At 61.8% G+C, this 55,468-nt stretch carries 52 protein-coding genes and 1 pseudogene (2 of these 53 only partly in view); 27 read left to right on the forward strand and 26 right to left on the reverse strand.

All coding sequences use genetic code 11. From position 1 onward, the window contains the following. The 3 genes from OIU19_RS02655 to OIU19_RS02665 all read left to right on the forward strand — a co-directional run. Positions 1–292: the 3' portion of a glycoside hydrolase family 15 protein gene (locus OIU19_RS02655; RefSeq protein WP_264233141.1), read on the forward strand. Its footprint begins 1,505 nt before the window's first position; the window shows 292 of its 1,797 coding nt (coding positions 1,506–1,797); the start codon falls outside the window, past its left edge; the stop codon is at positions 290–292. Positions 293–432: 140 nt separating this feature from the next. Beyond that, on the forward strand, positions 433–711 hold the full coding sequence (locus OIU19_RS02660) for a type II toxin-antitoxin system RelE/ParE family toxin (RefSeq protein ID WP_264233142.1): 279 nt from the start codon (positions 433–435) through the stop codon (positions 709–711). 15 nt (positions 712–726) lie between these two features. After that, positions 727–1,014, forward strand: coding sequence for a HigA family addiction module antitoxin (locus OIU19_RS02665; RefSeq protein WP_186557235.1), 288 nt, complete (start codon positions 727–729; stop codon positions 1,012–1,014). 207 nt (positions 1,015–1,221) lie between these two features. Here the strand turns inward: OIU19_RS02665 and OIU19_RS02670 are convergent. Further along, positions 1,222–2,300: pseudogene (locus tag OIU19_RS02670) on the reverse strand (type I restriction endonuclease). Positions 2,301–2,649: 349 nt separating this feature from the next. Further along, positions 2,650–3,129: a hypothetical protein gene (locus OIU19_RS02675; RefSeq protein WP_264233143.1), complete on the reverse strand. Its 480-nt coding sequence runs from the start codon at positions 3,127–3,129 to the stop codon at positions 2,650–2,652. Positions 3,130–3,296: 167 nt separating this feature from the next. Here OIU19_RS02675 and OIU19_RS02680 point away from each other — a divergent pair, with 167 nt between their 5' ends. Continuing rightward, positions 3,297–3,554, forward strand: a complete 258-nt coding sequence (locus OIU19_RS02680; protein ID WP_264233144.1) for a helix-hairpin-helix domain-containing protein — start codon at positions 3,297–3,299, stop codon at positions 3,552–3,554. Here OIU19_RS02680 and OIU19_RS02685 read toward each other — a convergent pair. Next, the gene (locus OIU19_RS02685; protein WP_264233145.1) at positions 3,531–3,992 is read right to left on the reverse strand and encodes a GNAT family N-acetyltransferase; all 462 of its coding nucleotides are present in this window, start codon (positions 3,990–3,992) and stop codon (positions 3,531–3,533) included. The genes OIU19_RS02680 and OIU19_RS02685 overlap by 24 nt on opposite strands. A 118-nt stretch (positions 3,993–4,110) precedes the next feature. Here OIU19_RS02685 and OIU19_RS02690 point away from each other — a divergent pair, with 118 nt between their 5' ends. Continuing rightward, positions 4,111–6,309 (forward strand): OsmC domain/YcaO domain-containing protein, encoded by a 2,199-nt coding sequence (locus OIU19_RS02690; RefSeq protein WP_264233146.1) that lies wholly within the window; start codon positions 4,111–4,113, stop codon positions 6,307–6,309. A gap of 68 nt (positions 6,310–6,377) precedes the next feature. On the opposite strand, the gene OIU19_RS02695 is transcribed toward OIU19_RS02690, so the two are convergent. Further along, the gene (locus OIU19_RS02695) at positions 6,378–7,097 is read right to left on the reverse strand and encodes a TorF family putative porin (RefSeq protein ID WP_264233147.1); all 720 of its coding nucleotides are present in this window, start codon (positions 7,095–7,097) and stop codon (positions 6,378–6,380) included. A gap of 313 nt (positions 7,098–7,410) precedes the next feature. On the opposite strand from OIU19_RS02695, the gene OIU19_RS02700 reads away from it, so the two are divergent. Next, on the forward strand, positions 7,411–8,223 hold the full coding sequence (locus OIU19_RS02700; RefSeq protein ID WP_264233148.1) for a class I SAM-dependent methyltransferase: 813 nt from the start codon (positions 7,411–7,413) through the stop codon (positions 8,221–8,223). Between the two features lie 229 nt (positions 8,224–8,452). Then, positions 8,453–9,073: a TetR/AcrR family transcriptional regulator gene (locus OIU19_RS02705; protein WP_186557228.1), complete on the forward strand. Its 621-nt coding sequence runs from the start codon at positions 8,453–8,455 to the stop codon at positions 9,071–9,073. A 62-nt stretch (positions 9,074–9,135) separates the two neighbouring features. Here OIU19_RS02705 and OIU19_RS02710 read toward each other — a convergent pair whose 3' ends face one another. Next, positions 9,136–9,414: an acyl-CoA-binding protein gene (locus OIU19_RS02710; protein ID WP_264233149.1), complete on the reverse strand. Its 279-nt coding sequence runs from the start codon at positions 9,412–9,414 to the stop codon at positions 9,136–9,138. Positions 9,415–9,638: 224 nt separating this feature from the next. Between OIU19_RS02710 and OIU19_RS02715 the strand changes: the two genes are divergently transcribed. Beyond that, on the forward strand, positions 9,639–10,040 hold the full coding sequence (locus OIU19_RS02715) for a DUF4440 domain-containing protein (RefSeq protein ID WP_264233150.1): 402 nt from the start codon (positions 9,639–9,641) through the stop codon (positions 10,038–10,040). A 49-nt stretch (positions 10,041–10,089) separates the two neighbouring features. Here OIU19_RS02715 and preA read toward each other — a convergent pair whose 3' ends face one another. The 3 genes from preA to hydA form a co-directional block, all read right to left on the reverse strand. After that, positions 10,090–11,364 carry an NAD-dependent dihydropyrimidine dehydrogenase subunit PreA gene (gene preA, locus OIU19_RS02720; RefSeq protein WP_264233151.1) on the reverse strand — a complete coding sequence of 425 codons (1,275 nt, stop codon included), beginning with the start codon at positions 11,362–11,364 and terminating at the stop codon, positions 10,090–10,092. After that, positions 11,365–12,732 carry an NAD(P)-dependent oxidoreductase gene (locus OIU19_RS02725; RefSeq protein ID WP_264233152.1) on the reverse strand — a complete coding sequence of 456 codons (1,368 nt, stop codon included), beginning with the start codon at positions 12,730–12,732 and terminating at the stop codon, positions 11,365–11,367. A gap of 152 nt (positions 12,733–12,884) precedes the next feature. Further along, complete coding sequence (gene hydA, locus OIU19_RS02730) at positions 12,885–14,324, reverse strand: dihydropyrimidinase (protein WP_264233153.1); 1,440 nt, start codon at positions 14,322–14,324, stop codon at positions 12,885–12,887. 617 nt (positions 14,325–14,941) lie between these two features. On the opposite strand from hydA, the gene OIU19_RS02735 reads away from it, so the two are divergent. The 3 genes from OIU19_RS02735 to OIU19_RS02745 all read left to right on the forward strand — a co-directional run bounded on the left by OIU19_RS02735 (position 14,942) and on the right by OIU19_RS02745 (position 19,053). Continuing rightward, a complete protein-coding gene (locus tag OIU19_RS02735; protein WP_264233154.1) occupies positions 14,942–16,432 on the forward strand; it encodes an NCS1 family nucleobase:cation symporter-1 in 1,491 nt (496 codons plus the stop codon). Between the two features lie 151 nt (positions 16,433–16,583). Then, positions 16,584–17,867 (forward strand): Zn-dependent hydrolase, encoded by a 1,284-nt coding sequence (locus OIU19_RS02740; RefSeq protein ID WP_186557222.1) that lies wholly within the window; start codon positions 16,584–16,586, stop codon positions 17,865–17,867. Between the two features lie 484 nt (positions 17,868–18,351). Then, entirely contained in the window at positions 18,352–19,053 is a 702-nt protein-coding gene (locus OIU19_RS02745) for a YoaK family protein (RefSeq protein ID WP_264233155.1), read from the forward strand. 34 nt (positions 19,054–19,087) lie between these two features. Here OIU19_RS02745 and OIU19_RS02750 read toward each other — a convergent pair whose 3' ends face one another. Further along, the gene (locus OIU19_RS02750; protein ID WP_264233156.1) at positions 19,088–19,393 is read right to left on the reverse strand and encodes an NIPSNAP family protein; all 306 of its coding nucleotides are present in this window, start codon (positions 19,391–19,393) and stop codon (positions 19,088–19,090) included. A gap of 254 nt (positions 19,394–19,647) precedes the next feature. Here OIU19_RS02750 and OIU19_RS02755 point away from each other — a divergent pair, with 254 nt between their 5' ends. The 3 genes from OIU19_RS02755 (at position 19,648) to OIU19_RS02765 (ending at position 21,325) form a co-directional block, all read left to right on the forward strand. After that, positions 19,648–20,145 (forward strand): GNAT family N-acetyltransferase, encoded by a 498-nt coding sequence (locus OIU19_RS02755; RefSeq protein ID WP_264233157.1) that lies wholly within the window; start codon positions 19,648–19,650, stop codon positions 20,143–20,145. Positions 20,146–20,191: 46 nt separating this feature from the next. Beyond that, complete coding sequence (locus OIU19_RS02760; protein WP_264233158.1) at positions 20,192–20,833, forward strand: LysE family translocator; 642 nt, start codon at positions 20,192–20,194, stop codon at positions 20,831–20,833. Between the two features lie 99 nt (positions 20,834–20,932). Continuing rightward, positions 20,933–21,325 (forward strand): GFA family protein, encoded by a 393-nt coding sequence (locus tag OIU19_RS02765; protein ID WP_264233159.1) that lies wholly within the window; start codon positions 20,933–20,935, stop codon positions 21,323–21,325. Between the two features lie 132 nt (positions 21,326–21,457). On the opposite strand, the gene nhaB is transcribed toward OIU19_RS02765, so the two are convergent. Then, complete coding sequence (gene nhaB, locus OIU19_RS02770; protein WP_264233160.1) at positions 21,458–22,960, reverse strand: sodium/proton antiporter NhaB; 1,503 nt, start codon at positions 22,958–22,960, stop codon at positions 21,458–21,460. A 149-nt stretch (positions 22,961–23,109) separates the two neighbouring features. Here nhaB and OIU19_RS02775 point away from each other — a divergent pair, with 149 nt between their 5' ends. After that, the gene (locus tag OIU19_RS02775) at positions 23,110–23,922 is read left to right on the forward strand and encodes a crotonase/enoyl-CoA hydratase family protein (protein ID WP_264233161.1); all 813 of its coding nucleotides are present in this window, start codon (positions 23,110–23,112) and stop codon (positions 23,920–23,922) included. A gap of 33 nt (positions 23,923–23,955) precedes the next feature. Then, entirely contained in the window at positions 23,956–24,786 is an 831-nt protein-coding gene (gene nudC, locus OIU19_RS02780; protein ID WP_264233162.1) for an NAD(+) diphosphatase, read from the forward strand. Here the strand turns inward: nudC and OIU19_RS02785 are convergent. The 4 genes from OIU19_RS02785 to OIU19_RS02800 form a co-directional block, all read right to left on the reverse strand. Then, positions 24,754–25,533: a TSUP family transporter gene (locus tag OIU19_RS02785; RefSeq protein WP_186557210.1), complete on the reverse strand. Its 780-nt coding sequence runs from the start codon at positions 25,531–25,533 to the stop codon at positions 24,754–24,756. The genes nudC and OIU19_RS02785 overlap by 33 nt on opposite strands. Positions 25,534–25,709: 176 nt before the next feature. After that, positions 25,710–27,062 carry a glutamine synthetase family protein gene (locus OIU19_RS02790; protein ID WP_264233164.1) on the reverse strand — a complete coding sequence of 451 codons (1,353 nt, stop codon included), beginning with the start codon at positions 27,060–27,062 and terminating at the stop codon, positions 25,710–25,712. A 9-nt stretch (positions 27,063–27,071) separates the two neighbouring features. Continuing rightward, positions 27,072–27,629 (reverse strand): helix-turn-helix domain-containing protein, encoded by a 558-nt coding sequence (locus OIU19_RS02795; RefSeq protein WP_186557208.1) that lies wholly within the window; start codon positions 27,627–27,629, stop codon positions 27,072–27,074. 14 nt (positions 27,630–27,643) lie between these two features. Continuing rightward, on the reverse strand, positions 27,644–28,933 hold the full coding sequence (locus OIU19_RS02800) for an FAD-binding oxidoreductase (protein WP_264233166.1): 1,290 nt from the start codon (positions 28,931–28,933) through the stop codon (positions 27,644–27,646). A gap of 177 nt (positions 28,934–29,110) precedes the next feature. Here OIU19_RS02800 and OIU19_RS02805 point away from each other — a divergent pair, with 177 nt between their 5' ends. The 3 genes from OIU19_RS02805 (at position 29,111) to OIU19_RS02815 (ending at position 32,301) form a co-directional block, all read left to right on the forward strand. Further along, the gene (locus tag OIU19_RS02805; protein ID WP_264233168.1) at positions 29,111–29,998 is read left to right on the forward strand and encodes a LysR substrate-binding domain-containing protein; all 888 of its coding nucleotides are present in this window, start codon (positions 29,111–29,113) and stop codon (positions 29,996–29,998) included. 96 nt (positions 29,999–30,094) lie between these two features. Further along, complete coding sequence (gene aguA, locus OIU19_RS02810) at positions 30,095–31,204, forward strand: agmatine deiminase (protein WP_264233169.1); 1,110 nt, start codon at positions 30,095–30,097, stop codon at positions 31,202–31,204. After that, positions 31,204–32,301 carry an extracellular solute-binding protein gene (locus OIU19_RS02815; protein WP_264233171.1) on the forward strand — a complete coding sequence of 366 codons (1,098 nt, stop codon included), beginning with the start codon at positions 31,204–31,206 and terminating at the stop codon, positions 32,299–32,301. Before aguA ends, OIU19_RS02815 begins: the two co-directional genes overlap by 1 nt. A gap of 67 nt (positions 32,302–32,368) precedes the next feature. Here OIU19_RS02815 and OIU19_RS02820 read toward each other — a convergent pair whose 3' ends face one another. The 8 genes from OIU19_RS02820 to OIU19_RS02855 form a co-directional block, all read right to left on the reverse strand. Beyond that, positions 32,369–34,342 carry a DNA topoisomerase III gene (locus OIU19_RS02820; protein WP_264233173.1) on the reverse strand — a complete coding sequence of 658 codons (1,974 nt, stop codon included), beginning with the start codon at positions 34,340–34,342 and terminating at the stop codon, positions 32,369–32,371. 179 nt (positions 34,343–34,521) lie between these two features. Next, entirely contained in the window at positions 34,522–34,956 is a 435-nt protein-coding gene (locus tag OIU19_RS02825; protein ID WP_264233175.1) for a GNAT family N-acetyltransferase, read from the reverse strand. Further along, positions 34,949–36,115, reverse strand: coding sequence for a cupin domain-containing protein (locus OIU19_RS02830; RefSeq protein WP_264233176.1), 1,167 nt, complete (start codon positions 36,113–36,115; stop codon positions 34,949–34,951). Before OIU19_RS02830 ends, OIU19_RS02825 begins: the two co-directional genes overlap by 8 nt. An 81-nt stretch (positions 36,116–36,196) precedes the next feature. Then, positions 36,197–37,567, reverse strand: a complete 1,371-nt coding sequence (gene purB / locus OIU19_RS02835; protein ID WP_186557200.1) for an adenylosuccinate lyase — start codon at positions 37,565–37,567, stop codon at positions 36,197–36,199. 195 nt (positions 37,568–37,762) lie between these two features. Next, positions 37,763–38,389 (reverse strand): high frequency lysogenization protein HflD, encoded by a 627-nt coding sequence (hflD, locus tag OIU19_RS02840; protein ID WP_264233177.1) that lies wholly within the window; start codon positions 38,387–38,389, stop codon positions 37,763–37,765. Next, positions 38,386–39,510: a tRNA 2-thiouridine(34) synthase MnmA gene (gene mnmA / locus OIU19_RS02845; protein ID WP_186557198.1), complete on the reverse strand. Its 1,125-nt coding sequence runs from the start codon at positions 39,508–39,510 to the stop codon at positions 38,386–38,388. Before mnmA ends, hflD begins: the two co-directional genes overlap by 4 nt. 56 nt (positions 39,511–39,566) lie before the next feature. Next, on the reverse strand, positions 39,567–40,007 hold the full coding sequence (locus tag OIU19_RS02850) for an NUDIX hydrolase (protein ID WP_186557248.1): 441 nt from the start codon (positions 40,005–40,007) through the stop codon (positions 39,567–39,569). A gap of 83 nt (positions 40,008–40,090) precedes the next feature. Continuing rightward, the gene (locus OIU19_RS02855; protein ID WP_264233178.1) at positions 40,091–42,316 is read right to left on the reverse strand and encodes an NADP-dependent isocitrate dehydrogenase; all 2,226 of its coding nucleotides are present in this window, start codon (positions 42,314–42,316) and stop codon (positions 40,091–40,093) included. Between the two features lie 424 nt (positions 42,317–42,740). Here OIU19_RS02855 and icd point away from each other — a divergent pair, with 424 nt between their 5' ends. After that, positions 42,741–43,997 (forward strand): NADP-dependent isocitrate dehydrogenase, encoded by a 1,257-nt coding sequence (gene icd / locus OIU19_RS02860; RefSeq protein WP_186557196.1) that lies wholly within the window; start codon positions 42,741–42,743, stop codon positions 43,995–43,997. A 79-nt stretch (positions 43,998–44,076) separates the two neighbouring features. Here the strand turns inward: icd and cspD are convergent, their stop codons facing one another. Next, on the reverse strand, positions 44,077–44,328 hold the full coding sequence (gene cspD, locus OIU19_RS02865) for a cold shock domain-containing protein CspD (protein ID WP_264233179.1): 252 nt from the start codon (positions 44,326–44,328) through the stop codon (positions 44,077–44,079). A 230-nt stretch (positions 44,329–44,558) separates the two neighbouring features. Between cspD and clpS the strand changes: the two genes are divergently transcribed. Together clpS and clpA are read left to right on the forward strand one after the other, a co-directional pair. After that, the gene (gene clpS / locus OIU19_RS02870; RefSeq protein WP_119140441.1) at positions 44,559–44,921 is read left to right on the forward strand and encodes an ATP-dependent Clp protease adapter ClpS; all 363 of its coding nucleotides are present in this window, start codon (positions 44,559–44,561) and stop codon (positions 44,919–44,921) included. 30 nt (positions 44,922–44,951) lie between these two features. Beyond that, entirely contained in the window at positions 44,952–47,222 is a 2,271-nt protein-coding gene (clpA, locus tag OIU19_RS02875) for an ATP-dependent Clp protease ATP-binding subunit ClpA (protein ID WP_186557194.1), read from the forward strand. A 175-nt stretch (positions 47,223–47,397) separates the two neighbouring features. On the opposite strand, the gene infA is transcribed toward clpA, so the two are convergent. From infA to aat, 3 genes are all read right to left on the reverse strand, one after another. Beyond that, positions 47,398–47,616, reverse strand: coding sequence for a translation initiation factor IF-1 (infA, locus tag OIU19_RS02880; RefSeq protein WP_002553999.1), 219 nt, complete (start codon positions 47,614–47,616; stop codon positions 47,398–47,400). A gap of 103 nt (positions 47,617–47,719) precedes the next feature. Continuing rightward, on the reverse strand, positions 47,720–48,427 hold the full coding sequence (locus tag OIU19_RS02885; protein ID WP_264233180.1) for an arginyltransferase: 708 nt from the start codon (positions 48,425–48,427) through the stop codon (positions 47,720–47,722). A gap of 56 nt (positions 48,428–48,483) precedes the next feature. Then, positions 48,484–49,164, reverse strand: coding sequence for a leucyl/phenylalanyl-tRNA--protein transferase (aat, locus tag OIU19_RS02890; RefSeq protein ID WP_186557192.1), 681 nt, complete (start codon positions 49,162–49,164; stop codon positions 48,484–48,486). 429 nt (positions 49,165–49,593) lie between these two features. Here aat and ftsK point away from each other — a divergent pair, with 429 nt between their 5' ends. From ftsK to serS, 5 genes are all read left to right on the forward strand, one after another. Then, positions 49,594–52,005: a DNA translocase FtsK gene (gene ftsK / locus OIU19_RS02895; protein WP_186557191.1), complete on the forward strand. Its 2,412-nt coding sequence runs from the start codon at positions 49,594–49,596 to the stop codon at positions 52,003–52,005. 62 nt (positions 52,006–52,067) lie between these two features. Beyond that, a complete protein-coding gene (gene lolA / locus OIU19_RS02900) occupies positions 52,068–52,691 on the forward strand; it encodes an outer membrane lipoprotein chaperone LolA (protein WP_186557190.1) in 624 nt (207 codons plus the stop codon). A 12-nt stretch (positions 52,692–52,703) separates the two neighbouring features. Beyond that, positions 52,704–54,029, forward strand: a complete 1,326-nt coding sequence (locus OIU19_RS02905) for a replication-associated recombination protein A (protein WP_264233182.1) — start codon at positions 52,704–52,706, stop codon at positions 54,027–54,029. After that, on the forward strand, positions 54,026–54,400 hold the full coding sequence (gene crcB / locus OIU19_RS02910) for a fluoride efflux transporter CrcB (protein WP_186557188.1): 375 nt from the start codon (positions 54,026–54,028) through the stop codon (positions 54,398–54,400). Before OIU19_RS02905 ends, crcB begins: the two co-directional genes overlap by 4 nt. Before the next feature lie 25 nt (positions 54,401–54,425). Then, positions 54,426–55,468 carry the 5' portion of a serine--tRNA ligase gene (serS, locus tag OIU19_RS02915; protein WP_264233184.1) on the forward strand. The gene runs 238 nt beyond the window's last position, so only the first 1,043 of its 1,281 coding nucleotides appear in the window; it begins with the start codon at positions 54,426–54,428; its stop codon lies off the right edge, out of view.

Raw genomic sequence — 55,468 nt, forward strand, 5'->3', positions numbered from 1 at the left:
CGACAGCTGCAGCGATGGGCTGACCCCAGGGGAGGGCACCTTCCTGGTCTGTTCGTTCTGGCTGGCCGATGTCTATGTATTGCTTGGCCGCCAGGAGCAGGCCCAGGCGCTGTATGAGCGTTTGCTTGGCCTGTGCAATGACGTGGGGTTACTGGCCGAGCAATACGATCCGGCCGGCAAGCGCATGCTGGGCAATTTCCCCCAGGCATTCAGCCATATCGGCATCATCAATACCGCGCTGAATTTGCACCGGGCGCAGTGTCCGGTGCGCGATCGGGCTCGCTGTGGTTGATTTGAGCCTGGTCAATCCAACGGTGCGCTTGGGTCTCTGAATAGTATGTGACGCATAACGTCACATATGTTATTTTGCTCCGTGTGATGCGTCGGGTCACACTTGCGTCATTCTCACTGAATGGATGCAGCGCGATCCTCATGATCATCAGCTTTCGGCACAAAGGACTGCGCGTTTTTTTTGAAACCGGCAGCACCCGCGGGATCCAGCCAGCCCATGCCAGCCGCCTCAAACGGCAGTTGCAAATCCTCGACCGTGCCATCGCGGCAGACGAGATGAGCGTGCCTGGCTGGCAATTGCACCCGCTCAAGGGCGAATTGGCTGACTTCTGGTCGATCAGTGTCTCAGGCAATTGGCGGGTGATTTTTCGCTTTATTGGGTCGGACGTAGAGTTGGTCGATTACCTTGATTACCACTGAACAGGAGGGCACACCATGCCTCTGCACAATCCGCCCCATCCAGGTGAAACGCTGCGTGAGGACGTCTTGCCGACGCTAGGCCTGACAGTGAAAGCGTTTGCCGCGCACCTGGGTTTTTCCCGCGAGGCGCTCTCGCGGGTACTGCATGGCCGGGCGGCAGTCTCACCTGACTTGGCGTTGCGCTTGGAGATGGCTGGAGTCAGCACGGCTCGTCTGTGGCTGGCGATACAGGCTGATTACGATCTTTGGCAGGCTCGAAATCGTAAGCAGCCTGTTGTCGAGCGGCTTTTTCAGGCGGCATGAACGCTGTAGTCAAGCCCATCGTTTCTGCCATGGTCTCGCGCGGTTGTATCGATAGATAAAACCTTTCGACTTCTCCGTCGATCATTGTTGAGCTGGATTGTTGTCGCCTTTGCCTTTGCTGTGGTCTTTACCTGTAGCTGTGACACCGTGAGAAATCGTCGTCAGGGCAGTCGTTGGTAACTGCCCTTGTCTGCTTTATTTCACAAACTATTGCTCGTAGAAGCCCACAGTGTCTCGAAGTTGGTCTGAGAACTCGTAGATGTCGTCAAGAGAGTTGATGGGGTGGCGAGTTTCATTTTTATCTTTGTCGAATAGTCCTATGTACTTTTGTGAGCGGTTGAAGTGGAGCCTTGTGATCGGCTTCCTATTGTTATCATCCAGCAGAATGCCAAAATAACTTTGGGTGTCGCGATGGATGACGCGTTTCGAATCAACCGTTGTGCGAACTATTGCCTTGACAATATGGAAGCCTTCGAGCTCCTCCATTGTTGTTTGAATTCGGTCTTCGCCCGCATCAGACACCTCTGCTTGCGTGTCTGCGATTACCTTTTCAGCTGGGGTGGGGTAAGGGATTCCACTGATTGCAGACTTGAGACGATCATTGATTTGATCGTTGAGAAATTGCGAGGCCGCTTTGCGGGTTAGGAGGCCGAATTGTTCGCGAACTTTTTGAGTGATTGCGCCGTCATACACACGGGATGCAAAGAACTTAATGAAGTCGTCATCGGGCTGGCTGAATTGTGATGACATTTCGCGCTTGATTTGTCCTACATACTTCAATTCGCCCGCTGCGTTGATGATCGAATCAACATCAAAAGCCGATTTTGTTAGCTTCTGTAATTCTGGAATGACATGCTCGTCAATGTCGAGTAGGTCGACCTCTAGAAATGGCTTTTCGTCCATTTTATTGGGTGCGTCAAGGTCAGTGAAAAATCTATAGTGCCTTCCATTTGTCAGGATGGATATTCTTGCGGTCGTGACATGGAAATATCGGAAGAGTTGGCTGGCATGGTTGATGTTCAGTGGCTCGCCAATTTTTTTTGTCTCAATCAAGATCTGGATTTCACCATTTTTCAAGATGGCGTAGTCGATCTTTTCACCTTTTTTCGTGCCGATGTCGCACACGTACTCGGGGCAACTTCTGATGGGTCAAAGACGTCATAGCCTAAGACCGAATGGATGAAAGGCATGACAAATGCGGTTTTAGTGGCCTCTTCTGTTTGGATGGTTGAGGCAAGCTGGTTGACCTTTGCGGCCAGTGAATTGAGACGGTCTACAAATTCCATTTTAGCTCCACTGAGTGCTCACCCTTTTGGGTGGTAGAGGCGAAAAGCTACTACGGGCTGTGATCTCGCCGCTACTGTCGTTTTATCCATGCTGGATACCCGGCCAGGATGGTAGGTGCGCAAGCTTCACAATGGAAAGGTCTGTTTCTTACACAATCTAAAAAGGCCTTCCCAATTCTGTGTAGTCCGTTTCTGAATCAATAATTTTAGTGTCTTTTTTTGCTGATGAGCATTGAGTGCTCCTGGCGAAGTTTCGAGCCTGTCTCGCTTTATAGCTTTTAGCGCCATAGTCATGTGGGCGATTACATTTTATTGCCCGTGCGTTCTTGCTGGACTGAAAGCAGCAGCGCTATCGCTCTGCTCGGCTCGCAACCAACCCCGCAAGCGCCTGGCGTAGGCCGGGCAAATCGCTGAAACGTCGCTCACGCGTGACGCTACCGCCCTGCATTTCCAGCCACTGAACACTGTCGCGGTCACCGGCGTAGCGTTCGGCGACCTGGCCGTCGCGGTCCAGCAGGATGCGGTAGTTCGCCGAGCGCATGTTTGGCACCAGCACAGCCTGGACCAGGCTCGGCAGCTTTTCGATATCCGCCACGAAGACCACGCCGCGTTGTTCCAGATAACCTTTCGGGGTGTGTTCCACCGCACTGTTTACCAGGCGCGCGCTGGACATGCTGCGGGCAATCATCAGTACACGGGTCTGGCCATCGAGGGTGTAGGGCTGGTCGAACTGGTCAGAGAGCGTCCAGGCATCGCGCACAGGCAAGGCCTGTTCGGCCAGCAGTGGGGGACAGCTCAGGCTGAGGATCAACAATAGCCAGGTCCGCATCGGGCAATGCTCGCGAGTAAGTGTGCTCCTTACCCTAGTCGTGCGCACACGCTAAAGCCAGCCGGCGCATGCTAAGTTACCCCGACCTCTCCCTCACCCGAGATGAGGCCCGAACCGGCGGTGGCAAACTCAGCCGACCCCACACGGCCCATAAAAGGAGTTTACCGATGCCATTCCCAGCCCATGAACACACCGCCCTGTTAGCGCTCAAGGGCGTCGGGCCGACCGTCATCGCACGCCTTGAACACATGGGCATCGACTCGCTGGCGCTACTCAGTCAGGCGAATGTAGGTGACATCCTCGCTCAGGCTTCTGCCGCAGTGGGCTCGACCTGTTGGAAAAACAGCCCGCAAGCGCGGGCGGCGATTACTGCGGCGGTCGAGTTTGCCAGGAGTGCCCAGTCAAGCACAGCCGCCGTCCGCTAGGCAGCGCTGGTACCTGAGATAGTCGTGCGTGCCGTTGCCCGTGCAGATGAACCCCGCCTGCTCATACAGGTACCTGGCGGGGTTATCGGGGCGCACGCTCAAGGCCAGCTGGGTGAACCCCAGGCTCAGTGCATCAGCGTTGTACCTGTCCAGTAGCGCCCGCCCCACGCCGTTTCGCCGGTAGCGCTGCGAGACATGGATAGTGCACAGCTCAGCCGCGCCTTGCTCGGCAGTCCATAGCGCGTAACCGGCGAACTGCTCATCGATGAGCGCGACCGTCAGTCGCTCGAAGTTATCCACCCAGCGCCGTAGATGCCTTTCCAGTTGCAGGCGCCAGGCCGCCTCGTGGGCCGGCTCCCAGCGTTGGATGTAGGCCTGTTCGCCTTGATAGATCGACGGCAGGTCGGTCACCTGCGCGGGTCGTAGTCGAAGGGTCATCCTTGTGCCCTGTAGCTGATGAGCGGAGGTGGGGCGACGAGACAGAACGCTCAAGACTTCCCGTCAAGAAACCCGGATAATGCCCGCCATCGTTTTGCTCGAATTATGGTAATCCCGCATGGAAATCAAGGTAAATTTTCTCGATAACCTTCGACTTGAAGCCAAGTTCGATGATTTCACGGTGGTGGCCGATCAACCTATCCGCTACAAGGGCGATGGCTCGGCACCGGGTCCGTTCGACTACTTCCTGGCTTCGTCGGCGCTGTGCGCGGCTTACTTTGTAAAGCTGTACTGCCAGACGCGCAATATCCCTACGGAAAATATTCGCCTTTCGCAGAACAACATCGTCGATCCAGAAAACCGCTACAACCAGATCTTCAAGATCCAGGTCGAGCTGCCGGCCGATATCTCGGAAAAAGACCGCCAGGGCATCCTGCGCTCGATCGATCGCTGCACGGTGAAAAAGGTCGTGCAGACCGGCCCTGAGTTCATCATCGAAGAGGTGGACAACCTCGACGCCGATGCCCAGGCGCTGCTGATGCTCGACAGCGACGCCAAGGCTCGCACCTACATTGCCGGCAAGGACCTGCCACTGGAGCAGACCATCGCCAACATGTCGGCGATTCTCGCCGACCTGGGCATGAAGATCGAAATCGCCTCGTGGCGCAATATCGTGCCTAACGTCTGGTCGCTGCACATTCGTGATGCGCATTCGCCGATGTGCTTCACCAACGGCAAGGGGGCGACCAAGGAAGGCGCGTTGGCCTCGGCCCTGGGCGAGTTCATCGAGCGGCTGAACTGCAACTTCTTCTACAACGATCAGTTCTGGGGCGAAGACATCGCCAATGCGGACTTCGTGCATTACCCCAACGAGCGTTGGTTCAAGCCGGGTCCGAAGGACGCGCTGCCGACGGAAATTCTCGATGAGTACTGCCTTGAAATCTACAACCCCGACGGCGAGCTGCGAGGCTCGCACTTGTACGACACCAACTCGGGCAACAAGGAGCGCGGCATCTGCTCGTTGCCGTTCGTGCGCCAGTCGGACGGTGAGGTGGTGTACTTCCCCTCCAACCTGATCGAAAACCTGTACCTGAGTAACGGCATGAGCGCCGGCAATACCCTGGCCGAAGCGCAGGTGCAGTGCCTGTCGGAAATCTTCGAGCGCGCGGTCAAGCGCGAGATCCTCGAAGGCGAGCTGGCGCTGCCGGATGTGCCGCAGCAGGTGCTGGCCAAGTACCCCGGCATCCTCGCCGGGATCCAGGGCCTGGAAGAGCAAGGCTTCCCGGTATTGGTCAAGGACGCTTCGCTGGGCGGTGAATTCCCGGTCATGTGCGTGACCTTGATGAACCCGCGTACCGGCGGTGTGTTCGCCTCGTTTGGCGCGCACCCAAGCTTTGAAGTGGCGCTTGAGCGCAGCCTCACCGAACTGCTCCAGGGCCGTAGCTTCGAAGGCCTCAACGACCTGCCGCAACCGACCTTCGAAAGCCACGCGCTGACTGAGCCGAACAACTTCGTCGAGCACTTCATCGACTCCAGCGGCGTGGTGTCGTGGCGCTTCTTCAGTGCCAAGGCCGACTTCGAGTTCGTCGAGTGGGATTTCTCCGGCCAGGGCGAGCAGTCCAATGCCGATGAAGCGGCGACCTTGTTCGGCATCCTCGAAGGCATGGGCAAGCAAGTGTACATGGCGGTCTACGACAGCCTTGGCGCCAATGCTTGCCGGATCCTGGTGCCGGACTACTCGGAAATCTACCCGGTGGAAGACCTGATCTGGGACAACACCAACAAGGCCTTGCTGTTCCGCGCCGACATCCTCAACCTGCACCGCCTCGATGACCGCAGCCTGAGGGCGCTGGTCAAGCGTCTGGACAACTGCGAGGTGGACGAGTACACCGCCATCAGCACCTTGATCGGCATCGAGTTCGACGACAACACCGTCTGGGGCCAGTTGACGATCCTGGAGTTGAAACTGCTGATCAGCCTGGCCTTGAAGCGCTTTGAAGTGGCCAAGGAACTGGTGGAGACCTTCTTGCAGTTCAACGACAACATCCTGGAGCGCGGTCTGTTCTATCAGGCGCTGAACGTGGTGCTCGAAGTGCAGTTGGACGATGAGCTGGAGCTGGCCGACTACGAGGTCAACTTCCGTCGCATGTTCGGCAACCCACGGATGGATGCGGTGCTCGGCTCGGTCGACGGCAGCGTGCGCTTCTATGGCTTGACCCCGACCAGCATGAAGCTGGAAGGGCTCGACCGACATTTGCGCCTGGTCGACAGCTACAAGAAGCTGCACAGCGCTCGGGCCAAGGCGGCGCTGTCCTGATAACGGCGTAAACAACAAAAGCACCCGAGGGTGCTTTTGTTGTTTTTTGCAGCTTAGAACGTCCCGCGCTAGAAGAAGCTGCGCTGGGCCTTGAAGGTGAGCATGCCATCGCAGTAGCTGTTGATACCTGTATAAGCTGCGCAGCCGCCCCCACTGAGGTCGGAGTTGCTGTAGATCAGGTTCAGGTCCAGGCCCAGCCACGAGCGCGACAGCTTCAGCGACCAATCGTTGAAGCTGTCGACCTGGCGGCCATCGCCGATGGTGTAGGGCGTGCCGAGGCGGTGATGGGCCAGCTTCACGGTCACCCCGAGATCCAACAGCGGCAGTTGGCCCAGATCGGCGAACAGGGTACCAATGCGGTTGTCGGGGTTGTCATTGAGCGCGCCGCCCAACTTGCTGCCCAACAGTGACAGGCCGCCGTACATCGCGTAGCGGTCACGGCCTGATATCTCGGGGTAGCTGTAATGGATCAGCCCTACCTCGTAGCCCAGGCTGTTGTCGAAGTGGTGCTTGTAGCCCAGGTAGTTATCCAGTTGCAGGGTGGAAGTGGGGGTCAGGCCCATACTCGGCGCGTACTGGCCGAAGTACCAGCCGCTGGGGTGGGTGAAATCCAGGCCGCCGTGGAACGAGCCGATCGCGCTGGGAGAGATCAGCCCTTGGGCCATGCTGCGCGAAGCGCTGGTGCCCAGTTTGAAATCGAACTCGCCTAGCTGGCGCTGGATGATCTGCGCCTGCAGCGGCGGGCTGAGGAGCAGGGCTGCGCTGAGCAGCAATAGCGGCTTGGTCATCGTTACCGTCCTGGAAAGCCCGGATTTGAGAGGCCGAGGATACCTGTGCCCGCCGGCATGGGGAACCCTTGAGCGAGCCTGCTGGTTTTCCCTGTGGGCGATCTGCGGCCTGAGCGTGGGTATATTCGATCAGGCACTAAGCATGTACCCAACTCATCTTGTGTCCCGGGCACAGGCCATTGCCGTTAACCGGGGATAGGGTTTAGCTAATCGCTGGCCGGGCGCAATCGGCTCGGCCTGAACACTCCAAGACAACAATGGCGCGCTGACCGCCTCAAGCAAGACGGCCGCGCGGAAAAATCAGGTGCACGCCATGAGCACACCCCTGGATTTGCAAGCATTGAAGGCCCGCCAGCAGGCAGCGTGGGCCAGTGGAGATTACGCGGTCATCGGTACCACGTTGCAGTTGGTCGGCGAGCGGTTGGCCGAAGCCTGCGACCTGCGCTGGGACGAGCAGGTGCTGGATGTCGCCGCCGGCAACGGTAATGCCACCCTGGCGGCTGCACGGCGCGGTTGCCGAGTCACTTCCACCGACTATGTACCCGAGCTGCTCAAACGAGGTGAAGAGCGCGCCCGCGCAGAACACCTGGATGTCGTGTTTCAAACCGCCGATGTTGAGGCGCTGCCGTTCGACAGTGGCGCGTTCGATGCCGTCATTTCGACCTTCGGTGTGATGTTCGCCCCCGATCAGGCGCAGGCGGCCAAAGAGCTTGCCCGTGTTTGCCGCTCGGGCGGCAGGATTGGCCTGGCCAATTGGACCCCACAAGGTTTTATCGGCCAGATGTTCAAGACCCTGGGCCGGCACGTGCCACCGCCTGCCGGTGCGCAACCGCCATCGCGCTGGGGCGATGAAGAGCAGTTGCACCAGCTGTTCGGCGATGCCATCGGCTCAATCAAGGTGAGCCGCCAGCATTTTAATTTTCGCTACCGTTCGCCGGCGCATTTCATCGATGTGTTTCGCACCTGGTACGGCCCGGTGCACAAGGCCTTTGCGTCGCTGGATAGCGCCGCGGCGGGTGCACTGGAAAGCGATTTGACCCAGCTGCTCAATGAGCACAATGGCGCAGGCGAAGCGTCGTTGGTGGTGCCCAGTGAATATCTGCAAGTGGTGATCAGCCGCCGCTGAAGGTAAAGCCAGCGCCAGGCGGCGCCTGGGCTGGCGTTATCTGGTGATAGTGACAGGTGTGGGGGACACTCTGGCCTCTTCGCGCCGAACCGCCGCGAAGAGGCCAGAACCCACAACACAAAAATAGAAAATCAATCGTTGGCTTGTGCTTTGGCTTAACTGGGGTTAGTTGCCTGCGCCTTGCGCAAAACTGTTAGCCTTGACGGGTTTCAGTCGCATTGGACAGGCCATGGCCAACCACAAGATCGAAATCCGTCGACGTAACGTCGAGAAGATTCTGCAAGCTGCCGAGAAGGTGTTTGCCGAAAAGGGCTTCGGCGCCACTTCGATGGGCGATATCGCCGAGCAGGCCGAACTGCCGCGCTCCAATCTGCATTACTACTTCAGCACCAAGGACGACCTGTATCGAGCGGTGCTGCAGGATCTGCTGGATGTGTGGAAGCAGGACGCCCTGTGCTTCGAGCGCTTCGACGACCCGCGGGTGGTGTTGACCAGTTATATCCGGGCCAAGATGAGCCATTCGCGCTCGCGCTCGCTGGGCTCGAAGATCTGGGCCGAGGAGATGTTGCACGGCGCGCCGCTGCTGGGCGCGAGCCTGGATGACAGCCTGGTGCCCTGGGCGCAGCTCAAGCAAGCGAAGATTCGTCGCTGGGTCGAGGAGGGGCGGATCTTGCCGGTCGAGCCTTCGGCGCTTTTGTACATGATCTGGGCCTCGACCCAGCACTACGCCGACTTTGGTTATCAGGTCGAGCTGCTCAATGGCGGCGAGCCGCTGTCGGACATGGCTTTTGAAAGGGCGGTGCAGACGGTGACCGGCGTTATCCTGCGCGGTATTGGCTTGGAGCCGTGAGCTCATCGCCCGTATAGCCGTATAGGCAGGTTATTGATTTGCCTATACGGCTGGACGACGCTTTATCTGATGCTCTTGGCGAGTTCTATATATTTTTCCATCGCCATCTCCTTGGACATTCCTTTCAAGTCTCCCCAACCTCCTTGTTTGATTTCGATATCGCCCTGTTTTTTGTAATGTCCCAAGTCTACGTTGCCTACCTTGCTCTGGGCATAATCGCCATAGATCGCTTGCTTGTAATGCATCCAGAGTTGGCGTCGTACTGGAATCGGAACTGGCGGTTCAGGAGGTAGAGCAGAGATGCGATTTACTTCGTCATTAAATTGGCGCTCGAGAGTCATTTTGGTGCTCCTGTAGACAGTGGTTAACGCAAGTGCTCAGAGCAGCACTGTTTGGCTTTTTGCACTTGCTTACCGCAGAGGATTAGGTCACTTGGCGAGTTGACGCATTGGCTCTCTACCTACATTGGTTTTGCTGGTTGTGTATGTCTACTGGCAAAAATGTCAGGTGTATGTGCTGAAAGCAGTAAGATTCCAGGTTTCATGCCGATGTCAGGAAGCAATGGATGAATGAAGCACTGATTGAACGAGCTGAGCGCAGTATCCATGACGTGCACCAACTGATTCATACGGTGTTTACCCGACCTGCGGCTGAGACCCGCGAGGTGCTTGAGCAACTGATGGCGGTGTTTGCCGATGACTTCAGCATGGTCACCACGGCTGGGGCGCTGGTGGACCGTACCCAGGTGGGGCAGATGTTCGATCGCGTTGCGGGCACCCGAGTGGGGTTGGAAATGCTGGTCAGCGATGTGCAGGTGGTGTGGCAGGCGCGGAGTGGCGTTGCCTTGAGGTACAAGGAGACGCATCGTTTGCCCGGGGTTGAGCAGGTGCGGTATTCGTTGGTGATCGTGCGGTGCAGCGCACAATCGATTGTTTGGCAGTGTTTGCATGAGACGGCGTTGGGGTGAAGTACTGGGGCCGCCTTGCGGCCCCGACTATCGCCGAACAAACCGCAACCTAACTGGCCTCACGATACGGATTGCGCGGATCCTGGGTCCAATTCAGATAAGGCTTGCCGGTATCCTGCGCCACCATCTCGATGCAGTCCTCGACTGGGCAGGTGATCTGGCACAGGTTGCAGCCCACGCATTCCTCCTCGATAACGCGGTATTCATGGGTGCCATCGGCCTTCAGTGTGCTGCTTATCGCCTGGTGCGAGGTATCTTCGCAGGCGATGTGGCAACGCCCACAGCCAATGCACGCTTGCTGGTCAATCTGGGCAATCACCTGGTAGTTGATGTCCAGGTACTTCCAGTCCGTGGTATGTCCAACCGCCTGGCCACGGAACGCGTCCAGGTTGCGATGGCCATGTTGGTCCATCCAGCGCGCCAGCCCGTCCTTCATGTCCTCGACAATCCGAAAGCCATGCAGCATGGCCGCCGTGCATACCTGCACCGCACCGCTGCCCAGCGCGATGAACTCGGCGGCATCCCGCCAGTTACCGATGCCGCCGATGCCGCAGATCGGCAGCCCGCGAGTCTCAGGGTCGCGGGCAATCTCGGCAACCATGTTCAAGGCAATCGGCTTGACCGCCGAGCCGCAATAACCGCCATGGGTGCTCTGATCGCCAACGATTGGATGCGCAACCATGCGCTCGAGATCGACGCTTGTGATCGAGTTGATGGTGTTGATCAGCGACACCGCATCGGCGCCACCGCGATGCGCAGCGCGGGCCGACTGACGAATGTCGGTGATGTTCGGGGTGAGCTTGACGATCACCGGCAGCGAGCAGTAGGTCTTGCACCAGCGGGTGACCATCTCGACATACTCTGGCACCTGGCCGACGGCGGCGCCCATGCCGCGCTCAGGCATGCCGTGTGGGCAGCCGAAATTCAGCTCGATACCATCAGCGCCGGTGGCCTCTACCAGCGGCAGGATGAACTTCCACGACTGCTCCTCGCACGGCACCATCAGCGACACGATCAGCGCGCGGTCGGGCCAGTCCTTCTTGACCTGGGTGATCTCGCGCAGGTTGATCTCCAGCGAGCGGTCGGTGATCAGCTCGATGTTGTTGATGCCCTGCACCGAGCGGTTGGCGCCAAAGTGCGCCGAGTAGCGCGACGACACGTTGACCGCTGCTGGGTCTTCGCCGAGGGTTTTCCAGACCACGCCGCCCCAGCCGGCCTCGAACGCGCGGACCACGTTGTAAGCCTTGTCGGTTGGCGGTGCAGAGGCCAGCCAGAACGGGTTGGGTGCCTTGATACCGGCGAATTCGATAGACAAGTCGGCCATTTACGCAGCCTCCACATTGAGCATGAGTTGGGCATGGATGGCTTCGGCGGCCAGCTTGCCGTGTTGCACGGCCTGGACGGTGAGGTCCTGGCCTAGCGCGGTACAATCGCCGCCGGCATAGATGCCGGGCAGGTTGGTGCGCAGGTTCTGGTCGACCTGAATGCGTTCGCCGTCGCGGGCCAGTTGCGCGGCCAGCGGGTCGCTGAGACTGGTGTCGTCGAAGCATTGGCCGATGGCTTTGAAGATCGCGTCGGCGGCCAGCTCGAAGGTTTCGCCGGTATCGTGCAGGCGGCCTTCGACCAGCTCGGTGCGGGCAAAGCGCATGCCGCGCACGCGATTGTGCTGATCGAGCAACACCGCATCCGGGCGTGCCCAGGTGTGCAGGCGTACCTGGTTGGCCTTGGCGATGTCCTGTTCATGACCGGTGGCGCCCATGTCGGCGTGGCCACGGCGGTACACCAGGTTGACGTCGCGGGCGCCCAGGCGGCTCATCTGCACAGCCATGTCGATGGCGGTATTGCCCGCGCCGATCACCAGGCAGCGGTCGGCCAACGGCAGTTGGCTCAGGTCATCGGCCTGGCGCAGTTCGCGAATGTAGTCGGTGGCGGCGAGCAGGCCGGGCGCTTCTTCGTCCGCCAGGCCCAGTTGGCGTACAGCGTTCAGGCCCAGGCCGAGGAATACCGAATCGTACTGCTGGTGCAGCTCGCTCAAGCTCAGGTTGCCGCCCAGGCGCTGGCCGTGGCGGATCTCGATGCCGCCGATGCCAAGTAAAAATTGCACTTCTTGCTGGGCGTAGTCATCCACCAGTTTGTAGCGGGCGATGCCGTACTCGTTGAGGCCGCCGGACTTCTCGCGGGCCTCGAAGATCACCACGTCGTGGCCATGCATGGCCAGGCGATGAGCGCAGGACAAGCCGGCCGGGCCGGCGCCGACCACTGCGATACGCTTGCCCGTGGCCGGCGCGCGCTTGAATGGGTGCTCGCTGAAACCGGCGTTGTCCAGCGCGTAGCGCTGCAGCTGGCCGATCAGCACAGGCGCGCATTCCTGGGCGTTGTTGCGCACGCAGGCTTGCTGGCAGAGGATTTCGGTCGGGCAGACCCGGGCGCAGCTGCCGCCGAGGATGTTCGCCGACAGAATCCGTTCGGCGGCGCCTTGCAGGTTGTCGTCACTGATGCGGTGGATGAACGAGGGGATGTCGATCTCGCTGGGGCAGGCGTTGACGCACGGCGCATCGAAGCAGTACAGGCATCGAGCGCTTTCCAGCGCAGCCTGGCGGGCGCTGAGGGGGGGAGCGAGATCGCCGAAGTTATCGGCCAGTTGGTCGGCGCCGGCGCGGGGGCGCGGCAGGTGCTTCAGGGCATCGATCACGGTTGTAGCCTCTCTCTTTTTTATGGATGCAGGCGGCGGTCACCCGCCTGTCCGTTTCGGGGATGGCAGTCAACGGGTACATCATTCTTGTTCTTGCTCGCCCAGCGCAGGCTATCGCCAGCCTGCGATGGGCTGCCTAGCAGGCCCTTGCTTCAACGCTGAACGGGCGTCGGCCGCTGATGCTCGGCGCGTCGGCTGAGCACCTCATACACCGAGGGGTAGGCCGGGCGCTCCACGTAACGACCGGCGCCAGGTTCCGCGCGCAGGTCGCCATCGGCCCAGAGCACCCGGCCCTGGCTGATGGTGTGGCTGGGGATGCCGCGAACCGTGCGGCCTTCGAAGATGTTGAAATCGACCTGCTGGTGGTGGGTCTTGGCCGAGATCGTGCGGCTGCCCTGTGGGTCCCACAGCACCAGGTCGGCATCGGCGCCGACGCGGATGGCGCCCTTGCGCGGGAACAGGTTGAAGATCTTCGCCGTGTTGGTGGAGGTCAGCGCGACGAACTCGTGCATCGACAAGCGCCCGCTGTTGACCCCGGCGTCCCACAGCACAGCCATGCGGTCCTCGATGCCGGCAGTGCCGTTGGGGATGCGGCTGAAGTCGTTGCGCCCGGCGGCTTTCTGCTCGGCGCAGAAGCAGCAGTGGTCGGTGGCGGTGGTGTGCAGGTTGCCCGATTGCAGTCCGCGCCACAGCGCCTCTTGATGCTCGCGTGGGCGGAACGGCGGGCTCATCACAAAGCCTGCGGCGGTGGCCCAGTCCGGGTCGCGGTAGACGCTGTCGTCGATCAACAGGTGGCCGGGCAGGACTTCGCCGTACACCGGCTGGCCCTTGGCCCGGGCATAGGCGATTTCATCCAGCGCCTCGCGGGTCGACACATGCACCAGGTACAGCGGCGTGCCCAGGGTTTCGGCGATGCGGATGGCGCGGCTGGCGGCTTCGCCTTCGACCTGGGCAGGGCGCGACAGCGGATGCGCCTCGGGGCCGGTCATGCCCTGGGCGAGCAACTTCTGCTGCAGGTGGTAGACCAGCTCGCCGTTCTCGGCATGCACGGTAGGCACTGCGCCCAGTTGCAAGCAGCGCTCGAAACTGGCCACCAGAGTGTCGTCGGCGGCCATGATCGCGTTCTTGTAAGCCATGAAGTGCTTGAAGCTGTTGACCCCATGGTGCGCGACCAGCTCGCCCATCTCTTCGGCGACCTGTTCACTCCACCAGGTGATGGCGACGTGAAAGCCATAGTCGCTAGCGGATTTTTCCGCCCAGCCGCGCCAGGTGTGGAAGGCTTCCAGCAATGACTGCTGGGGGTTGGGGATGACGAAGTCGATGATCGAGGTGGTGCCGCCGGCAAGCCCTGCGGCAGTGCCACTGAAGAAGTCTTCACTGGCCACCGTGCCCATGAACGGCAATTGCATGTGGGTGTGCGGATCGATGCCACCGGGCATCAGGTATTGACCGCTGCCATCGAGGGTTTCGCAGCCGGCGGGGGGATCGAGGTCTTCGCCAATGGCGCGGATCAGGCCATCAACACACAGGACATCAGCGGGGTAGCTTTCTTCGTGAGTAACCACGGTGGCGCCACGGATCAACAGGGACATTGCCGTCTTCCTCGCAGGCTGACCGGTCTTGGGCCGGTTCTTGAAATTATTTTTCTGGCAGTGACTGGAGGATAGTTTTAATCCTGTCAGGCCTGACAAGAATGAAATCTAGATGGGGATCTACTATTGTTCAAGAAATATTTTTATAAGCATATTCAGTTTATAAGTTATTGAAAAATAACGAATTAAAACAAAAATCACCAAAATGGTGAGCCTCCTCACCATTTTGACGCACTTGACAAGATGGCAAATTGGTCAAGATTTTCCATGCAAAATCAGCTGCTTGAAACTGGGTGTGAGGGCCTGGTCCGCGGCGCAGAAAAAATCGCTGCACCAGATTGAAACCTGATGCAGGGGCCAAGGCCGGCTCGTTGCAGTAACAGCGTCAGCCACGGGTTTGACCGTGTCCGCCGCTGGCGTTGAACAATGCTTTGCAGATCAGTTGATTACCTGTGGTCGGCGGCGGTCGACCGGGGCAGCTTCGGCCAACCCGGCATGCTTATTGAGAGGGCCCGCAGCCAGGCCGGGCCACAGGTGCAGTACTGGTGGTGTGTGTACTCCGGCCATCGCATTAGCCCGATGAGCGAAAAATTAAAAGAAAATCTGGAGAAGGCCCCATGCAACCGAGCAGATCGGAAGTGATCGAAAAGGATGGTCTGTGCGAGCTCAATGCTGGCAGCGACGTCCTCGACAGCCCCCGCTACAACCACGACATGGCCCCCACCAAGGTGCACCAGCGCACCTGGAACAAGTGGCACATCACCGCCTTGTGGGTGGGGATGTCCATCTGTGTACCGACCTACACCCTGGGCGGAGTGCTGACCGCCTACTTCGGCTTGAGCGTGGGTGAGGCGTTGCTGGCGATCCTGCTGGCCAACCTCATCGTATTGATCCCGCTGACCCTCAACGCCTTCCCAGGGACCAAGTACGGCATTCCCTTCCCAGTGCTGCTGCGCTCCTCGTTCGGCATCCTCGGCTCCAACGTGCCGTGCCTGATTCGTGCGGTGGTCGCTTGCGGCTGGTTCGGTATCCAGACCATGTTCGGCGGCTTGGCCATTCACCTGTTCCTGGGCTCGGTGTTCGACGGCTGGAAGGCCCTGGCCGGTACCGGCGAGGTGCTGGGCTTCATGATCTTCTGGGCGCTCAACCTGTGGGTGGTGCTGCGTGGCGCCGAGTCGATCAAGTGGTTGGAAACGCTGTCTGCGCCGCTGCTGGTGGCAGTCGGTTTCGGCCTGCTGTTCTGGGCCCTGCCGCACATGTCGATGACCGAGCTGCTGGCCCAACCCCCCAAGCGTCCAGAGGGCGCCAGCGTGGTCAGTTACTTCTGCGCGGGGCTAACGGCGATGGTCGGCTTCTGGGCCACGCTGTCGCTGAACATTCCCGACTTCAGCCGCTATGCCAAGAGCCAGAAAGACCAGATCCTCGGGCAGATTTTCGGCTTGCCGCTGACCATGTTCCTGTTCGCCGCCCTGGGGGTGGTGATGACCGCCGCCTCGGCCTCGCTGGTGGGGGAAACCGTCTCCGATCCGGTCAGCCTGATCGGCCGTATCCAGAGCCCAGGCTGGGTCGCATTGGCCATGGCCTTGATCGTGATCGCCACGCTTTCGACCAACACCGCAGCGAACATCGTTTCGCCCACCAACGATTTCCAGAACATCGCCCCCCGCTTGATCGGGCGCACCCGGGCGGTGCTGCTGACCGGGGTGATCGGCTTGCTGCTGATGGGCCACGAGCTGTTGAAAAAGCTCGGCTGGATCGTTTCCGAGCTGAGCCTTGAGAGCGTCTATTCCAACTGGCTGCTGGGCTACTCCAGCCTGCTCGGGCCAATTGCCGGGATCATGGTGGTGGACTACTTCCTGATCCGCCGTCAGCAGCTGGACCTTGCCGGGTTGTATCGCGACGACGTTTACCCGGCCTGGAACTGGGCGGGTTTCGCCGCCTTCGCGCTACCGGTGGCGCTTACCGTGATGGCTATCGGCAATAGCAGTTTCAGTTGGTTCTATGACTACGGCTGGTTTACCGGTTCGCTGCTGGGTGGGGCGCTGTACTACGTCCTCGGTGGCATCGCTGCCCGCAGTCCCGCGCGGCTGGCTAAACCTGTGCCCTGAGCAACCGCGCTGGTCTGTTCGCGGGCAAGCCCGCCCCCACAGGGCTTGGCGTGATGTTCGGATCAGCGTTCAGCCTGTGCGGGCTTGCCCGCGAACAAGTCCCACTCGACAACCCATGCGTGTCAGCAGAAAAAAGCCTGAGGAGATGACCATGAATCCTGCCAAGGATGTCCTGCAATCCACCGACCGCCACGTCGACAGCGCCCGCCTGTGGCAATCTTTGATGGACCTCGCGCGCCTCGGCGCTACCGCCAAGGGCGGCGTCTGTCGCCTGGCGTTGACCGACCTCGATCGCCAGGCCCGTGACCTGTTCGTGCAGTGGTGCCAAGCGGCCGGCTGCAGCGTCAGCATCGACGGCATCGGCAACATCTTCGCCCGCCGCCCGGGGCGCAATCCCAAACTGCCGCCGGTAATGACCGGTAGCCACATCGACACCCAGCCTACCGGCGGCAAGTTCGACGGTTGCTTTGGCGTGATGGCGGGTCTTGAAGTGATCCGCACCCTCAACGACCTCGGCGTCGAAACCGAGGCGCCGCTGGAAGTGGTGGTGTGGACCAACGAAGAAGGCTCGCGCTTCCCTCCCTGCATGATGGGCTCGGGCGTGTTCGCCGGTAAGTTCACCCTCGAGCAGACCCTGGCCAAGACCGACGCGCAAGGCGTGACAGTGGGCGATGCGCTCAACGCCATCGGCTATGCCGGCCCACGTGCCGTGCTTGGTCATCCGGTGGGTGCCTACTTCGAAGCGCATATCGAACAGGGGCCGATTCTTGAGGACCAGGCCAAGACCATCGGCGTGGTGCTCGGCGCCCTCGGGCAGAAGTGGTTCGACCTGAGCCTGCGTGGCGTCGAAGCGCATGCCGGCCCCACGCCCATGCATTTGCGCAAGGACGCCCTGGTCGGCGCTGCGGCGGTGGTCGAGGCGGTCAACCGCACTGCGCTCGGCCATCAGCCCCACGCTTGCGGTACGGTTGGATGCCTGCAAGCGTATCCGGGCTCGCGTAACGTCATTCCGGGGGAAGTGCGCATGACCCTGGATTTGCGTCATCTGCAGGGCGATCAACTGGATGCGATGATCGTCGAGGTGCGTGAGGTGATCGAGGCTACCTGTGCCAAGCACGGCTTGAGCTACGAGCTGACCCCAACCGCAGATTTCCCCGCGCTGTATTTCGACCGCAGTTGCGTCGACGCGGTGCGCGACTCGGCGCGCACGCTTGGCCTGCCGCACATGGACATCGTCAGCGGGGCAGGGCATGACGCGATCTTCCTCGCCGAGCTAGGCCCGGCGGGAATGATCTTCGTGCCCTGTGAAAACGGCATCAGCCACAACGAGATCGAGAACGCCACGCCCGAGGATTTGGCGGCAGGCTGCGCGGTGTTGTTGCGGGCGATGCTGGCAGCGTCCGAGGCGATTGCCAGCGGGCGCTTGGCCGCCTGACGGCGGCTAACACTGCTGGGCTAGCGGCACGGGGAAGGGGCAGCACGGCCTGCCCCAGTGCCTCGTTGACGACGGCCGCTGGCCCTCGCCAAAGGCCCGGCCATCCAGAGTCCGGCGGATTGCCTGCACCATCCGCTGTCGCAAGGCTCCGACCGCGCTGACTGGGACCTATGGCTACAGACACATGGCGTGGAGCCTGACGGCGCGGGCCGAGCTTTGCTGAGGATCTGTTGTTATTGCGCACAGCGCGATGGGCCAGGGCATTGCTCTGGTGCAAGACAATCATGCCCAGGAAGCGTTACAAAGTGGCAGGCTGGTGGTGGTGCTGGACCTGCCCTGACCCGCGCGCTTCGCCTATTACGCGGTTGCTTGCTCGCAAGCCTTGCAGCGTGTGCCGGTATCCGCGTTCATCGATTGGCTCAGGCATCAGGCGAACCTTGCATCGCCAGTATTGCCCACCGTCTGAAGGGAGATCGCCCCGCCCATGCTCACCCATACCGCTTACCTGCACAGTGCCAAACGCGCCAGGTTGCAACGCTTGCGCGGGCGCGTCGGCTTGGGCCTGGTCGCCGGGCTGTCGGTGCTGGCGGGAATGACCGATGCCATCGGCCTGTTGGCGATGGGCGATTTCGTCTCGTTCATGAGTGGCAACACCACTCGCTTGGCCGCAGCCATCAGCCAGGCCGATCTGGCCCTGGTGGTGCGTCTGGCGCTGGCGATTGTTGGCTTCGTGGTCGGCAATGCCCTTGGCGTGATGCTGGTGCGCAGCTTCAAGCGCAAGGCCTGGCCGGTGCTGTTGATCGTCGCCAGTCTGCTGACCGGCGCTGGCCTGTGGCCGGTACCGACGGCATTGCCAGCGCTGCTCACGGCGATCCTGGCCATGGGCATGATCAATGCCGTGGTCGAGCAAGTGAATGGCCTGCCGATCGGCCTGACCTATGTGACCGGTGCGCTGTCACGCTTCGGTCGCGGGCTTGGGCGCTGGCTGCTGGGCGAGCGGCGCAATGGCTGGCGGGTGCAGTTGGTGCCTTGGACTGGCATGTTGCTGGGCGCCGCGCTGGGGGCTTGGTTGCAACAACGGCTGGGGCTGATGGCGCTGATTGGCAGTGGCACGTTGGCCAGCGTACTGGCCTTGGTCTGCGCCTTCATCCCCAGGGCTTGGCAGTTGGGCTACCTGCCGCGCTAACGGAGCTGTAGTCCATTTCGGTAAGGGTAACGGCTTAGTCGAGCACCGGCCGCAGGAAGCTTCGCTCATAACTCAGAATGAACCGTTGCTCGGTCGCCAGGGCGAACGCGGCGATGCATTCCGGATCGGTTTCGGACGCTTTGCGGTACTGTTCGTACGCCGCAAGGCTGGGAAAACTGAACAATGCGTAGGCGATATTGTTGGCGCCCTCGGACGGCAGGAAATAGCCATGGTGGTTGCCGCCCATGCGGTTGACCAGTTGAATCCACAGCCGTGAGTAGTGCTCGAAGGCGGGTATCTGATAAGGGTCGATGACGTATCTGAGATGGCAGGTGATCATTCGCTCATTCCTTTGCTGCGAGGTGGGGCGCACACCTTAGCAGGCAACCCTAGCAGCGTCGATTAGCGCCCCGTCAACGTGAGCATCAGGGTCTGACTCATCAGCTCATAGCCTTCGCGCAGCGCCCTCGGCGGCAGACCCTTGTGACAGGGTGTGCCGGGATTTTCCTCTGTATGGTCCGATTGGCCCCCATCTGTAGCTTATGCCAGTTGCCTGCCTGCTTTAGCATCGATGGCCCAGCCTAGGTGCAAGTTATGAACGAGACTCCCCGCACAATCGATTTTTCCGGCCTGATGGTGCGTCGGTTGCAAACGGGTGACCACGCGATGATCTGTGCCCAGCGCGAAAAAATGTTCGCTGAGGCCGGTGGTGAGCCTGCCCAGCTGCGCGTCATGACCGAGCACTTCGCGACTTGGTTACGCCCGCGTTTATTGGACGGGCGATACTTTGGCTTCGTCCTCAGCGATCAAGGCAAAACCGCTGCGGCGATTGGTTTGATGAGCCTGGACTGGCCGCCGCATCCGGCTCATCCAACCTGCGCCCAGCGTGGTTATGTGCTCAATGTGTTCGTCGAGCCTGACTACCGACGGCGCGGGTTGGCCTCGGCCTTGATGAACCTGGCCGATGCCGAGTTCGCCCGGCGCGGCATCGGCTTTGCCATTCTCCATGCCACCGAACTTGGCCGGCCGGTGTATGAAAACCTGGGCTGGGTACCGACCGCTGAGATGGCCAAGACCATCCCGCTCGATTGAGCGACTAACACGCCCTACAGCATTTCACTTTATTGAGTTCCAAGACATGGATATCCACTTGCTCCTCGCTTATTCCCTGGTTGCCGCGATTGCCATCGCCAGCCCTGGGCCTGCCTCATTGATGGCGATCAACAACAGCATCCTGTACGGCGCACGCTCGGCGATCTGGTCGTCGCTGGGCAATGTCAGTGGCCTGTTCTGCTTGTCGGCAGCGGCGATGCTCGGCTTGGGGGCCTTGCTTGCTAGCTCGGAAATACTGTTCAACGCCGTGAAGATTCTGGGGGCGGCGTACCTGTTCTACCTGGGCGCAAAGCAGCTGTTAAAGAAGAATTCGATGCTTGCGAACGATGGCGCGGGCAGCAGCAAGGCCAACAGACCGACGCGGATGAAACTGTATAAGTCGGCATTTCTCACGGCAGCGACCAACCCCAAGGCGACTATGTTCTTCACCGCGTTGTTCCCGCAGTTCATTGACCAGGGGGCTGCATTGCTGCCGCAGTTTCTGATCCTTACCTCGATTTTCATGGCGCTGTCGCTGATGTCGCTTGGGCTGTACGCAATGCTCGCTTCGCGGGCCAAGGGCGTGTTGACCCGGCCGGCGTTTTCGCGCTGGGTCAGCCGGGTGGTAGGGACCACCTTCATTGGCTTCGGCGCGGCGATTTTGATGATGCGTCGGCAGACGGCCTGAGCGCGGCGCAGCTGAATACTGCTCAGGGGGGCATTGCTGGCAATCGAGGGCTGTGAGCTCCACTATTGAAGCTGATCGAATAGGTGGCGGAGGTGCGTCATGCAGCGATTCAGCGCAGGGTGTCTATGCGGCGACGTGCGGATTGAAGCAACGGGGAGGCCCTACCGGGTTGGCCTGTGTCACTGTCTGGATTGTCGAAAGTTTCACGGGGCGTTGTTTCATGCCTCGGCGATCTTTCCTCAGGCGGCGGTGACGATCACGGGTGAGACGCGCGATTACGCGGGGCGGCATTTTTGTCCGCGTTGTGGTTCGTCGGTGTTCAATCGCAGTGCTGATGAAGTCGAGGTCAATCTGGGGGCGATGGATGCGCCTGATCAACTGCAGCCGACCTATGAAAGCTGGACGGTGCGCCGCGAGGGCTGGTTGCCGGCGTTTGCCCTGGCCAAGCATTACCCGCAGGACCGTGAAGGGGTAGGGCGAAGCGAGGATTGATGGCGTGTCAGTGCCGGCCTCATCGCGGGGCAAGCCCGCTCCCACGCAGGCCGCTCAGGTCCTCGTGGGAGATGGGCGTGGGAGCGGGCTTGCCCCGCGATGAGGCCGGCACAGTCAATCCATTGGCTGGGCTTACAACCAGTAAGTCACCGCCCACCAGCCCAGGCCACCCATCACGACGGTATACGGCAAGGCCATCCACACCATCCGCCCGTACGATAGCCGAATCAGCGGGGCAATCGCCGAGGTCAGCAGGAACAGAAACGCTGCCTGGCCATTGGGCGTGGCCACGCTGGGCAGGTTGGTGCCGGTATTGATCGCCACCGCCAAGGTCTCGAAATGCTCGCGGCTCATCGCACCGTTGACAAATGCTTGCTTGACCTCGGTGATGTAGATGGTCGCCACGAACACGTTGTCGCTAATCGCCGACAGCAGGCCGTTGGCCAAGTACAACATGCCTGGCTGCTGCTCGGCCGGTAGGGCCAGCACCGAGGCGATCAGCGGGCTGAACAACTGCTGCTGATGGATCACTGCGACCACCGCGAAAAACACCACCAGCAACGCCGTGAACGGCATGGCGTCCTGGAACGCGCGGCCCAGGCGGTGCTCGTCGGTAATGCCGGTGAACGCGGTGATCAGCACGATCACCATCAGGCCAATCAAGCCGACTTCGGCGATGTGCAGACCCAGGCAGACAATCAGGATCAGCGCGGCAACCCCCTGCACCCGCAGTGCCAGGCGCTGCGCTGGGGTGCGCGCGGCATCGTCCTCGGCGGCGTGGGCAGCCAGCACCTGGCGTACGCGCTCGGGCATCAGGGTGCCGTAGCCGAACAGGCACAGCTTCTCCAGGGCTACGCAGGTCACCAGGCCGGCGGCGAGTACTGGCAAGGAAACCGGCGCCACCTTGAGGAAGAAATCGGCGAAGTGCCAACCCAGCTCATGGCCGATCAGCAGGTTCTGCGGCTCGCCGACCAAGGTGCACACCCCGCCCAGCGCCGTGCCGACTGCGCCATGCATCAACAGGCTGCGCAGAAAGGCGCGAAACTGGTCGAGGTCTTCACGGTGCAACTGGGCGACCTGCTGGTCGCTGGCCAGCTCGGACTCTTCCCGAGGGTTGGCCCCAGACGCCACCCGGTGATAAACCGCATAGAAACCCACCGCCGCGCTGATGATCACCGCCGTCACGGTCAGGGCATCGAGAAACGCCGAAAGAAACGCCGACAACACGCAGAACAACAGCGCCAGCAGGGCCTTGGAGCGCACCCCCAGCAGGATCCGCGAGAACAGGAACAGCAGCAGCTCCTTCATGAAGTGAATACCCGCGACCATGAACATCAGCAGCAGGATCACCGGGAAGTTGTGCAGCAGCTCTTCGTACAGCGCCTGGGGCGTGGTCAGCTTGATCAGCAAGGCTTCGATCAACAGCAGACCGCCAGGCATCAGCGGATAGCACTTGAGGGCCATGCCCAACGTGAAGATGAACTCGATCACCAGCAGCCAGCCTGCGGCCACTGGGCCAGCGCTGAGCAGCACCAGTGGGTTGAGGATCAGGAACAGGCAGATGACCGCCTTGTACCAAAGCGGCGACTGGCCCAGAAACGAGCGGGCGACAGTGCCGGCCAGAGAGCGCGACATGAATTTGTATCCTTATGATTCTGCAGTGGCGCAAAGTGCCCCAAGCGGGCGCATCGCGCAAGCTGTGCAGTCCCGCTTTTGGCACAAGTGCGGCCTTTGGGGTGCGCTATAGTCCGGCGCTGAACCCTTTTCCCACAGGAGTGCCGCCCGTGACCGACTACACCGCGTTCAAGGTCGAACTGACCGACAACATCGCCCACGTTCAGATCAATCGCCCGGAAAAGATCAACGCAATGAATGCGGCGTTCTGGGAAGAGATCATCGCGATCTTCAAGTGGATCGACGACACCGATGCGGTGCGCGCCGTGGTCATCAGCGGCGCAGGCAAGCATTTCTCCTCGGGCATCGACCTGATGATGCTGGCGTCGCTGGCCAGCCAGCTGGGCAAGGACGTCGGTCGCAATGCTCGCCTGCTGCGCCAGACCATCCTGCGCATGCAGGCCTCGTTCACCGCGGTCGACAAATGCCGCAAGCCGGTCCTGGCGGCGATCCAGGGGTATTGCCTGGGCGGTGCGATCGACTTGGTTTCGGCCTGCGACATGCGCTACTGCAGCAGCGATGCGCAGTTCTCGATCAAGGAGATCGACATGGGCATGGCCGCCGATGTCGGCACCTTGCAACGTTTGCCACGGATCATCGGTGATGGCGTGATGCGCGAAATGGCCTATACCGGTCGTCACGTCGAGGCCGAAGAGGCGCGGCAGATCGGCCTGGTCAACCGGGTCTACCCTGATCAGGCGGCGCTGCTTGATGGAGTCTTTGCCATTGCCCGGGAAATTGCGGGAAAATCCCCCATTGCCGTGGCCGGCACCAAAGAGATGATCGGCTACATGCGCGACCATCGCATCGACGATGGCCTGGAGTACATCGCCACCTGGAACGCCGCCATGCTGCAGTCCGAAGACTTGCGGGTAGCCGTGGCGGCGCACATGAGCAAACAGAAACCGACGTTCGCCGACTGATTGGGCGGGGGACGCGCTTGAAGGAAGCCGAACATGTCAGCACGCTGGACTACCGCAGTACTCGACCCGCAGATCTCTGGGGGCTGGGCCGTTGCCCGCGGCCCGGACGGGTTCCTGGTGGATGACAACGGCGCGCTGTTCCCTCGCGAGTGGCTCAAGCGCCAAGCGCTGGACGTGCTCAGCGAGCACGGCATCGGCCACTTCGACGGCGAGCCGGTGTTCTTGCTCGAACTGCGCAGCGCTGGCGAAGTGGCCGGTTGTGGCTGGCGTGGCCTGCGCCAGTTCATGCTCGAAGGCGATTTCGATACCTACAAGCTACTGGGCTATGCCGCGCAGATCGGCACCTGGGCGCGTGAGCACCGTTTCTGCGGCAGCTGTGGCCAGGCAATGACGCAGATCCACTGGGAGCGGGCGATGTACTGCAAGCCTTGCGATCTGCGCAGCTACCCACGGATCTCGCCGAGCATGATCGTCCTGGTGACGCGCGGTGACGAGATTCTGCTGGCGCGCTCGCCGCGCTTTGTCACCGGGGTCTACAGTACCCTGGCTGGTTTCGCCGAACCCGGTGAGTCGGCAGAAGACTGCCTGGTGCGCGAAGTGCGTGAGGAAGTGGCGGTGGAGGTGAAGAACATCCAGTACGTGGGCAGCCAGTGTTGGCCATTCCCGCATTCGATGATGCTGGGCTTTCATGCCGAGTACGCCGGTGGCGAGATCGTCATGCAGCCGGATGAGATCGAGGATGCGCAGTGGTTCAACGTCCATGCGTTACCGCCATTGCCGGCCGGGCGTTCCATCGCCCGGCACCTGATCGACCTGTATGTCGCGCGCCGCTTAGGCTTGCCCGAACCAGTGCTGCCAGGCTAGGCGCACGGTCAACGCCAGCACCACGGTGATGAACACCGGGCGGATGAACTTGCTGCCGCCGCTGATCGCCGTGCGTGCACCGAAGAAGGCGCCGACCATCACTGACAGGCCCATGGCCAAGCCGACGATGTAGTCCACTTGCCCAGACACGATGAACACCGTCAGCGCCGCGATGTTGCTGACGAAGTTCATGCTGCGCGCCACGCCGCTGGCGCGGACCAGGTCGATCGGATACAGCAGCAGCGTGCTCACCGTCCAGAACGCCCCGGTGCCAGGGCCTGCCACGCCATCGTAGAAGCCCAGGGTGAAGCCCTGCGGCACCTGCCAGGTTTTCTTGATCGGTGCATCGGCATCCAGCGGCGCCTTCGGCGTGCCGCCAAACAGCAGGTAGATACCACAGGCGAAGACGATCACTGGGAGCATTTTGTTCAGCCATTCGGCGGGCAGGTAGTGGGCGATGATCGCCCCCAGCAATGCCCCGACCAGGGTGGCGAACAGGGCAGGGCGCCACTGCGCCGGGTGGAACAGCTTGCGCCGGTAGTAGGTGAAGCCGGCGGTGGCCGAGCCGAAGGTCGAGCTGAGCTTGTTGGTGCCCAGCACCAGGTGCGGCGGCATGCCTGCGGTGAGCAGTGCTGGTGTGGTCAGCAGGCCGCCACCGCCGGCGATGGCATCGATGAAGCCGGCGACGAAGGCGACTGCGGCGAGGATCAGCAGGGTGAGCGGTTCTACAGAGAGTTCGAAAGGCATGAGGGTTCGGGCTTAAGCGGCAAAGGCGCGGCAAAAGGCCGCGCTAAAGCCTGCCATGGTAGCCCTCGGGGTGAAGGGTTGCCAGTGCTGGCCTCATCGCGGGGCAAGCCCGCTCCCACGTTGGCCCTGCGATAAACCCAGCCAGTCGCAGGAGCCGGTGGGACTGCCAGCAATCTTCACAGGAACCAGCGGTACTCCCTGGCACTGACCTCCTGCATGAATGCCAGGTGATCCTGACGCTTGTTCTCGCAGTAGACCATCACGAACTCCTCGCCCAGGCCTGCCAGCACGGGTGGGTAATCGCGCATCGCGGCTACGGCGCTCAGCAGATCCTTGGGAAAATCAATGCCGCTGCGACGATCTTCATTGAGCGGCGCGATCGGTTCCTGCGCCGCGTCCAGGCCATGCTCCATGCCCGCCAGAATGGCCGCCAGCACCAGGTACGGATTGGCGTCGGCCCCGGCCAAGCGGTGCTCGATGCGCAGGTTGCGCGGATCCGACTCGGGAATACGGATGCACGCGTCGCGATCTTCGAACCCCCAGCTGGCGCGGCTGGCGGCATTGACCATGGCGCCATAGCGCCTGAACGCATTGTGGTTGGCGGCAAAGATCGGCATGCAATGCGGCAGCAGCGCCAGGCAACCGGCCACCGCATGGCGTAACGGCCGTTGCTGGTCAGCGGCCAACAGGTTGTTGCCGGCCTGGTCATACAGGCTGACATGCACATGCATGCCGCTGCCCGGCGCCTGCAAGTAGGGCTTGCTCATGAAACTGGCGCGCAGGCCGTGCTTGAGGGCCACGCCGCGGGTGCTGCGACAGAACAGCGCCGCCCAGTCGGCGGCGCGCAGGCCGTCATCGCAGTGGCCGAAGTTGATCTCGAACTGGCCGGGGCCCAGCTCGGCGGTGATCACGTTGGCGTCCACGCCTTGCGCATTGGCGGTCTCGACCATTTCGCGCAGCACGTCGCTGAAGCGCGACAGCCGTTCGATGTGCATGTTGGGCTGGTCATCCTGATCGCCGCTGAGCGGGTCGCGGGGGAACTGCGGCACACCGTCCTGGAGCGTGCGTTCGAACAGGTAGAACTCCAGCTCGAAGGCCACCACCGGGCGAATGCCGCGACGCTGGAGGCGTTGTAGCACGCGGGCGAGCACTTCCCGTGGCTCGAACTCGATGGGGGCGGCGGTGCCGTCGGAGCTGATCAGCATCTGCCCCAGCGGTTCACGCTCCCAGCTAACCGGCTTGAGGGTGCCGGGGATCAGCCGGCGTGGCGCGTCCGGGTCGCCGTCGTTGAAGCAGTAGTCGCCAATGTCGAACAATCCGCCTTGCACACCGAGCAGTACGCAGTTTTGCGGCAACTTCAGCGGGCTGCCAGCCGCGACCTTTTCCAGCATGTCGACGGGGTAGCGCTTGCCGTAGAAATGCCCGGGGATGTCCAGGCTGATCAAGTCGACATAGCGTACAGCGGGGTGTTGGCTGCGAAATGCGCGTACTTCACTGAGCAAATCGGCAAAACCTTGGATGGTGGTCATGGTGTGCTCTCAACGGAAGACCCAGAGGACACGGGTCGCCTGGGTGGACAGGTTGGCATAGCGAAAATGACGGTTGGGCGGCAGCTGGAAGCTGTCGTTGGGGTAGAGGGTGACGGGTTCATCCTGGCCATCGAGCCAAAGGGTCAGCTCGCCTTGCAGAACAAAGCCGCCTTGCTCGGAGCTGTCGTTCAGGTGCCCCTCGCCACTGCTGGCGCCCGGCGCCAGGTGGCTATCGAGCATCGAGAAGCCGCCGTTGAGCTTGGGCGACACCAGCACATCGGTAACGCCACCGGCGTAGTACAGCGTGCGCCGCTCGTCCGGGCGGGTGACCCAGTCCAGCGCGCGCGGTTTGCTGACGTTGTAGAAATAGGTGGTGGGCACCTTCAACGCTTCACTGATGGCGGTCAGGTCAGCCACGGTCGGGCGCGACAGGCCGCGTTCGACCTGGGACAAGAACCCCACCGAGCGATTGATCTGATTGGCCAGTTCATCCAGGGTCAGCCCACGGTGCTTGCGCAGGTCGCGGACCAGGATCGCCAAGCCTTCGATTTCATCTTGCATGTTCATCGCAGTGGCTCCGATCAGAAGTTGTCGCGTAGCCGATACCAGGCCTTGGCCGCCGCCTCCAGTGGCGCGGCCAGCAAGTCGCCACCGGGGAAGCGGCCGTTGTCGATACCCTGGTACAGGCTCAGCAACTGCTCATCGCCGAGGATCGCATCGCTGACCGCCCGCGCCCCGGCCAGGGTCGGCAGCACGCCATGGCCGGAAAACCCCTGTAGCCAGTAGCGCTGGCCCTGGCGGCCGATGTCTGGGGTGCGTTGGATGCTGCAGTCGATGTGCCCGCCCCAGGCATGCTCCAGCGCGACCCCGGCCAGTTGTGGGAAGACCCGCTCCAAATACGGTCGAGTGGCGCTGGCGATGTCCTTGGGAATGCCACCCAGATAGGTGCAGCCGCCGCCGAACAGCAGGCGATGGTCCGGGGTCAGGCGGAAGTAGTCGGGGACGAACTGGTTGTCGATCACGCAGCTGTTGCGCGGCAGCAGTGACTGGGCGAAGGCCGGTTCCAGTGGTGCGGTGGTCACTTGGTAGGAGCCAACCGGCAGCAGCCGGCGGGCCAGGGGCCGATCGAGGCGGTCGATGTAGGCGTTACAGGCCAGCACCAGCACCTGGCTGCGGACCTCGCCATGATCGCTGCGGGCGACGAAACCGCTGGCGGTTTGCTGGTAGTCGTGGACCTGGCTCTGTTCGAAAATCTGCCCGCCAGCGGCTTCGATGGCACTGGCCAGACCTTGCGCCAGCTTCAGTGGGTTGAGATGGGCGCCATTGGGGTCATACAGCGCGGCCTGGTAGCGGGGGCTGTCGATCCAGTCGGGTAGTTCATCGTGGCCGATCAGGCGCAAGGCGTCGTAGCCCCATTTTTCCTCGGCTTCGCGTTTTGCCTGGGCAAGCAGGTTGACCCGGCGGGGTAGCACGGCAGTCCACAGGCTGCCGGTCCGGTAGTCGACATCGAAGCCATGGCGCTGCGGCAGTTCACGCAGCTCTTGGGCAGCCCAGCACATGCTGTCCCATAAACGGCGGGTACGCTCAAGGCCCAGGGCTTTTTCCAGCGGCGGCATATCGCACGACCAGCCCAGCAGCGCCTGGCCGCCATTGCGCCCGGACGCAGCCCAAGCCACCCGGCTAGCTTCCAGCAGCGTTACCCGTTTGCCGGCCATGGCCAGGCGCAGGGCGGTGTGCAGGCCGCTGAAGCCGGCGCCGATGATCAGTACCTCGGTATCAAGCGGGCCTTGCAGGGTAGGGCGTAGCGGGATCGGTGCGGGGTAGGTTTTGGCGTAGTAGCTGGCGACGTGCTGTGCGGATTGCTTGAACATGCCGAGCCTCGTGAAATTTATTGTTGTTTATTTCATGAAAATTTAGCAGAAGATTTTCATTGTGCCAGTGAGGTGTGTAGGCATGCGCCGCGAAGAGGCCAGCACAGACAACGGCCCAACAGGTAAGCTTCGCCTCGAACGCCCAGTTTCATTCCTCGAACAAGAGCGATTACCGCCATGCGCCGCCTACCCTCGCTGACCGCCCTGCGCACCTTCGAATGCGCCGCCCGCCACGGCCATTTCGGCCGTGCTGCCGCCGAGCTGTGCGTCACCGACAGCGCCGTCAGCCACCAGATCCGCCAACTGGAAGAGCAGTTGGGCGTGGCGCTGTTCGAGCGCGTCGGCCGCCAGGTGCGCCCCAGCGCGGAAGCCGAGCGCCTGCTGCATCACCTGCAACAGGCCTTCGAGTTGATCGGCAAGGCCTGCGATGAGCTGCGTGACCCAGCCTCCCAGGCGGTGCTGCGGGTGGCGGTCACTGCGGAGCTGGCGCAGAAGTGGCTGGTCGCCCGCTTGGCCGACTTCAGCAGCCGCTACCCGCACATCACCCTGCACCTGCACGACCAGCCAATCGATGCTGGCGCCCCGGCCCTGGATGTCGATATCGCCATCACCTACGGCACCAGCGCGTTGGACGCCAGCACCCACTTCGTCCGGCCGCTGCCGTTGTTGCAGTTCTTTCCGGTGTGCAGCCCTGGGCTGTTCAACCAGGGCGGGCTCAAGCGCCCACGCGACCTGGTACGCCACTGCCTGCTGCACGACGACCAGGATGGCAAGACCTGGACCACCTGGCTGGCCACTCACGCCGATGACGCGCTACCTACCCGCCAACTGTATTTTCCCCATGCGGCGTTGGCCCTTGAGGCGGCGGTGCTGGGCCAGGGCGTGGCGATGGGCGACAACCTGACCTGCCAGGCCGATCTGCAAAGTGGCCGCCTGGTGCGCCCGTTCAGTGCCAGCGTCACTGCCCAAGGGCAATACGCCCTGGTGTGCGAACGCCTGCGCCTGGAGCGCGCAGCAGTGGCGGATTTCGTTGATTGGTTCATCGAACAGATCGCCGAACCCTGAATTGAATTCACCTATCGCTGAGTTTTCATCGTTGGAAGCGTGGCGTTGGGCGGCGTAGCGTCTGCTCATCCCATCCAGTGACGACGAGGTTGACCCATGGCACGTTCGCTTACCACCACTCCCAAAGCTGATGGTTTCCGCCTGCCCGGAGAGTTCGAGCCAAAGGCTGGCTGCTGGCTAGGCTGGCCGGAGCGCACGGATGTCTGGCGCAACGGGGCAAAGCCTGCGCAAAAAGTTTGGGTCGAGATTGTCACTGCTATCGCCAGCAGTGAGCCGGTGACGGTCTGCGCCTCCGCTGCCCAGTACGCCAATGCCCGGCGGGTACTGCCCGAGCAGGTGCGGGTGGTGGAAATGACCTGCAATGACACTTGGTTCCGTGACAGCGGGCCGTGTTTTGTGGTCAACGACAGCAGCGGCGAGGTGCGCGGCGTCGACTTTGAGTTCAACGCTTATGGTGGGCTCGATGGCGGTCTGTACTACCCGTGGGACAATGACGATCAGATCGCCCGCAAAGTCCTCGAGATCGAGCACCTGGACCGCTATCGCGCCCCATTGATCGCCGAGCTTGGCGGGATCCAGAGCGACGGCCAAGGCAGCCTGCTGACCACCGAACAATGCCTGCTCAACCGCAACCGCAATGCCCATCTGGGCAAGGACGAAGTGACCCGCAGGCTGCAGGACTACCTGGGCGCCGAGCAGGTGATCTGGTTGCCACGGGGCTGCAAGTTCGACGAAACCGACGGTCATGTCGATGATCTGGCCTGCTTCGTGCGCCCTGGTGAAGTGGTGCTGCAATGGACCGACAACCGCGACGACCCGCAGTGGGAAATCTACCAGGAGGCCTACGATATCCTGCGCAGCACCCGCGACAGCCGTGGCCGCGAGCTTAAAGTTCACAAGTTGCCCCAGCCGGATGTGCTGCAATGGACTGCCGAAGAAGCCGCCGGCCTGGATCAGGTCGAAGGCACCCACCTGCGCGAGGCGGGCACGCGCATCTGCGCCTCGTATATCAACTATTACGCGGGTAATTCGGCGATTGTCGTGCCGCTGTTTGGCGACCGCAATGACAGCGTGGCGCAGGCGACGTTGGCTGAATTGTTCCCTGGGCACCGCATCATCGGCATCGAAAATTCCCGCGAGATCCTGCTGGGTGGCGGCAACGTGGCTTGCATCACCATGCCGCAATACGCTGGGGGACGCCGCTGATGAAACTGCGCAAACTCGCCCTTGCGGTGGCGTTGGGCTGCGCAGGGGCGGCGGCGCAGGCCGCCGACGCACAACAGCCGACCGTCAACCTGTACATCTGGGGCGAATACCTCGCCCCGGACACCCTGGCCAACTTTGAGAAGCTCACGGGCATCCGGGTGGTTGCCGACCATTTCGATTCTCTGGAAACCGCCGAGACCAAGCTACTCACCGGCGGCAGTGGCTACGATCTGGTGCTCAGCGCCGGGCAGCACTTGAGCCGAGCCATTGCCAGCGGCGCCTTGCAGCCGCTGGACAAGGCCAAGCTGCCGCACCTGCAGGGTATCGGTGAAGAGTTCCGTCAGCACATGGCAGTGTTCGACCCCGGCAACCGCTACGCCGGGACTTACGCCTGGGGCACCACCGGGGTGGGCTTTCAGCAGCAGGCGGTCCAGGCGCGGCTGGCCGATGCGCCGCGCGATAGCTGGGCGATGTTGTTCGATCCGCAGGTGGTGGCGAAATTCGCCGATTGCGGGGTCAGCCTGCTGAATGATCCCAATGAGGTGTTTGCCGCGGTAATGCGCTACCTGGGGTTGGACATCAATCAGCAGCGCCTGGAAGACCTCAAGCTGGCTGAGGCGCAGTTGCGCAAGATACGGCCCTACATCCGCTACTTCGACAATGATCGCAACATCAATGACCTGGCCAATGGCGAAACCTGTGTGGCGATGTCGTGGAACGGCAATGTGGCTATTGCCCAAGGCCAGGCGCAGCAGGCGGGTAAGCCGTTCAGCCTGGATTACCGGATTCCGCAGGAGGGCACGTTGATCTGGCTCGATGCCCTGGTGGTGCCCAAGGATGCACCGCATCCACAGGCCGCCTGGGCGCTGATGGACTACTTGATGCGCCCTGAGGTGATCGCGCCGATTACCGACACCATCCACTATGCCAATGCGATAACCGCCGCTGATGGCCTGGTGGATGCGCAGATTCGCAATGCGCCCGGAACGTACCCGCCGGCAGAGGTGCGGGCGCGGTTGTATAGCAAGAATGACAATGGCAAGCAGTTCAATCGCGAGCTGACAAGAGCCTTCAGCCGGCTGAAAAGTGGGACGTAGGTTGGCTGATGGCCTCTTCGCGCCGAACCGCCGCGAAGAGGCCGCAACAGGCTCCACAGTCATGCGCCTAGGTTGCAGGCGTCTTGCGCTTGCTTTGTCGAGGCTTGCCACTGGCGGCTTTGGCCGCTCCAGCGGCCTTGGCCTTGCCGCCGCTGCGGCGCTTTTTCTTCCAAGGCGCACCCTTACCACCCGCAGGCACCAAAGGCCCACTGATGGTCATGCGCATGCCTCGGCAGCGCTCGACCAGTTTGCCCATCCATGCCGACTGGCGGGCGACGAACTCTTCCAGGCTCATCTCGCCACTTTGCACCATGTCCAGCGCCTGCTCCCAGATCGCCGTGGTGCCAGGGTCGGCAATCGCCCGGGGTACGGCATCGATCAGGCTGAACGCCGCCGGGGTAGCCGCCAGCGCCTTGCCATTTTTCACCAGGTAACCACGATCGAGCAGGCCTTGAATGATGCTGGCGCGAGTCGCTTCGGTGCCGATGCCGGTGGTGTCCTTGAGCTTTTGCTTGAGCTTGGGATCGTCGACCAGCTTGGCGACGTTCTTCATGGCCTTGATCAGATCGCCTTCGGTGAAGGGCTTGGGCGGCTGGGTCCACAGGTCCTTGAGCTGCAGGCCATGCACGGCGCAGTCCTGGCCTTCGCGCAGTGCGGGCAGTACCTGCGCAGGTGGCGCTTCACGGCCTTTGGCTGGGGTCAGCGCTTCGGGCAGGGCGCGGCGCCAACCCGCCTCGACGATCTGCTTGCCCACCGCGCGCAAGGCGTGGCCGGCGCAATCGAATTCGGCCTGGGTGCGGTCGTACTCGTGATTGGCCAGGAACTGCGCCAGATAGCGTGCCCGCACCAGGGTGTACACCGCCTTGTGCTTGGGCGGCAGCCGCGAGGGATCGCTGGCGGCGGCGGTGGGAATGATGCCGTGGTGCGCGCTGACCTTGGCGTCATTCCAGGCCCGCGAGCGGCGCTGCGGTTGCAGATGTGCGTGCAGTGGCGCAAGGCTGGCGTCGGCGCGCTGCAGGGCGGCAAGAATCGCCGGGGCCTCGGCGTGTTGGCTTAGCGGCAGGTAGCCGCAATCGCTGCGTGGGTAGGTGATCAGTTTGTGGGTTTCGTACAGGGCCTGGGCAATGTCGAGGGTTTCCTGGGCGCCCAGGCCGAGCTTTTTCGAGCACACCTCCTGCAGGGTGCCCAGGTCGAACGGCAGCGGTGCTACCTCGCGCACGCGCTCGGTGGTCACCTTGCTCACTCTGGCACTGGCGGCAGCGTTGATCTGGTCAGCGGCTTGCTGGGCCAAGCCCTGGTTGAGGCAGCGACCCTGATCGTCACAGGCATCTTCAGGTGCGCGCCATTGGGCGTTGAATACGCTGCCGGCGTGTTCCAGCTGGACGTCGATGGCCCAGAACGGCACGGGTACGAAGTCAGCGATGCTGCGATCACGGTCGACCACCAGGCGCAGCGTCGGCGTTTGCACCCGGCCCACCGGCAACACCCCTTGGTAGCCAGACTGCTGGCCGAGCAGGGTGAACAGTCGGCTCATGTTCATGCCGATCAACCAGTCGGCACGCGAACGGCCCAGGGCTGAATGGTACAGGCTGAAGGTTTCATTGCCGGGTAGCAGGCGTGCCAGGGCCTTGCGAATAGAAGCGTCATCCAGCGCCGACAGCCACAGTCGCTGGATCGGTCCGCGGTAGCGGCAGTGCTCGACCAGCTCGCGGGCGATCATCTCGCCTTCACGGTCGGCGTCGGTGGCGATCACCAGCTCACTGGCTTGGCCGAGCAGGCGTTTGACGGCCTTGAATTGGCTGGCGGTCTTGGGCTTGACCAGCATCTTCCACTTGTCCGGGATGATCGGCAGGTCAGCGAGGTTCCAGCGCTTGTAGCGGTCGTCGTAGTTGTCGGGTGGGGCGGTTTCAAGCAGGTGGCCGATGCACCAGGTGACGCACAGGTCAGGGCCTTGCCAGCAGCCATCGCCGCGGCGGGTGGCGCCGAGGACTTGGGCGATGTCTTTGGCCTGGGAAGGCTTTTCGCAGAGAAAGAGGCGCATGGCCGGCAACGCTTCGTGGGCAAACGATGGGCGTTAGGATGCGCAAAGAAAAGGGGGGAAGCAAGCTATATCTGTATGGATGTACAGCTTTTTGTGTCGCGCAGCTAATTGGCTGTCGACCCTGATCGCGCGGCAAGCCCGCTCCGATCCAGGAGCAGGATTGCCTCGCGAAGATCAGATCAGGCGATCTCGTGGGAGTCGCGGACCATATCTACGTGCGGGATACCGGCCTCGAGGAATTCCTCGCTGACCACGCGAAAGCCCAGCCGCTCATAGAATGGCGTGGCATGCACCTGGGCGCTCAAGGTCTGCTGCTTGAGGTCGCGGTGCTGCGCTTCGGCGATCACTGCCTGGACCAGCGCGTCGCCCACCTTCAGGCCACGCCAGTCCTTGAGCACCGAGATGCGGCCGATGGTGCCATCGGCGAGCAAACGGGCGGTGCCGATCGGGTAGTCGCCTTCCAGGGCCAGGAAGTGCAGGGCTTCCTGGTCTTCGGCATCGAACTCCAGCTCAGGCGGAATGTGCTGTTCGGCGACAAACACCGCTTCGCGGATGCGGCGGATATCGGCGTTGTCTTTATGCCAGTCGGCGAGGCGAACGCTGATTTTATTCATTGGCGAATCCCACACTCCCTTGTTTGACCAGCTGGCAGACCAACGTGCGGCCTTCTTCGTCGTTGAGCCACTCTACAAGGTTTTCGATGTGCAGTGCGTCGGCCGCGCAGATCAGCTTCAGCAGTTCGCGCAGATGCCCCGAGACCAGACGGCTCTGGCCGCTGGCGAACAGCAGCAGGTTGTCATCGACTTCCGACCAGGCCAAGCGCGCGCTTGGGTTGCGCACCAGGATCGCGCCTTGTTCCAGGCTGTCGATCAGCTCTTCTTCGCTGAGCTCTTCGCCGGCAACCTGCTCGGGGTAACGCGGCTCGGTCATGAACTGGCCGAACCAGGTCAGCAGCAGGCGCTCGTCGCCCATGTGCTCGGCGAGCAGGGCCTTGAGGCGGTCGAGGGCGTCGTGCTGGATCTGGTGCGGGTCGCTGACCGGCTGGGCGTCGGCGTCGCTGTAGCGCTCTTCGTCCGGCAGGAACTGGCTGAGGAAGTCGGTGAAGTGGGTCAGCACTTCAGCGGCGCTCGGCGCACGGAAGCCGACCGAGTAGGTCAGGCAGTCGTCTTCGGCGACGCCGTAGTGGGCCAGGCGTGGCGGCAGGTAAAGCATGTCGCCCGGCTCCAGGCTCCACTCGTCGGTCTGCTCGAAGTCGGCGAGGATGCGCAGGTCGGCGTGCTCGATCAGCGGACTGTCGCTGTCGCACATCTGGCCGATCTTCCAGTTGCGGTTGCCGTGGCCTTGCAGCAGGAACACATCGTAGTTATCGAAGTGCGGGCCGACGCTGCCACCAGGGGCGGCGTAGCTGATCATCACATCGTCGATACGCCAGCTTGGCAGGAAACGGAAGTTTTCCAGCAGCTCGGCCACTTCCGGGACGAACTGGTCCACAGCCTGTACCAGCAGGGTCCAGTCACGCTCTGGCAGCTCGGAGAAGGCGTCTTCGGCGAACGGGCCGCGGCGCAGTTCCCACGGACGCTCGCCATGCTCGAGCACCAGGCGCGACTCGACTTCCTCTTCCAGGGCCAGGCCGGCCAGCTCGTCGGGGTCGATCGGGCTTTCGAAATCAGGGAAGGCCTGGCGCACCAGCAGGGGCTTCTTCTGCCAGTAATCGCGCAGGAATTCACGAGCAGTCAAACCGCCAAGCAGCTGCAGTGGAGTATCAGGATTCATGTTCAACCTATTGAAAAAATGTAATTTTCGTCCGGGAATAAAAACGCCCGGCCAGGCCGGGCGTTGCACGCGGGCACAGACTTAGATGCGTTTGGCCTGGGCCACGGCGTTACCGATGTAGGTCGCCGGGGTCAGCAGCTTGAGCTCAGCCTTGGCTTCGGCAGGCATATCCAGGCCGTCGATGAAGGTCAGCAGCGCTTCAGGGGTGATGCCCTTGCCACGGGTCAGCTCCTTGAGCTTCTCGTAGGGGTTTTCGATGTTGAAGCGGCGCATGACGGTCTGGATCGGCTCGGCCAGGACTTCCCAGCAGGCGTCCAGGTCGGCGGCGATGCGCTGGGTGTTGATTTCCAGCTTGCCGATGCCTTTGAGGCTGGCTTCGTAGGCGATCACGCTGTGGGCAAAGCCGACGCCCAGGTTACGCAGCACGGTGGAGTCGGTCAGGTCGCGCTGCCAGCGCGAGATCGGCAGCTTGCTGGCCAGGTGCTGGAACAGTGCGTTGGCGATGCCCAGGTTGCCTTCGGAGTTTTCGAAGTCGATCGGGTTGACCTTGTGCGGCATGGTCGAGGAGCCGATTTCGCCAGCGACGGTCTTCTGCTTGAAGTAACCCAGGGAGATGTAGCCCCAGACGTCACGGTCGAAGTCGATCAGGATGGTGTTGAAGCGCGCGATCGCATCGAACAGTTCGGCGATGTAGTCGTGCGGCTCGATCTGGGTGGTGTACGGGTTGAACTGCAGGCCCAGTTCGTCTTCGATGAAGGCGCGGGCATTTTCTTCCCAGTCGATCTGCGAGTAGGCCGACAGGTGGGCGTTGTAGTTGCCCACGGCGCCGTTGATCTTGCCCAGCAGCGGCACGGCGGCAACCTGGGCGATTTGACGCTCCAGGCGGTAGACGACGTTGGCCAGCTCTTTGCCCAGGGTGGTCGGCGAAGCCGGCTGACCGTGGGTGCGCGACAGCATTGGCACGTCTGCGTACTGGTGGGCGAGGGCGCGGATCGACTCGGCGATCTGGCGCATCAGCGGCAGCAGTACGTCGTCACGGCCTGCGCGCAGCATCAGGGCGTGGGACAGGTTGTTGATGTCCTCGCTGGTGCAGGCGAAGTGGATGAACTCGCTGACCTTGGCCAGTTCAGGCAGCTGCGCAGCCTGCTCCTTGAGCAGGTACTCGATCGCCTTGACGTCGTGGTTGGTGGTGCGCTCGATTTCCTTGACGCGTTCGGCGTGTTCCAGCTTGAAGTCGCTGGCCAGGGTATCGAGCACGGCATTGGCCTCGGCGGAGAACGCCGGCACTTCACCGATCTGCGGGTGAGCGGCCAGACGCTGCAGCCAGCGCACCTCGACCAGGGCGCGGAAACGGATCAGGCCGTATTCGCTGAAAATGGGGCGCAAGGCCTGGGTTTTGCCGGCGTAGCGGCCGTCTACAGGGGAAACCGCAGTGAGCGAGGAAAGCTGCATGGGGTGTTCTCGGACAGTCAGGCTTTTGGAAGGGCGCATATCATACATGAAAAATGCGTCCGGGTCGGGTGGCTGACCAAAGGTCGGGCCATTTCGAAGCGTGTAGTACCTGGCGTGGGAGCGGCCTGGCCCCGCGCCGGCGGTGGTGCATTCGGCATCGCAATCGCGGGGGCAAGCCCGCTCCCACGGTTCACTTCAGTCGTTGGGACGCATCATCGTGTAAAGCTCGTTGAGCAGCTTGCGCCGGCTGAACACCAGCTGCCAACGGTGCCCGCCCAGCTGGCGCCACAGGCGGGCGGCGCGAATACCGGCGAGCAGCAGGGCGCGGATCTTTGAGGCGTTGCTGGCCTGCTGCAGGAAGCGCATGTCGCCATGTACCTGGATACGCTGGCGCAAGGTGCTCAGGGTGTCCTGGTACAAGGCTCCACTGGAAGCGATGACGTTTTCATGAACCAAGCCGAAATGGTCGGCCTGCGACTGGATCTGCGGCAGGCGGTTGCCGATGGTCTCGAGCAGGTCGTCGCGCTTGGCCAACTGCCGCTCCAAGCCGAGCATCGACAGGGCATAGCGCAGTGGCTCGCGCTGCAGGCTGCTGGGGTCGCGCTCCAGGGCGCCGACCAGCGCACGATAACCATCGCGCAGATTGAGGTCATCGCCGCCGAACACTTCCAGGGTGTCCTTGGGGTCACGTACCAGCAGGCTGTTGAGCATGCAGCCGATGTTGGCCTCGGTGGCCTGGCCGGTGCGGGCGATACGGTCGACCAGCACCGCCGCCTGGAACACGCCGCCAAGGGCAACCAGTTGCTCCTGGAGGTTGCTCATGGACGAGGGCTCCAAGGCTCGGCGGTTTCGATCACGCCGCCGCCCAGGCACACTTCTCCGTCATAGAACACCACCGATTGGCCCGGAGTGACGGCCCGCTGTGGTTCGTCGAACACAGCGCGGTAGCCGTTTTCAGTGCGCTCCAGGGTGCAAGCCTGATCACCCTGGCGATAGCGGACCTTGGCTGTCAGGCGGCGCGGCGCAGCCAGGTCGATCGGGTTGACCCAGTAGATCTGCGAGGCGAGCAGGGCGCGGGAGAACAGCCACGGGTGTTCGTTGCCCTGGCCAACTACCAGCACATTGCGCTCAAGGTCCTTGACCAGCACGTACCACGGATCGTCACCGGCATCCTTCAGGCCGCCGATACCCAGGCCCTGGCGTTGGCCGATGGTGTGGTACATCAGGCCATGGTGACGGCCGATCACTTCACCTTCGGTGGTTTCGATGTCGCCCGGCTGGGCCGGCAGGTACTGCTTGAGGAAGTCACTGAAACGCCGCTCGCCAATGAAGCAGATCCCGGTGGAATCCTTCTTCTTGGCGGTGGCCAGGCCATGCTTCTCGGCAATGGCGCGTACTTCGGGTTTTTCCAGCTCGCCAACCGGGAACAGGGTGCGGGCGATTTCCTTGCCGCCAACGGCGTGCAGGAAGTAGCTCTGGTCCTTGTTCGGGTCCAGGCCCTTTAGCAGCTCGGTGAGCTCGCCAGTGTCGCGACGGCGCACGTAGTGGCCGGTGGCGATCAGGTCGGCGCCCAGCGACAGGGCGTAGTCGAGGAACGCCTTGAACTTGATTTCGCGGTTGCAGAGGATGTCCGGGTTGGGTGTGCGGCCGGCCTTGTACTCTTCAAGGAAGTGCTCGAACACGTGGTCCCAGTATTCGGCTGCAAAGTTGGCGGTGTGCAGCTTGATGCCGATGCGGTCGCACACGGCCTGGGCGTCGGCCAGGTCTTCGCGGGCGGTGCAGTATTCGGTGCCGTCGTCCTCTTCCCAGTTCTTCATGAACAGACCTTCCACCTGGTAGCCCTGCTCGATGAGCAAAAGGGCGGAGACGGAAGAGTCCACGCCGCCGGACATGCCGACGATGACGCGGGTCTTGGCGGGGTCTTTGAGTGCTGGGCTGGTCATGGCTACCGATGTGTATCAGGGAAAAAGGTCGATTCTATCAGGCCAGCTCGCGCGCGTCAGTCGCGCAGCAGGCTAAGGCTGTGCAGCGGGCCTGCCAGGTAGTCGTCGAGGCAGCGTGGCACCAGTTCGCTGCGCCAGCGCGAGGGCTCGGCCAGCAGTTGCTCGCGGGTCATCCATACGGCGCGGACGATATCGCTGTCCAGGGCAAGTGCTGGGTGATGGCGCACGGGGCGCGCGGCAAAGCAGATGCGCTGGTAGGTCACGCCGTTACTGGGGGCGGTATACAGGTAGATGCCGACCACGCCAGTCAGTTCGACGTCCCAGGCGGTTTCTTCCAGCGTCTCGCGCAGGGCAGCCTGGGCCAGGGTTTCGTTGGCTTCCAGATGGCCAGCGGGCTGGTTGAAGACGTGCTGGCCGGCTTTGAATTCTTCGACGAAGAGGAATTTGCCCTGGTCTTCGACGATGGTGGCGACGGTGATGTGCGGTTGCCAGGTCATGTGCATCTCCAGTCCCTGTAGGTTCTTAGAAAGCACAAACCCCGGTGCGTGGCCGGGGTTTGTGTTGTTACTTCAAGCGAGCCTTACAGGGCGGCAATGGCACTGTTCAGGGTCTGGCTTGGACGCATCACCTTGGCGGTCAGCTCGGCATCCGGGGCGTAGTAGCCACCGATGTCCGCTGGTTTGCCCTGAACGGCGTTGAGCTCGGCGACGATGGTCGCTTCGTTCTCGGCCAGGGTCTTGGCCAGCGGGGCGAAGCGCGCTTGCAGTGCGGCGTCGTCCGACTGCGCAGCCAGCGCTTGTGCCCAGTACAGGGTCAGGTAGAAGTGGCTGCCGCGGTTGTCGATACCGCCGACTTTGCGCGATGGCGACTTGTTGGTGTCGAGGAACTTGCCGGTAGCCTGGTCCAGGGTGTTGGCCAGGACTTTGGCACGCGGGTTATCGTAGGTGTTGCCCAGGTGCTCCAGGGAGGCGGCCAGGGCCAGGAATTCACCCAGCGAATCCCAACGCAGGAAGTTCTCTTCGACCAGCTGCTGGACGTGTTTCGGAGCCGAACCACCGGCGCCGGTCTCGAACAGGCCACCGCCGTTCATCAGCGGGACGATCGACAGCATCTTGGCGCTGGTGCCCAGCTCCATGATCGGGAACAGGTCGGTCAGGTAGTCACGCAATACGTTGCCGGTCACCGAGATGGTGTCTTTGCCTTCGCGGATGCGTGCCAGGGAGAACTTGATCGCCTCGACGGGTGCCAGGATACGGATGTCCAGGCCGGTGGTGTCGTGGTCTTTCAGGTACTTCTGGACCTTCTCGATCATCACGCCGTCGTGGGCGCGAGCTGGGTCGAGCCAGAACACGGCTGGGGTGTTGCTCAGGCGGGCACGGTTAACGGCCAGCTTGACCCAGTCTTGGATCGGCGCGTCCTTGGTCTGGCACATACGGAAGATGTCGCCAGCTTCGACGTTCTGCTCCAGGACGACCTTGCCCTTGCCATCGACGACGCGTACGACACCGTCGGCCTTGACCTGGAAGGTCTTGTCGTGGGAACCGTATTCTTCGGCTTTCTGCGCCATCAGGCCAACGTTCGGTACGCTGCCCATGGTGGTTGGGTCGAAGGCGCCGTTGACTTTGCAGTCTTCGATGGCGGCCTGATAGATGCCTGCGTAGCAGCGGTCAGGGATGATCGCCTTGGCATCTTGCAATTCGCCGGCGGTGTTCCACATTTTGCCCGAGTCACGGATCATCGCTGGCATCGAGGCGTCGACGATGACGTCGCTTGGCACATGCAGGTTGGTGATGCCTTTGTCGGAGTTGACCATGGCCAGGGCCGGACGAACGGCGTACAGGGCCTGGATGTCTGCTTCGATCTGGGCCTGCTGCTCAGCTGGCAGGTCCTTGATGCGGGCGTACAGGTCGCCAATGCCGTTGTTGGCGTTGAAGCCGACGTCGGCCAGGGCCGAGGCATGCTTGGCCAGTACTTCGCCGTAGAACTCTTCGACGATGACGCCGAACATGATTGGGTCGGAGACTTTCATCATGGTGGCTTTGAGGTGTACCGACAGCAGTACGCCGGAAGCTTTGGCATCGGCGATCTGCTCGGCGATGAAGGCTTTCAGGGCTTTGCGGCTCATGGTCGCGCAGTCGATGACTTCAGCGGCCTTGACGGCGGTTTTTTCCTTCAGAACGGTGATTGCACCGCTCTTGTCGACCAGCTCGATGCGCAGGCTGTCGTCAGCCTCGATCAGGGCGGCCTTTTCGCTGCCGTAGAAGTCGCCGTTGTTCATGTGCGCGACGTGCGACTTGGAATCGGCAGCCCAGGCGCCCATTTTGTGCGGGTGCTTGCGTGCGTAGTTCTTGACCGACAGCGGTGCGCGGCGGTCGGAGTTGCCTTCGCGCAGTACCGGGTTAACGGCGCTGCCCTTGATGCGGTCGTAGCGTGCGCGGGATTCTTTCTCTTCGGCGCTGGCTGGCTCGTCGGCGTAGTCAGGGATGTTGTAGCCCTTGCCTTGCAGCTCTTTGATCGCCGCTTTCAGTTGCGGGACCGAGGCCGAGATGTTCGGCAGCTTGATGATGTTGGCTTCAGGGGTGGTAGCCAGCTGGCCCAGTTCCGCCAGATGATCGCCTACCTGCTTGTCTGCGCCGAGTTGCTCCGGGAATGCCGCAAGGATGCGGCCAGCCAGGGAGATGTCGCGAGTTTCGACGGCAATGTCAGCCGAAGCGGTGAAGGCTTCGACGATCGGCAGCAGCGAATAGGTGGCGAGGGCGGGGGCTTCGTCGGTGAAGGTATAGATGATCTTGGAACGGGTGGGCATGCGGGTTAACTCTCTATGTGCTGAGCGTACTCGAGTCTCGAGGTGCGCAGGGTAGGCGCTTCGCTCAGGCGACGCCATGAGCGGAAAGTCGAGAGGCTGCGAGCGGTGATGGTGGATGCATCAGTCGAGCGTCAAGTGCTGGGCCGCGGTAACAACCCAGGCTTTTGGCCATTCTTGGCCGAGGGCGAGCCGCATTTTCCAAGGGTTCGCCCCGATGACCCTGCGGTCAGGGCCGGAGTATATCAAACCCTTTGGGCTAATCAGCAAGGCTAAGTGGTATCAACGCATTTATAAGACCAAAGACGTAGGAGCAATGTGGCGTGTTGCCGCAGGTTCGGCGGCCAGCTTGCAGGTCAGCAGATGTGGTTTAGGCTCAGTGGATCGCACGATGTCCAATCACACCCGAAAGCGGAGTAGTGCAAGCATGGCTTACCAGAAAATCAAGGTTCCGGCCGACGGCGCCAAGATCACCGTCAATGCAGACCATTCGCTCAACGTTCCCGACAACCCCATCATTCCTTATATCGAGGGCGATGGGATTGGCGTCGATGTCTCGCCAGTCATGATCAAGGTGGTGGATGCCGCAGTAGAAAAAGCCTACGGCGGCAAGCGCAAGATTGCCTGGATGGAAGTCTATGCCGGCGAGAAGGCTACCCAGGTCTACGACCAGGACACCTGGCTGCCGCAGGAAACCCTTGATGCGGTGAAAGACTACGTAGTCTCGATCAAAGGCCCGCTGACCACCCCGGTCGGTGGCGGTATTCGCTCACTCAACGTGGCCCTGCGCCAGCAGCTGGACCTATATGTCTGCCTGCGTCCGGTGGTGTGGTTCGAGGGTGTGCCAAGCCCGGTGAAGAAGCCTGGCGATGTCGATATGGTGATCTTCCGCGAGAACTCCGAGGACATTTATGCCGGGATCGAATGGAAGGCCGGCTCGCCTGAGGCGAACAAGGTGATCAAGTTCCTCAAGGAGGAAATGGGCGTCACCAAGATCCGTTTCGACCAAGATTGCGGTATCGGCGTCAAACCGGTGTCCAAGGAGGGCACCAAGCGCCTGGTGCGCAAGGCCCTGCAATACGTGGTCGACAATGACCGCGAGTCGCTGACCCTGGTGCACAAGGGCAACATCATGAAATTCACCGAGGGCGCCTTCAAGGATTGGGGCTATGAAGTGGCCAAGGAAGAGTTTGGCGCCGAGCTGCTCGATGGCGGGCCGTGGATGAAGTTCAAGAACCCCAAGACGGGCAGGGAGGTGGTGGTCAAGGATGCGATCGCTGACGCCATGCTCCAGCAGATCCTGCTGCGCCCAGCGGAATATGACGTGATCGCCACCCTCAACCTCAACGGCGATTATCTGTCCGACGCCCTGGCGGCAGAGGTCGGCGGGATTGGCATTGCCCCAGGCGCCAACCTCTCGGATACCGTGGCGATGTTCGAGGCCACCCACGGCACCGCGCCCAAGTACGCTGGGCAAGACAAGGTCAACCCAGGCTCGGTGATTCTTTCGGCAGAAATGATGCTGCGGCACATGGGTTGGACCGAAGCGGCCGACCTGATCATCAAGGGCACCAACGGTGCAATTGCAGCCAAGACCGTGACCTATGACTTCGAGCGTCTGATGGACGGCGCGACCTTGGTCGGCAGTTCGGGCTTCGGCGAGGCGTTGATCAAGCACATGTAAGACATGCAAAAACCGGTCGCCTGGTTAAACAGGCGACCGGTTTTTTCGTTTTACCGGCAGAACGCAGGGTACTCCAGGCTCAGGCAGTCACGGTGGTTGCCGGTGGCGCGGCAGGCGCTTCGGCCTTGGCGCCGACACCGATATTGACGGCGTGCAAGCCTTTGGGGCCTTGGATGATCTCGAAATTCACCGGTTGGCCAGCCTTGAGGGTCTTGTAACCGTCCATCTGAATCGCTGAGTAATGGGCGAATAGATCCTCGGTTTTGCCGTCCTCATTGATGAATCCGTAGCCCTTGGCATTGTTGAACCACTTGACTTTACCGCTTGCCATCCCTATGTCCCTCTGCAAAGGACTCCATCACTGGAGTATCATCCACGTCATCCGCATACGAACCTTGCGAAAAAATCTGGTTGACTGCGCGGATCTTTATCGACCACGGTGGGTTCTTATTGGTTGTAACACCGTTTTGCCGATAGTCAAGGTCATGCGGCGCCCGCGCCAGCGGCGGCCTGTGCGGTCAACCCACAACCTTAACCTGTCGATGTGATGAAATTCTTTCCATGCATGCACACAGTCAGATTCGACTAACATTCAATCAGGATCGTCCTCAAACCAACGAGGACGATGGCTCCGGTCTGGCAGTGCAAGAAGCCAAGCCGATCCTGCAGGCGCCACCGATGTACAAGGTGGTTTTATTCAACGATGACTACACGCCGATGGATTTCGTCGTCGAAGTGCTCGAAACGTTCTTTAGTCTGAACCGCGAGCTGGCGACCAAGATCATGCTGACCGTCCATACCGAGGGACGGGCAGTGTGCGGATTGTTTACCCGCGACATCGCCGAAACGAAGGCCATGCAGGTCAACCAATACGCCAGGGAAAGCCAGCATCCGCTACTCTGTGAAATCGAGAAGGACGGTTAATCGCCGACCACTTGGGTATGAGGTGAAGCTATGTTAAACCGCGAGCTCGAAGTCACCCTCAATCTGGCCTTCAAGGAGGCCCGTTCGAAGCGTCATGAGTTCATGACCGTCGAGCACTTGCTGTTGGCACTCCTTGACAATGAGGCGGCCGCAACCGTTCTACGCGCCTGTGGCGCTAATCTCGACAAGCTCAAGCACGACCTGCAGGAGTTCATCGATTCCACTACGCCACTGATCCCGGTGCACGACGAGGACCGCGAAACCCAGCCGACCCTGGGCTTCCAGCGCGTGCTGCAACGCGCCGTGTTCCACGTGCAAAGCTCGGGCAAGCGCGAAGTCACCGGCGCCAATGTGCTGGTCGCGATCTTCAGCGAACAGGAAAGCCAGGCGGTGTTCCTGCTCAAGCAGCAGAGCGTGGCCCGCATCGACGTGGTCAACTACATCGCCCATGGCATCTCCAAGGTGCCAGGCCATGGGCCTAATACCGACAGCGACCAGGACATGCAGGACGAAGAGGGCGGCGAAACGTCGTCTTCGAGCAACCCCCTGGATGCCTACGCCAGTAACCTCAACGAGCTCGCTCGTCAGGGGCGGATCGATCCGCTGGTGGGGCGTGAGCAGGAGGTCGAGCGCGTCGCGCAGATCCTTGCTCGTCGGCGCAAGAACAACCCGCTGCTGGTCGGTGAGGCGGGGGTCGGCAAGACCGCCATCGCCGAAGGCCTGGCTAAGCGCATCGTCGACGGCCAGGTGCCTGACCTGCTGGCGCAGAGCGTGGTCTACTCGCTCGATCTGGGCGCGCTGCTGGCCGGGACCAAGTACCGCGGCGACTTCGAGAAGCGCTTCAAGGCGCTGCTCGGGGAGCTGCGCAAACGTCCGCAGGCGATCCTGTTCATCGACGAGATTCACACCATCATCGGTGCCGGTGCGGCCTCCGGTGGGGTGATGGATGCGTCCAACCTGCTCAAGCCCTTGTTGTCGTCGGGTGATATCCGCTGCATCGGCTCGACCACTTTCCAGGAGTTTCGCGGCATCTTCGAGAAGGACCGGGCCTTGGCGCGGCGCTTCCAGAAGGTTGATGTCTCCGAGCCATCAGTGGAAGACACCGTGGGTATTCTGCGCGGCCTGAAAGGGCGCTTCGAGACCCACCACCACATCGAGTACAGCGACGAGGCCCTGCGCGCCGCTGCCGAGTTGGCTGCCCGCTACATCAATGACCGGCACATGCCGGACAAGGCCATCGACGTGATCGACGAGGCGGGCGCCTACCAGCGTCTGCAGCCGGAAGAAAACCGCGTCAAGCGTATCGAAGTGGCCCAGGTCGAGGACATTGTCGCCAAGATCGCGCGGATTCCGCCTAAGCACGTCACCAGCTCCGACAAGGAACTGCTGCGTAACCTGGAGCGCGACCTGAAGCTGACCGTGTTTGGTCAGGACCAGGCGATCGATTCGCTGGCTACCGCGATCAAGTTGTCGCGGGCCGGGCTCAAGGCGCCAGACAAGCCGGTCGGTTCGTTCCTGTTCGCCGGGCCTACTGGGGTCGGCAAGACCGAGGCTGCACGGCAGCTGGCCAAGGCGTTGGGCGTTGAGTTGGTGCGCTTTGACATGTCTGAGTACATGGAGCGCCATACCGTATCGCGTCTGATCGGTGCGCCTCCCGGTTATGTTGGTTTCGACCAGGGCGGCTTGCTCACCGAAGCGATCACCAAGCAACCGCACTGCGTATTGTTGCTCGATGAAATCGAGAAGGCCCACCCGGAAGTCTTCAACCTGCTGCTGCAGGTGATGGACCACGGAACCCTGACCGACAACAACGGGCGCAAGGCGGACTTCCGCAACGTGATCCTGATCATGACCACCAACGCCGGCGCTGAAACCGCCGCGCGGGCCTCGATCGGCTTCACCCATCAGGACCATGCGTCCGATGCGATGGAAGTCATCCGCAAGAGCTTCACGCCGGAATTCCGCAACCGCCTGGATACCATCATCCAGTTCGGTCGCCTGAGCCACGAGACGATCAAGAGCATCGTCGACAAGTTCCTCATCGAACTGCAGGCCCAGTTGGAAGACAAGCGTGTGCTGCTTGAGGTCAGTGATGATGCGCGAGGCTGGCTGGCAGCCAGTGGCTATGACGTGCAGATGGGCGCGCGACCAATGGCGCGGCTTATCCAGGACAAGATCAAACGGCCGTTGGCCGAGGAGATCCTGTTCGGTGAGCTGTCCGAGCACGGTGGCGTGGTGCACGTCGAGCTGCGTGACGGCGAGCTGGTGTTCGACTTCGAGACTACGGCTGAAGTGGCCTAGATCTGGAAACCGACGTGGTAGCGGGCTTGCCCCGCGATGGCGGCAGTAAGGGCAAATGGGTTGTCTGAGCTGGCGCTATCGCGGGCAAGCCTGCTTCTACATGGCGGTGCCTGATGTTTCGCATGAGTCACAAAAAAGCCCGGCACATTGGCCGGGCTTTTTTTGTGGCTGGAGCTTAACGGGCGCGGTAGGTGATGCGGCCCTTGCTCAGGTCGTAAGGCGTCAGCTCGACGCGGACCTTGTCGCCAGTGAGAATACGGATGTAGTTCTTGCGCATCTTGCCAGAGATATGCGCGGTTACGACGTGCCCATTTTCCAACTCCACGCGGAACATGGTGTTGGGCAGGGTGTCGACGACAGTGCCTTCCATTTCGAAGCTGTCTTCTTTCGACATGCAGTAAAGCCCTCGGTGTCCAGTGTAGGCCCGACGCGTGACTGCACCGGGCAAAAAAAGTGGCGTGGATTATGCCCGAAAATAGTGTTTCAAGCCAATGCTTTCAATTGAGACTGACCCAACGCTGGTTGATCAGCAGTTCGATGGGGCGGTACTGGGTCTTGTAGTTCATTTTCTTGCAGTTCTTGATCCAGTAGCCCAGGTACACCGCCTCAAGGTTTTGCCGCAGCGCTTCGGTGATTTGCCAGAGAATGGCAAAACGGCCCAGGCTGCGGCGCTCTTCGTCGGGTTCGTAGAAGGTGTATACCGCCGATAGCCCGTTGGGCAGCAGGTCGCAGACTGCTATCGCGAGCAGGCGGCCTTCGAGGCGAAACTCGTAGAACCAGCAGAATGGCAGATCGCGCACCAGAAAGGTGGAAAACTGATCGCGGCTGGGTGGATACATATCACCATCGCTGTGGCGCTGCTCGATGTAGCGCCGGTAGAGGTCGAAATACTCTTCTTTGAATGCCGGGCGCGCGGCCGTCACGGTCAAGTCGGCATTGCGCTTGAGAATGCGCCGTTGCTGGCGGTTGGGAATGAAGCGCGCAGCCGGAATGCGCGCCGGCACGCAGGCATTGCAGTTCTGGCAGTGCGGGCGATAGAGATGATCGCCACTGCGACGAAAGCCCATTTCCGAAAGGTCGGCATACACGTTGACGTCCATCGGCTGGCTAGGGTCGAGGAACAAGGTGGTGGCCTGTTCGTCCGGCAGGTAGCTGCAGGAGTGGGGCTGAGTGGCATAAAACTTCAACCGCGCCAACTCTGTCATGATCAACCCCTCGGGCAATGCTTTGCCTTAAGTGTAAGCCAGCTGTGGAAACTCGCCTAGCGAACCCAAGTGGCCTGGTTGGGTTGATCGAGGTGGCGCGCCAGATACTCGGCGAAGCTGTCGCGGCTGATGGAGCGAGCGCCCAGGCTGTGCAGGTGGTTGGTCGGCATCTGGCAGTCGATCAGCACGAACCCTGCGCTGCGCAGGTGTTCGACCAGGGTCACGAAGCCGACTTTGGAGGCGTTGTCGGCGCGGCTGAACATCGATTCGCCGAAGAACAGCCGGCCCATCGCCAGGCCATACAGGCCGCCGACCAGCTCGCCGTCCTGACGCACTTCCACCGAATGGGCGATGCCGCGCCGGTGCAGCTCGCAATAAGCGGCGCGCATGCTGTCGGTGATCCAGGTGCCGTCGGCGTAGTCGCGGGGCGCGGCGCAGGCGGCGATCACGGCCTCGAAGTCGCTATCGAAGCTGACCTGATAACGCTCTTGGCGAATCAGCTTGGCCAGCGAGCGCGACACGTGTAGCTCGTCGGGGAACAGCACGGTACGTGGGTCGGGCGACCACCAGAGGATCGGCTGGCCATCCTGGTACCAGGGGAAGCAGCCATGGCGATAGGCGCGGACCAGCCGTTCAGGGGTCAGGTCACCGCCTGCAGCGAGCAGGCCGTTGGGCTCATGCAGGGCCTTTGCCAAAGGCGGGAAGGTCAGCGAGTCGCGGGTCAGCCAGGTCAGCATGGTCTTCAAGTGCGGTGGGGGAGGGGAGGGCGACCAGCATGGCGCGCTTGGAAATCGAGGTCAATCATGGGTGTCTGCTGGCTGGGTAGGCATGTTTGCGGGTAAACCCGCTCCTACAAGATTTGTCGTCGACTCTAGGCCCGAAGAAGCAACTGCTGATGGGCTAATGGCTGATTTCCTACACATTTATCCGCTGACTGGCACCAACCTGAGGCTTTGTTGTCACACCTGTGCAAAAACACAGCATAAGCCTTTGTCACAAAAGAAAATGCATGCTCAAATTGCACGCATGGAAAATTGCCCTGTTCACGCCCTTACGGCGTGCCGCCATGGCGGCTAGTGGGCAGTAATGTTAAAAGTAGTGGTTTGCAGACCGATCACCGGGTCGATCACTACTGGACGCGCAGCAAGCGCAGGAATAGACGCGTTTTGAAGAAATCCACCGCAACTCCGCCCCCTCTGCCCGTGCCCCTCTGGCGGCAGCAGCTGCACTACCGCCTCAAGGAAGGTGCGCTGATTGCCGTCGGTGCCCTGTGCCTGTACCTCTGGATGGCGCTGCTGACCTACGACACGGCCGATCCTGGCTTCAGCCACACCAGCAATGTCGAGCAGGTGCAAAACGCCGCCGGCCGGGCCGGTGCGTATTTCGCCGACATCCTGTTCATGGTGCTCGGCTACTTTGCCTACATCTTCCCGTTGTTGCTGGCGATCAAGACCTGGCAGATCTTCCGTGAGCGCCACCAGCCCTGGCAGTGGAGCGGCTGGCTGTTCTCCTGGCGGCTGATTGGCCTGGTGTTCCTGGTGCTGTCGGGCGCGGCCTTGGCGCATATTCATTTCCACCCTTCGGCGAGCCTGCCGTTCTCGGCCGGTGGCGCCTTGGGCGAGAGCCTCGGCGATCTGGCGCGCAACCTGCTCAACGTGCAGGGCAGCACGCTGATGTTCATTGCCCTGTTCCTGTTCGGCTTGACCGTGTTCACCGACTTGTCCTGGTTCAAGGTGATGGACCTTACCGGCAAGATCACCCTCGATCTGTTCGAGCTGGTGCAGGGCGCGGCCAACCGCTGGTGGGAGGCGCGCAACGAGCGCAAACGCCTGGTCGCCCAACTGCGTGAAGTCGACGAGCAGGTCGACGAAGTGGTCGCCCCGGTAGTTGCGGACAAACGCGAGCAGCTCAAGGCCCGCGAGCGCATCATCGAGCGCGACGAGGCGTTGACCAAGCATGTCGCCCAGCGCGAGCAGCAGCCGGCGCCGGTGATCATGCCAGCCCCGGTCAAGGCACCGGAGCCGAGCAAGCGGGTGATGAAGGAAAAACAGACGCCGTTGTTCGTCGACAGCGCCGTCGAAGGCACCCTGCCATCGATCTCCATCCTCGATCCGGCCGAAGAGAAGAAGATCGAATACTCGCCAGAGTCGTTGGCGGGTGTCGGTCACCTGCTGGAAATCAAGCTCAAGGAGTTTGGCGTTGAGGTATCGGTGGACTCGATCCACCCAGGTCCGGTGATTACCCGTTACGAGATTCAGCCGGCCGCTGGCGTTAAGGTCAGCCGCATCGCCAACCTGGCCAAGGACCTGGCGCGTTCGCTGGCCGTGACCAGCGTGCGGGTGGTCGAGGTGATTCCGGGCAAGACCACCGTGGGCATCGAGATCCCCAACGAGAACCGCCAGATGGTGCGCTTCTCCGAAGTGCTGTCGTCGTCGCAGTATGACGAGGCCAAGTCGCCGGTAGCCCTGGCCCTGGGCCACGACATCGGCGGCAAGCCGGTCATCACTGACCTGGCGAAGATGCCGCACCTGTTGGTGGCCGGTACCACCGGTTCCGGTAAGTCGGTCGGGGTCAACGCGATGATCCTGTCGATCCTGTTCAAGTCCGGCCCGGAAGACGCGCGGCTGATCATGATCGACCCGAAAATGCTCGAGCTGTCGATCTACGAAGGCATTCCGCACCTGCTCTGCCCAGTGGTCACCGACATGAAGGACGCTGCCAACGCCCTGCGCTGGAGCGTGGCCGAGATGGAGCGGCGCTACAAGCTGATGGCGGCCATGGGCGTGCGTAACCTGGCCGGCTTCAACCGCAAGATCAAGGACGCCCAGGAGGCCGGCGAGGTCATCCACGACCCGCTGTACCGCCGTGAAAGCATGGACGACGAGCCGCCTGCGCTGAAAACCCTGCCGACCATCGTCGTGGTGGTCGACGAATTCGCCGACATGATGATGATCGTTGGCAAGAAGGTCGAAGAGCTGATCGCGCGTATCGCCCAGAAGGCGCGGGCTGCTGGTATCCACTTGATCCTCGCTACCCAGCGTCCGTCGGTGGATGTGATCACCGGCCTGATCAAGGCCAACATCCCGACGCGGATGGCGTTCCAGGTATCGAGCAAGATCGACTCGCGGACCATCATCGACCAGGGCGGCGCCGAGCAGTTGCTGGGCCACGGTGACATGCTCTACATGCCGCCAGGCACTAGCCTGCCAATCCGCGTGCATGGCGCGTTCGTCTCCGATGACGAGGTGCACCGGGTAGTCGAAGCGTGGAAACTGCGCGGCGCTCCCGACTACAACGACGACATTCTCAACGGCGTCGAAGAAGCCGGCAGTGGCTTTGACGGTGGCAGCGGCGGGGGCGACGGCGACGATGCCGAAACCGATGCGCTGTATGACGAAGCCGTGCAGTTCGTGCTGGAAAGCCGCCGCGCCTCGATCTCGGCGGTCCAGCGCAAGCTCAAGATCGGCTACAACCGCGCTGCGCGGATGATCGAGTCGATGGAGATGGCCGGCGTGGTCACGCCGATGAACAGCAACGGCTCGCGGGAAGTGATTGCCCCAGGCGGCCCGCGCGACTGATGATCACCTTGCCGGGCGCCAACGGTGGTGCCCGGCTTCTTCAATGCTCAATGAGGATTAACATGCGCGCGATTCGCATGCTGTTGGTTTCTGCCATGACCCTGGGTTGCGCATCGGCTTACGCCGCTGAGCAGGACGTGCAACGCCTGACCCAGTTGCTGGAAAAGTCGCAGACCATCGAGGCCAATTTCTCCCAGCTGACCCTGGATGCCGGCGGCACCAGCCTGCAGGAAACCACTGGCAAGATGACCGTCAAGCGTCCTGGCCTGTTCTACTGGCACACCGATGCTCCGGCGGAGCAGGTGGTGGTGTCCGATGGCAAGAACGTCACCCTGTGGGACCCGGACCTGGAACAGGCGACCGTCAAGAAGCTCGACGTGCGCTTGAACCAGACCCCAGCGCTGCTGCTCTCAGGCGATGTTTCGAAGATCAGCCAGAGCTTCGATATCACCTCCAAGGAGCAGGGCGAAGTCATGGACTTCACCTTGAAGCCCAAGACCAAGGACACCCTGTTCGACTCGCTGCGCGTGTCGTTCCGTAGAGGCTTGATCAACGATATGCAACTGATCGACAGCGTCGGCCAGCGCACCAATATCCTGTTCAATGGGGTCAAGGCCAACCAGGCGGTCCCGGCGGACAAGTTCCAGTTCAAGATCCCGGCTGGCGCGGACGTCATCCAGGAATAACCAGAGAGCGTCATGGACCTGTTTCGAAGCGAACCCGTCGCCCAGCCCCTGGCCGCTCGTCTGCGTCCGTCCAACCTGGACGAGTACGTCGGCCAGGAGCACCTGCTGGCCCGCGGCAAGCCGCTGCGTGAGGCGCTGGAGCAGGGGGCGCTGCACTCGATGATCTTCTGGGGGCCGCCTGGGGTGGGCAAGACCACCCTGGCGCGGCTGCTGGCGCAGTTCTGTGACGCCCACTTCGAGACCGTCTCGGCGGTGCTGGCTGGGGTCAAGGAGATTCGCCAGGCGGTCGAGGTGGCCAAGCAGCAGGCCGCCCAGTACGGCCGGCGGACCATTTTGTTCGTCGATGAAGTGCACCGCTTCAACAAGTCCCAGCAGGATGCGTTCCTGCCGTTCGTCGAAGATGGCACGCTGATCTTCATTGGCGCCACCACCGAGAACCCGTCGTTCGAACTGAACAATGCGTTGCTTTCGCGGGCGCGGGTGTATGTGCTCAAGAGCCTCGATGAACAAGCGCTGCGCAAGCTGGTAGACCGCGCCTTGAGCGAAGAGCGTGGGCTGGGCAAACGCCAGCTGACGGTGGGCGATGAGGCCTTCAAGATGCTTATGGCCGCCGCCGATGGCGATGGCCGGCGCATGCTCAACTTCCTCGAGAACGCCTCTGACCTGGCCGAAGACGGGGGCGAGATCGGCGTCGAGTTGTTGCAAAGCTTGCTCGGTGACAGCCGGCGGCGTTTCGACAAAGGTGGCGAGGCGTTCTACGACCAGATTTCGGCGCTGCACAAGTCGGTCCGCGGCTCCAACCCCGACGGCGCGCTGTATTGGTTCGCGCGCATGCTCGACGGCGGCTGCGATCCGCTGTACATCGCCCGCCGCGTGGTGCGCATGGCCAGCGAAGACATCGGCAACGCCGACCCGCGCGCGCTGAGCCTGTGCCTGGCTGCGTGGGATGTGCAAGAGCGCCTGGGCAGCCCCGAGGGCGAATTGGCAGTGGCCCAGGCCATCACCTACATTGCCTGTGCGCCGAAGAGCAACGCAGTCTACGTCGGCTTCAAGACTGCCCTGCGCGAGGCGGCCGAGCACGGTTCGCTGGAAGTGCCGCTGCACCTGCGCAACGCCCCGACCAAGCTGATGAAGCAGCTAGGCTATGGCGAAGAATACCGTTACGCCCACGATGAGCCGGACGCCTACGCCGCAGGCGAAGACTATTTCCCCGAAGCCCTTGAACCGCGCGCCTATTATCAGCCGGTGCCACGTGGCCTGGAGTTGAAAATCGGCGAGAAACTGCGCCACCTGGCCGAGCTCGACCGCCTTAGCCCCCGTCAGCGGAGAAAACCATGATCGCTCTGATTGCCGCCGTCAGCGCGGGCGGCGTGGCCGGTACGCTGCTGCGCTTTGCCACCAGCAACTGGGTCAGCGCCAACTGGCCACGGCACTTCTATCTCGGTACGCTGGCGGTCAACCTGATTGGCTGCCTGCTGATCGGCCTGCTCTACGGCCTGTTTCTGCACAAGCCGCTGGTGCCGGTCGAGCTGCGTGCCGGGCTGATCGTCGGCTTTCTCGGCGGCCTGACGACCTTTTCTTCTTTTTCGCTGGATACCGTGCGCTTGTTGGAAAACGGGCAGATACCGCTCGCCCTGGGCTATACCGGTATTAGCGTGTTTGGCGGGCTGCTCGCGACCTGGGCCGGCCTGTCTTTAACCAAATTCTGAACCACACACATAACGAGAGAACGATATGCTCGATGCCAAACTGTTACGCGGCCAACTTCAGGAAGTGGCGGACCGCCTTGCCTCCCGTGGCTTCAGCCTGGATGTCGCGCGCATCGAATCACTGGAAGAACGCCGCAAGGCCGTGCAGACCCGCACCGAGCAGCTGCAAGCCGAGCGTAACGCCCGTTCCAAGTCCATCGGCCAGGCCAAGGCCAAGGGAGAAGACATCGCCCCGCTGATGGCAGACGTTGAGCGCATGGCCAACGAGCTGACCGAGGGCAAGAGCGAGCTGGACGCCATCCAGGCCGAGCTGGACGGCATCCTGCTGACCATCCCCAACCTGCCGGACGCCACCGTGCCGGTCGGTGCCAGCGAAGACGACAACGTCGAAGTGCGCCGTTGGGGCACGCCGAAGGCGTTCGATTTCGAGATCAAGGACCACGTCGCCCTGGGCGAGATCAGCGGCGGCCTGGACTTCGAAGCGGCAGCCAAGCTCTCGGGTGCGCGCTTTGCCGTGCTGCGCGGTCCGATCGCGCGCCTGCACCGCGCCCTGGCGCAGTTCATGATCAACCTGCACACCGGCGAACACGGTTACCAGGAACACTACACCCCGTATTTGGTCCAGGCCCCGGCCCTGCAAGGTACCGGCCAGCTGCCCAAGTTCGAGGAAGACCTGTTCAAGATCAGCCGCGAAGGCGAAGCCGATTTCTATCTGATCCCGACCGCCGAAGTGTCGCTGACCAACCTGGTGGCTGGCGAGATCATCGACGCCAAGCAGCTGCCGCTCAAGCTGGTTGCCCACACCCCTTGCTTCCGTAGCGAAGCCGGCGCTTCGGGCCGTGATACCCGCGGCATGATCCGCCAGCATCAGTTCGACAAGGTCGAGATGGTGCAGATCGTCGAGCCGTCCAAGTCCATGCAAGCCCTGGAAGGCCTGACCGCCAACGCCGAGCGGGTCCTGCAGTTGCTGGAACTGCCCTACCGCGTGTTGGCCCTGTGCACCGGCGATATGGGCTTCAGCGCTGTGAAAACCTACGATCTGGAAGTGTGGGTGCCGAGCCAGGACAA

This window comes from Pseudomonas sp. BT-42-2, assembly GCF_025847435.2.
GTDB lineage: Bacteria > Pseudomonadota > Gammaproteobacteria > Pseudomonadales > Pseudomonadaceae > Aquipseudomonas > Aquipseudomonas urmiensis.

Bases quoted from the DNA above. Each gene is read 5' to 3' on its own strand.
- clpA (WP_186557194.1), top strand. From the start codon at position 44,952: ATGTTAAACCGCGAGCTCGAAGTCACCCTCAATCTGGCCTTCAAGGAG.
- OIU19_RS02785 (WP_186557210.1), bottom strand. From the start codon at position 25,533: ATGCCTTTCGAACTCTCTGTAGAACCGCTCACCCTGCTGATCCTCGCC.
- OIU19_RS02795 (WP_186557208.1), bottom strand. From the start codon at position 27,629: ATGAACATGCAAGATGAAATCGAAGGCTTGGCGATCCTGGTCCGCGAC.
- OIU19_RS02885 (WP_264233180.1), bottom strand. From the start codon at position 48,427: ATGACAGAGTTGGCGCGGTTGAAGTTTTATGCCACTCAGCCCCACTCC.
- OIU19_RS02685 (WP_264233145.1), bottom strand. From the start codon at position 3,992: ATGACCCTTCGACTACGACCCGCGCAGGTGACCGACCTGCCGTCGATC.
- nhaB (WP_264233160.1), bottom strand. From the start codon at position 22,960: ATGTCGCGCTCTCTGGCCGGCACTGTCGCCCGCTCGTTTCTGGGCCAG.
- OIU19_RS02700 (WP_264233148.1), top strand. From the start codon at position 7,411: ATGAGCACACCCCTGGATTTGCAAGCATTGAAGGCCCGCCAGCAGGCA.
- OIU19_RS02660 (WP_264233142.1), top strand. From the start codon at position 433: ATGATCATCAGCTTTCGGCACAAAGGACTGCGCGTTTTTTTTGAAACC.
- OIU19_RS02820 (WP_264233173.1), bottom strand. From the start codon at position 34,342: ATGCGCCTCTTTCTCTGCGAAAAGCCTTCCCAGGCCAAAGACATCGCC.
- clpS (WP_119140441.1), top strand. From the start codon at position 44,559: ATGCATGCACACAGTCAGATTCGACTAACATTCAATCAGGATCGTCCT.
- OIU19_RS02830 (WP_264233176.1), bottom strand. From the start codon at position 36,115: ATGAATCCTGATACTCCACTGCAGCTGCTTGGCGGTTTGACTGCTCGT.
- OIU19_RS02850 (WP_186557248.1), bottom strand. From the start codon at position 40,007: ATGACCTGGCAACCGCACATCACCGTCGCCACCATCGTCGAAGACCAG.
- OIU19_RS02710 (WP_264233149.1), bottom strand. From the start codon at position 9,414: ATGACTCTCGAGCGCCAATTTAATGACGAAGTAAATCGCATCTCTGCT.
- OIU19_RS02745 (WP_264233155.1), top strand. From the start codon at position 18,352: ATGCTCACCCATACCGCTTACCTGCACAGTGCCAAACGCGCCAGGTTG.
- OIU19_RS02905 (WP_264233182.1), top strand. From the start codon at position 52,704: ATGGACCTGTTTCGAAGCGAACCCGTCGCCCAGCCCCTGGCCGCTCGT.
- OIU19_RS02715 (WP_264233150.1), top strand. From the start codon at position 9,639: ATGAATGAAGCACTGATTGAACGAGCTGAGCGCAGTATCCATGACGTG.
- OIU19_RS02690 (WP_264233146.1), top strand. From the start codon at position 4,111: ATGGAAATCAAGGTAAATTTTCTCGATAACCTTCGACTTGAAGCCAAG.
- hflD (WP_264233177.1), bottom strand. From the start codon at position 38,389: ATGAGCAACCTCCAGGAGCAACTGGTTGCCCTTGGCGGCGTGTTCCAG.
- preA (WP_264233151.1), bottom strand. From the start codon at position 11,364: ATGGCCGACTTGTCTATCGAATTCGCCGGTATCAAGGCACCCAACCCG.
- OIU19_RS02750 (WP_264233156.1), bottom strand. From the start codon at position 19,393: ATGATCACCTGCCATCTCAGATACGTCATCGACCCTTATCAGATACCC.
- infA (WP_002553999.1), bottom strand. From the start codon at position 47,616: ATGTCGAAAGAAGACAGCTTCGAAATGGAAGGCACTGTCGTCGACACC.
- nudC (WP_264233162.1), top strand. From the start codon at position 23,956: ATGTCAGCACGCTGGACTACCGCAGTACTCGACCCGCAGATCTCTGGG.
- OIU19_RS02665 (WP_186557235.1), top strand. From the start codon at position 727: ATGCCTCTGCACAATCCGCCCCATCCAGGTGAAACGCTGCGTGAGGAC.
- OIU19_RS02790 (WP_264233164.1), bottom strand. From the start codon at position 27,062: ATGACCACCATCCAAGGTTTTGCCGATTTGCTCAGTGAAGTACGCGCA.
- OIU19_RS02705 (WP_186557228.1), top strand. From the start codon at position 8,453: ATGGCCAACCACAAGATCGAAATCCGTCGACGTAACGTCGAGAAGATT.
- OIU19_RS02755 (WP_264233157.1), top strand. From the start codon at position 19,648: ATGAACGAGACTCCCCGCACAATCGATTTTTCCGGCCTGATGGTGCGT.
- icd (WP_186557196.1), top strand. From the start codon at position 42,741: ATGGCTTACCAGAAAATCAAGGTTCCGGCCGACGGCGCCAAGATCACC.
- mnmA (WP_186557198.1), bottom strand. From the start codon at position 39,510: ATGACCAGCCCAGCACTCAAAGACCCCGCCAAGACCCGCGTCATCGTC.
- OIU19_RS02855 (WP_264233178.1), bottom strand. From the start codon at position 42,316: ATGCCCACCCGTTCCAAGATCATCTATACCTTCACCGACGAAGCCCCC.
- OIU19_RS02695 (WP_264233147.1), bottom strand. From the start codon at position 7,097: ATGACCAAGCCGCTATTGCTGCTCAGCGCAGCCCTGCTCCTCAGCCCG.
- OIU19_RS02735 (WP_264233154.1), top strand. From the start codon at position 14,942: ATGCAACCGAGCAGATCGGAAGTGATCGAAAAGGATGGTCTGTGCGAG.
- cspD (WP_264233179.1), bottom strand. From the start codon at position 44,328: ATGGCAAGCGGTAAAGTCAAGTGGTTCAACAATGCCAAGGGCTACGGA.
- OIU19_RS02800 (WP_264233166.1), bottom strand. From the start codon at position 28,933: ATGTTCAAGCAATCCGCACAGCACGTCGCCAGCTACTACGCCAAAACC.
- lolA (WP_186557190.1), top strand. From the start codon at position 52,068: ATGCGCGCGATTCGCATGCTGTTGGTTTCTGCCATGACCCTGGGTTGC.
- aat (WP_186557192.1), bottom strand. From the start codon at position 49,164: ATGCTGACCTGGCTGACCCGCGACTCGCTGACCTTCCCGCCTTTGGCA.
- OIU19_RS02740 (WP_186557222.1), top strand. From the start codon at position 16,584: ATGAATCCTGCCAAGGATGTCCTGCAATCCACCGACCGCCACGTCGAC.
- aguA (WP_264233169.1), top strand. From the start codon at position 30,095: ATGGCACGTTCGCTTACCACCACTCCCAAAGCTGATGGTTTCCGCCTG.
- OIU19_RS02805 (WP_264233168.1), top strand. From the start codon at position 29,111: ATGCGCCGCCTACCCTCGCTGACCGCCCTGCGCACCTTCGAATGCGCC.
- OIU19_RS02760 (WP_264233158.1), top strand. From the start codon at position 20,192: ATGGATATCCACTTGCTCCTCGCTTATTCCCTGGTTGCCGCGATTGCC.
- OIU19_RS02825 (WP_264233175.1), bottom strand. From the start codon at position 34,956: ATGAATAAAATCAGCGTTCGCCTCGCCGACTGGCATAAAGACAACGCC.
- hydA (WP_264233153.1), bottom strand. From the start codon at position 14,324: ATGTCCCTGTTGATCCGTGGCGCCACCGTGGTTACTCACGAAGAAAGC.
- OIU19_RS02680 (WP_264233144.1), top strand. From the start codon at position 3,297: ATGCCATTCCCAGCCCATGAACACACCGCCCTGTTAGCGCTCAAGGGC.
- OIU19_RS02675 (WP_264233143.1), bottom strand. From the start codon at position 3,129: ATGCGGACCTGGCTATTGTTGATCCTCAGCCTGAGCTGTCCCCCACTG.
- OIU19_RS02765 (WP_264233159.1), top strand. From the start codon at position 20,933: ATGCAGCGATTCAGCGCAGGGTGTCTATGCGGCGACGTGCGGATTGAA.
- OIU19_RS02815 (WP_264233171.1), top strand. From the start codon at position 31,204: ATGAAACTGCGCAAACTCGCCCTTGCGGTGGCGTTGGGCTGCGCAGGG.
- crcB (WP_186557188.1), top strand. From the start codon at position 54,026: ATGATCGCTCTGATTGCCGCCGTCAGCGCGGGCGGCGTGGCCGGTACG.
- purB (WP_186557200.1), bottom strand. From the start codon at position 37,567: ATGCAGCTTTCCTCGCTCACTGCGGTTTCCCCTGTAGACGGCCGCTAC.